This is a genomic window from Enterococcus sp. AZ196 (assembly GCF_050498845.1).
Classification (GTDB): domain Bacteria; phylum Bacillota; class Bacilli; order Lactobacillales; family Enterococcaceae; genus Enterococcus_A; species Enterococcus_A murrayae.
Genome location: NZ_JBIPAM010000002.1, coordinates 1,499,154 through 1,556,824, shown reverse-complemented (window position 1 = coordinate 1,556,824; position 57,671 = coordinate 1,499,154). Strand labels below are relative to the sequence as shown.

General features: G+C 37.8%; 47 protein-coding genes, 1 pseudogene and 1 riboswitch (2 of these 49 cut by a window edge). Of the genes and pseudogenes, 43 read left to right on the top strand and 5 right to left on the bottom strand.

Annotated elements, in window-relative coordinates; all coding sequences use genetic code 11:
• The 4 genes from IGI67_RS25145 to IGI67_RS25130 all read left to right on the top strand — a co-directional run.
• A protein-coding gene (locus tag IGI67_RS25145) for a winged helix-turn-helix domain-containing protein (protein WP_429959789.1) crosses the window boundary here: on the top strand, positions 1–196 show its 3' end. Its footprint begins 515 nt before the window's first position; the window shows 196 of its 711 coding nt (coding positions 516–711); its start codon lies off the left edge, out of view; its stop codon occupies positions 194–196.
• A gap of 306 nt (positions 197–502) precedes the next feature.
• Positions 503–1,384, top strand: coding sequence for a LysR family transcriptional regulator (locus tag IGI67_RS25140; protein ID WP_429959788.1), 882 nt, complete (start codon positions 503–505; stop codon positions 1,382–1,384).
• A 97-nt stretch (positions 1,385–1,481) separates the two neighbouring features.
• Positions 1,482–3,428: an FAD-dependent oxidoreductase gene (locus IGI67_RS25135; protein WP_429959787.1), complete on the top strand. Its 1,947-nt coding sequence runs from the start codon at positions 1,482–1,484 to the stop codon at positions 3,426–3,428.
• A gap of 13 nt (positions 3,429–3,441) precedes the next feature.
• Positions 3,442–4,686, top strand: coding sequence for an L-lactate MFS transporter (locus IGI67_RS25130; RefSeq protein WP_429959786.1), 1,245 nt, complete (start codon positions 3,442–3,444; stop codon positions 4,684–4,686).
• Positions 4,687–4,848: 162 nt separating this feature from the next.
• On the opposite strand, the gene IGI67_RS25125 is transcribed toward IGI67_RS25130, so the two are convergent.
• Complete coding sequence (locus tag IGI67_RS25125) at positions 4,849–5,682, bottom strand: MurR/RpiR family transcriptional regulator (protein WP_429959785.1); 834 nt, start codon at positions 5,680–5,682, stop codon at positions 4,849–4,851.
• Positions 5,683–5,858: 176 nt separating this feature from the next.
• Here IGI67_RS25125 and IGI67_RS25120 point away from each other — a divergent pair, with 176 nt between their 5' ends.
• From IGI67_RS25120 to IGI67_RS25045, 16 genes and pseudogenes are all read left to right on the top strand, one after another.
• Positions 5,859–6,341: a PTS sugar transporter subunit IIB gene (locus IGI67_RS25120; protein WP_429959784.1), complete on the top strand. Its 483-nt coding sequence runs from the start codon at positions 5,859–5,861 to the stop codon at positions 6,339–6,341.
• 13 nt (positions 6,342–6,354) lie between these two features.
• The gene (locus IGI67_RS25115) at positions 6,355–7,110 is read left to right on the top strand and encodes a PTS mannose/fructose/sorbose/N-acetylgalactosamine transporter subunit IIC (protein ID WP_429959783.1); all 756 of its coding nucleotides are present in this window, start codon (positions 6,355–6,357) and stop codon (positions 7,108–7,110) included.
• Entirely contained in the window at positions 7,110–7,940 is an 831-nt protein-coding gene (locus IGI67_RS25110; RefSeq protein WP_429959782.1) for a PTS system mannose/fructose/sorbose family transporter subunit IID, read from the top strand. The genes IGI67_RS25115 and IGI67_RS25110 overlap by 1 nt, the downstream gene beginning before the upstream one ends.
• 13 nt (positions 7,941–7,953) lie before the next feature.
• Entirely contained in the window at positions 7,954–9,153 is a 1,200-nt protein-coding gene (locus IGI67_RS25105; RefSeq protein WP_429959781.1) for a M20 family metallopeptidase, read from the top strand.
• A 55-nt stretch (positions 9,154–9,208) separates the two neighbouring features.
• Complete coding sequence (locus IGI67_RS25100) at positions 9,209–9,610, top strand: PTS sugar transporter subunit IIA (RefSeq protein ID WP_429959780.1); 402 nt, start codon at positions 9,209–9,211, stop codon at positions 9,608–9,610.
• Between the two features lie 387 nt (positions 9,611–9,997).
• A complete protein-coding gene (locus IGI67_RS25095; protein ID WP_429959779.1) occupies positions 9,998–12,061 on the top strand; it encodes a BglG family transcription antiterminator in 2,064 nt (687 codons plus the stop codon).
• Positions 12,058–12,528, top strand: a complete 471-nt coding sequence (locus IGI67_RS25090) for a PTS sugar transporter subunit IIA (protein WP_429959778.1) — start codon at positions 12,058–12,060, stop codon at positions 12,526–12,528. Before IGI67_RS25095 ends, IGI67_RS25090 begins: the two co-directional genes overlap by 4 nt.
• Positions 12,529–12,539: 11 nt before the next feature.
• Complete coding sequence (locus tag IGI67_RS25085; RefSeq protein ID WP_429959777.1) at positions 12,540–12,947, top strand: hypothetical protein; 408 nt, start codon at positions 12,540–12,542, stop codon at positions 12,945–12,947.
• Positions 12,948–12,975: 28 nt separating this feature from the next.
• Positions 12,976–13,269: a PTS sugar transporter subunit IIB gene (locus tag IGI67_RS25080; RefSeq protein WP_429959776.1), complete on the top strand. Its 294-nt coding sequence runs from the start codon at positions 12,976–12,978 to the stop codon at positions 13,267–13,269.
• 23 nt (positions 13,270–13,292) lie between these two features.
• Positions 13,293–14,564: a PTS galactitol transporter subunit IIC gene (locus tag IGI67_RS25075; protein WP_429959775.1), complete on the top strand. Its 1,272-nt coding sequence runs from the start codon at positions 13,293–13,295 to the stop codon at positions 14,562–14,564.
• Positions 14,565–14,607: 43 nt separating this feature from the next.
• Positions 14,608–15,648 (top strand): zinc-binding dehydrogenase, encoded by a 1,041-nt coding sequence (locus IGI67_RS25070; RefSeq protein ID WP_429959774.1) that lies wholly within the window; start codon positions 14,608–14,610, stop codon positions 15,646–15,648.
• A 70-nt stretch (positions 15,649–15,718) separates the two neighbouring features.
• The gene (gene rhaD, locus IGI67_RS25065; RefSeq protein ID WP_429959773.1) at positions 15,719–16,537 is read left to right on the top strand and encodes a rhamnulose-1-phosphate aldolase; all 819 of its coding nucleotides are present in this window, start codon (positions 15,719–15,721) and stop codon (positions 16,535–16,537) included.
• A 12-nt stretch (positions 16,538–16,549) separates the two neighbouring features.
• A complete protein-coding gene (fucO, locus tag IGI67_RS25060; protein ID WP_429959772.1) occupies positions 16,550–17,701 on the top strand; it encodes a lactaldehyde reductase in 1,152 nt (383 codons plus the stop codon).
• A 35-nt stretch (positions 17,702–17,736) separates the two neighbouring features.
• Positions 17,737–18,417: pseudogene (locus tag IGI67_RS25055) on the top strand (triose-phosphate isomerase); the annotation flags it as partial.
• A 9-nt stretch (positions 18,418–18,426) separates the two neighbouring features.
• Positions 18,427–18,942 carry a YjbQ family protein gene (locus IGI67_RS25050; RefSeq protein ID WP_429959828.1) on the top strand — a complete coding sequence of 172 codons (516 nt, stop codon included), beginning with the start codon at positions 18,427–18,429 and terminating at the stop codon, positions 18,940–18,942.
• A gap of 348 nt (positions 18,943–19,290) precedes the next feature.
• Positions 19,291–20,283: an aldo/keto reductase gene (locus tag IGI67_RS25045; RefSeq protein WP_429959771.1), complete on the top strand. Its 993-nt coding sequence runs from the start codon at positions 19,291–19,293 to the stop codon at positions 20,281–20,283.
• A 118-nt stretch (positions 20,284–20,401) separates the two neighbouring features.
• Here IGI67_RS25045 and IGI67_RS25040 read toward each other — a convergent pair whose 3' ends face one another.
• The gene (locus IGI67_RS25040) at positions 20,402–20,656 is read right to left on the bottom strand and encodes a YiaA/YiaB family inner membrane protein (protein ID WP_347401785.1); all 255 of its coding nucleotides are present in this window, start codon (positions 20,654–20,656) and stop codon (positions 20,402–20,404) included.
• 835 nt (positions 20,657–21,491) lie between these two features.
• On the opposite strand from IGI67_RS25040, the gene IGI67_RS25035 reads away from it, so the two are divergent.
• The 6 genes from IGI67_RS25035 (at position 21,492) to IGI67_RS25010 (ending at position 29,934) form a co-directional block, all read left to right on the top strand.
• The gene (locus IGI67_RS25035) at positions 21,492–22,598 is read left to right on the top strand and encodes a tyrosine-type recombinase/integrase (protein ID WP_429959770.1); all 1,107 of its coding nucleotides are present in this window, start codon (positions 21,492–21,494) and stop codon (positions 22,596–22,598) included.
• A 502-nt stretch (positions 22,599–23,100) separates the two neighbouring features.
• Entirely contained in the window at positions 23,101–26,853 is a 3,753-nt protein-coding gene (locus IGI67_RS25030; RefSeq protein WP_429959769.1) for a WxL domain-containing protein, read from the top strand.
• 22 nt (positions 26,854–26,875) lie between these two features.
• Positions 26,876–27,238, top strand: a complete 363-nt coding sequence (locus IGI67_RS25025) for a hypothetical protein (RefSeq protein WP_207107613.1) — start codon at positions 26,876–26,878, stop codon at positions 27,236–27,238.
• A gap of 12 nt (positions 27,239–27,250) precedes the next feature.
• Positions 27,251–27,892, top strand: coding sequence for a WxL domain-containing protein (locus IGI67_RS25020; RefSeq protein WP_429959768.1), 642 nt, complete (start codon positions 27,251–27,253; stop codon positions 27,890–27,892).
• A 100-nt stretch (positions 27,893–27,992) separates the two neighbouring features.
• A complete protein-coding gene (locus IGI67_RS25015; protein ID WP_429959767.1) occupies positions 27,993–29,069 on the top strand; it encodes a DUF916 and DUF3324 domain-containing protein in 1,077 nt (358 codons plus the stop codon).
• Positions 29,070–29,205: 136 nt separating this feature from the next.
• Positions 29,206–29,934, top strand: a complete 729-nt coding sequence (locus IGI67_RS25010; protein WP_429959766.1) for a winged helix-turn-helix domain-containing protein — start codon at positions 29,206–29,208, stop codon at positions 29,932–29,934.
• Between the two features lie 149 nt (positions 29,935–30,083).
• Here IGI67_RS25010 and IGI67_RS25005 read toward each other — a convergent pair whose 3' ends face one another.
• Together IGI67_RS25005 and IGI67_RS25000 are read right to left on the bottom strand one after the other, a co-directional pair.
• Entirely contained in the window at positions 30,084–31,595 is a 1,512-nt protein-coding gene (locus IGI67_RS25005) for a helix-turn-helix domain-containing protein (RefSeq protein WP_429959765.1), read from the bottom strand.
• A 199-nt stretch (positions 31,596–31,794) separates the two neighbouring features.
• A complete protein-coding gene (locus IGI67_RS25000; RefSeq protein WP_429959764.1) occupies positions 31,795–33,297 on the bottom strand; it encodes a helix-turn-helix domain-containing protein in 1,503 nt (500 codons plus the stop codon).
• Positions 33,298–33,479: 182 nt separating this feature from the next.
• Here IGI67_RS25000 and IGI67_RS24995 point away from each other — a divergent pair, with 182 nt between their 5' ends.
• The 16 genes from IGI67_RS24995 to IGI67_RS24920 all read left to right on the top strand — a co-directional run bounded on the left by IGI67_RS24995 (position 33,480) and on the right by IGI67_RS24920 (position 55,971).
• A complete protein-coding gene (locus IGI67_RS24995) occupies positions 33,480–36,836 on the top strand; it encodes a hypothetical protein (protein ID WP_429959763.1) in 3,357 nt (1,118 codons plus the stop codon).
• Between the two features lie 29 nt (positions 36,837–36,865).
• The gene (locus IGI67_RS24990) at positions 36,866–38,170 is read left to right on the top strand and encodes a glycosyltransferase family 2 protein (RefSeq protein WP_207107620.1); all 1,305 of its coding nucleotides are present in this window, start codon (positions 36,866–36,868) and stop codon (positions 38,168–38,170) included.
• A 302-nt stretch (positions 38,171–38,472) separates the two neighbouring features.
• Positions 38,473–39,723 carry a GNAT family N-acetyltransferase gene (locus IGI67_RS24985; protein WP_429959762.1) on the top strand — a complete coding sequence of 417 codons (1,251 nt, stop codon included), beginning with the start codon at positions 38,473–38,475 and terminating at the stop codon, positions 39,721–39,723.
• Between the two features lie 182 nt (positions 39,724–39,905).
• Positions 39,906–40,083, top strand: a riboswitch (cobalamin riboswitch).
• Between the two features lie 129 nt (positions 40,084–40,212).
• On the top strand, positions 40,213–41,148 hold the full coding sequence (gene nikB, locus IGI67_RS24980; protein WP_429959761.1) for a nickel ABC transporter permease: 936 nt from the start codon (positions 40,213–40,215) through the stop codon (positions 41,146–41,148).
• Positions 41,149–41,151: 3 nt separating this feature from the next.
• Positions 41,152–41,976 (top strand): nickel transporter permease, encoded by an 825-nt coding sequence (gene nikC / locus IGI67_RS24975; RefSeq protein WP_429959760.1) that lies wholly within the window; start codon positions 41,152–41,154, stop codon positions 41,974–41,976.
• Positions 41,977–42,028: 52 nt separating this feature from the next.
• Complete coding sequence (locus IGI67_RS24970) at positions 42,029–43,588, top strand: ABC transporter substrate-binding protein (RefSeq protein WP_429959759.1); 1,560 nt, start codon at positions 42,029–42,031, stop codon at positions 43,586–43,588.
• 13 nt (positions 43,589–43,601) lie between these two features.
• Complete coding sequence (locus IGI67_RS24965; protein WP_429959758.1) at positions 43,602–44,387, top strand: ABC transporter ATP-binding protein; 786 nt, start codon at positions 43,602–43,604, stop codon at positions 44,385–44,387.
• The gene (locus IGI67_RS24960) at positions 44,380–45,204 is read left to right on the top strand and encodes an ABC transporter ATP-binding protein (protein ID WP_429959757.1); all 825 of its coding nucleotides are present in this window, start codon (positions 44,380–44,382) and stop codon (positions 45,202–45,204) included. Before IGI67_RS24965 ends, IGI67_RS24960 begins: the two co-directional genes overlap by 8 nt.
• A complete protein-coding gene (locus tag IGI67_RS24955) occupies positions 45,176–46,120 on the top strand; it encodes a M14 family metallopeptidase (RefSeq protein WP_429959756.1) in 945 nt (314 codons plus the stop codon). The genes IGI67_RS24960 and IGI67_RS24955 overlap by 29 nt, the downstream gene beginning before the upstream one ends.
• A 336-nt stretch (positions 46,121–46,456) precedes the next feature.
• Positions 46,457–47,407, top strand: coding sequence for an alpha/beta hydrolase (locus IGI67_RS24950; RefSeq protein ID WP_429959755.1), 951 nt, complete (start codon positions 46,457–46,459; stop codon positions 47,405–47,407).
• Positions 47,408–47,847: 440 nt separating this feature from the next.
• Positions 47,848–49,530, top strand: a complete 1,683-nt coding sequence (locus IGI67_RS24945; RefSeq protein ID WP_207107623.1) for a helix-turn-helix domain-containing protein — start codon at positions 47,848–47,850, stop codon at positions 49,528–49,530.
• Positions 49,531–49,810: 280 nt separating this feature from the next.
• On the top strand, positions 49,811–51,334 hold the full coding sequence (locus IGI67_RS24940; RefSeq protein ID WP_429959754.1) for a YfcC family protein: 1,524 nt from the start codon (positions 49,811–49,813) through the stop codon (positions 51,332–51,334).
• Positions 51,335–51,411: 77 nt separating this feature from the next.
• Positions 51,412–52,524, top strand: a complete 1,113-nt coding sequence (locus tag IGI67_RS24935; RefSeq protein WP_207107625.1) for a hypothetical protein — start codon at positions 51,412–51,414, stop codon at positions 52,522–52,524.
• 27 nt (positions 52,525–52,551) lie between these two features.
• The gene (locus IGI67_RS24930) at positions 52,552–53,823 is read left to right on the top strand and encodes an agmatine deiminase family protein (RefSeq protein ID WP_429959753.1); all 1,272 of its coding nucleotides are present in this window, start codon (positions 52,552–52,554) and stop codon (positions 53,821–53,823) included.
• A 69-nt stretch (positions 53,824–53,892) separates the two neighbouring features.
• The gene (gene arcC, locus IGI67_RS24925; RefSeq protein WP_207107627.1) at positions 53,893–54,840 is read left to right on the top strand and encodes a carbamate kinase; all 948 of its coding nucleotides are present in this window, start codon (positions 53,893–53,895) and stop codon (positions 54,838–54,840) included.
• A 141-nt stretch (positions 54,841–54,981) separates the two neighbouring features.
• Positions 54,982–55,971 (top strand): D-2-hydroxyacid dehydrogenase, encoded by a 990-nt coding sequence (locus IGI67_RS24920; RefSeq protein ID WP_347401786.1) that lies wholly within the window; start codon positions 54,982–54,984, stop codon positions 55,969–55,971.
• Positions 55,972–56,104: 133 nt separating this feature from the next.
• Here IGI67_RS24920 and IGI67_RS24915 read toward each other — a convergent pair whose 3' ends face one another.
• Positions 56,105–56,731 (bottom strand): ribulose phosphate epimerase, encoded by a 627-nt coding sequence (locus IGI67_RS24915; protein WP_429959752.1) that lies wholly within the window; start codon positions 56,729–56,731, stop codon positions 56,105–56,107.
• A 161-nt stretch (positions 56,732–56,892) separates the two neighbouring features.
• On the opposite strand from IGI67_RS24915, the gene IGI67_RS24910 reads away from it, so the two are divergent.
• On the top strand, positions 56,893–57,671 hold the beginning of the coding sequence (locus IGI67_RS24910; RefSeq protein ID WP_429959751.1) for a PTS sugar transporter subunit IIA. Its footprint extends 1,276 nt past the window's final position; the window shows 779 of its 2,055 coding nt (coding positions 1–779); it begins with the start codon at positions 56,893–56,895; the stop codon falls past the right edge of the window.

Genomic DNA, 57,671 nt, shown 5'->3' with positions numbered 1-57,671 from the left:
ACAGCTTTGTGAGAGACTTTGGAACCGTGAACCTACAAATTCCTCTCTTTGCCAGCTATCCACGATTGTCCATCGACTAAAAAATAAGCTGAGCTTAGTAGGATTGAATGAACAAGATATAAAAACTTTATGGGGAAAAGGATACTTTATTGAGCCTACACTACATTCGTTTTTAGAAAAATATGAGTTTCATTAAATGAGGATAGATTAAAAACAGGTCAACAATGTACAATGTTGGCTTGTTTTTTTGTCAAAAATAAGCGGATGGAATAGGCCAGATAAGCTATAAAAATAGGGCTATCAATAGAATTAAAATTGAGAAGATGGAGTTTATTGAATGATTCAAATAGCAGGCAAAGAAAATCAATGATTCTCTTTACCTGCTATCTATTTATTTTGACTGCAACCTGTACACAACCATCACTCCTCTCTTTATACTTATTGACAAAGGAAAGGAATTAGTGAAGTCTATTAGGTAATAGGATAGGGGAGGAGCAAAGAAATGAACTTTGAAGAATTAAAATGCTTTCAAAAGGTCTACCAACTAAAAAGTATGAATCGGGCAGCGAAGGAGTTGTTTTTAACTGCTCAAGGCGTAGGCAGAATCATTAACAAATTGGAGAATGAACTCAATGCCCGTTTCTTTGTCAGAAGTGTCAAAGGAATGGAGCCGACTAGGAGCGCTGAAATTTTATACGAGCATAGTCAAGAGCTTTTAGATAAATTCAGTATTATCAATGCTGCGATTCAACAGGAGAATGAGCGAGAAAACAAGTTAACTCTCCATTGCGCCAGAGGATCATTAAATGCTTTGTCCTTTGATGGGCTCGCTCACTTTATTGAGGATCATAAGGAAATCGAGATTTCTTGGAGTGAAATGCCTAATGACGAAGTTAAGAATAGCATATACATGCGACAGGCAAATGCGGGCTTAGTTATCGGAAAAACCAATTTGGAGGATGTGGATGAGGTCTTTATCGCACGAAGAGAGACTAAAGTATTAATTTATGAAGGACATCCGTTATATATGAAAGAAGTGATCACTCCTGCAGATTTGGCAAATGAACGAATCGTCATTTTAAACCAGAAGTATCAAATTTTTCATGAGTTCAATCACTATTGTGAACGAAATAACATATCACCGAAAATTGTTGGGTTAACAGAGGACAGTCATCTGTTGTATAAGCTGTGTCAAAGCGGCCAAGGCTTAGGGATCATTCTTGACTTTTCAGTGGATGCATTTGATATGAAGAAATTGAAGATGATTCCGCTAGAAACGCCTATTTACTGGGATGTATATCTGATTTACCCTCATTCTAATGAGCTGCTTCAACAGGTAGAATGGTTAGAAAACTACCTGCTTAGTTGTAACAAAAAGAGATAAGGACAACCGGTTTTGTTGATAGAGGAGTGACTCATATCTATGCTACTGTTAGAGCAAATATATTGTTAATCATTTAACAAGACAGGAGCGAATAGAAATGAAACGTAAATTCCCAAATCTATCTAAACCTATTAGGATCGGAAATGTGATGTTCAGGAATCGAATGTTCTCTGCGCCGATGGGGGGAACAGATATTACCGCGGATTTCTGTATTGGTCCCGCCTCTAAAGCTTTTTATGAATTAAGGGCTAAGGGAGGAGCAGGGGCAGTAACAGTATCTGAGGTCATGGTTCATGGCGAGACAGATGGTTCCCATGCCTATCATTTGGATTTGAGTATCCCAGGATCTCTAGCAAGCGCAACCTATACAGCGGATGCGATTCGCCGTCATGGATCAATTCCAAGTGTTGAATTATCTCATTCGGGTCAATTTGCTGGCACTTATCTGGCTGATAAGACTAAGAAGAAGTCACTAACTCAATGGGGAGTTTCTCCAACGGTTCGTGCTGATGGCGTCCATGTTCAGCCATTGACACAAGAGAAAATTAACGAGATCGTCCAAGCCTACGGTGAAGCAGCTGGGCTGGCAAAACGGGCAGGTTTTGAGATGGTCATGGTTCATGGTGGACATGGCTGGTTGATCAATCAATTTCTTTCACCGCTTTTTAACAAACGAGAGGATCACTACGGAGGAAGCTTGGAAAACCGCTGCCGATTTGCGGTGGAAGTGCTGAAGAGTGTCAGAGCGGCAGTTGGCGAAAGCTTTCCTATTGAATTTCGGATGAGCGGATCGGAATTTGTTGAGGGCGGATATGATATTGCTGAAGGTGTAGAAATTGCTAAAAGAATCGAAGAATATGTTGATTTGATTCATGTATCAGCTGGTACGTATCAAGGAACTTTTGGAATCACTCATCCCTCGATGTTCACCGAACATGGAACCAATGTTTTTCTAGCGGCAGAAATCAAGAAACAGGTTAAAAAGCCCGTCGCAACAATCGGAGGTCTGAATGATCCAGCGCAGATGGAGGAAATTATTGCTTCTGGGAAAGCCGATGTAGTAGAGATGGCGAGAGCGCTTTTGGCAGACCCATTTTTACCGCGTAAAGTAATGGTAAATGAGGATCAAGACATTGTTCATTGTCTTCGCTGTTTTGTTTGTATGGCCGAGCGTGCGGAAACGACTACTCGTCGCTGTACAGTCAATCCACTGATTGGGCGAGAGCTGGAGGGGACCGATATTTATCCAGCACCTGTAAAGAAAAAGGTCGTGGTAGTTGGTGGAGGGCCAGGCGGTTTAGAAGCCGCAAAAACAGCAGCGCAACGTGGTCATCAAGTCATCTTATTTGAAAAGGATGCTGAGTTGGGCGGTATTCTAAATTGTGAAGCTGCGATTCCCTTCAAATATGAAATGTATCAATTAGGTCAAACCTTTGCTAAACAAGCGCGTGATTTAGGAGTTGATATTCGCCTAAATACAGCAGCGAACAAACAGAATATTGAGGCAGAACAGCCAGATGCGTTAATTATTGCTGCTGGATCATCTCCGATCCTTCCAAAGCTTGAGGGGATTGACGGACCGAATGTAACATTGATCAATAACTATCATAAAAAGCCGGATGCAATTAAAGATTCTGTTGTGATTTTAGGTGGAGGTCTGGCAGGCTGTGAAGCAGCGATCCATTTTGCCCGCCAAGGCAAAATGGTAACCGTTGTCGAAATGAGAAAAGAAGTAGCACCGGATGCCAATGTTCGTCATCGACCGTTACTAATTCAAGAGCTGGCAAAAGGAGTAGATGTAAAAACAGAACATCAAGGGGTGAGAATCACATCAGAAGGATTATGGTGTTTGAGTCCTTCCAACCAAGAGATATTAATCCCTGCGAAATCAGTAGTTGTCGCGGTTGGTCAACGACCAAATAGAAGCGTAGCAGAAGAACTTTTGGATGCTGCACCATTCGTCGTTGAGATTGGCGATGTTGTTCGGGCATCGACCATCACTACAGCTGTTTATCAAGGCTATCATGCTGCGATGGATATTTAGGAGGGCGACTATGATGGAAAAGAAAAGATGGCTGATATTGATTGCTTGTTGTGTGATTAATCTTTGTTTAGGTTCTATTTATTCGTGGAGCGTGTTTGCTACTCCGATGGCGGATTATTTAACTTCTTTCTCGGGATCGTTGGTAACAACAGCCGATTTAGCGTTGGTCTATACAGTAGCGAATTCAGTAGGTCCGATTACGATGATCACAGGAGGATGGTTCAATGACCGCTTTGGACCAAGAAATGTGATTCTAGTTGGAGGCATTCTGTTTACAGGCGGCTTGATTTTGTCTGGTTTTGCTAACAGCACCGGCTTTCTTCTTGTTAGCTATGGGCTAGTTAGTGGCCTTGGATTAGGAATGGCTTATGGGTGTACGATTTCTACGGTAGTGAAATATTTTCCAGATAAACGCGGATTAGTTGGCGGGATCGCGACCGCGGTTTATGGCTTAAGCGCAGTTGTGATTTCTCCGATCGTTACTATGATTGTTGAAAAATCAAGTGCCCCGACGGCCTTTAAGGTGATTGGTGGAGTTTTTATGGTGTTGATAATCATCAGCAGTTTCTTTGTCAAACGACCTCCAGAAAATTTCAAACCTGAAGGCTGGCAGCCAAAGGAAAACCATGCTCGCGTGGAAAGCGTTGAAAAAAACTGGCAGGAAATGATGAAATCACCGATTTTTTATGTGATGATCATTCTATTAACCTGTGGTGCCTTTAGCGGAATGATGGTAATTTCTCAGGCGGCAGGAATTGCACAAGGAATGATTGGGATGGATATTTTAGCAGCCAGTTCAGCAGTTTCTATTTTAGCTCTGTTTAATTCTTGTGGTCGAATAATCGCAGGTTATTTATCGGATCGGATTGGACGAATCAATACGCTGATGATTGCTTGTACATTCTCTATCGCGGGTGTAACGGTACTCTTTTTCACCAGTGAAGGAACGACTACTTTGTTTTATATAGGAATTTCGATCATCGGCCTTTGCTTTGGCGCTTTTATGGGGATTTTCCCAGGATTTACAGCAGATCAGTTTGGAGCAAAAAACAACAGTGTAAACTATGGAATTATGTTTATCGGCTTTGCCTTGGCTGGTTATTTTGGTCCAACCGTGATGCGGAGTGTTTTACAGCGCGAAGGCTCCTATCAAAATGCATTCATAATCGCCGCAGGGCTAAGTGGGATAGGGCTGCTTCTGTGCGGACTATATAAGATTATGACAAAGAAGGCAGCTTCAATAGAAGAAACAGCATAAAAAAGGTCGGAAAAGACTGCTGCTTGGCAGTCTTTTCTGACCTTTTGTTTTCTTGTAAAACAATACTCTAGACAGTACTAATAATGCATCAGTTTTTTTTTCAGCGATTTTAATGTAGATGGGTTCAATAATTTCGGCATGGAAGATTGAGTTCCTCCATTATCATTTTGTTGAATGGATAGCTTCCTGAATTTTTTCAAGACTCGGAATAGAGTTTGTATCATCTGTCGTCATAACTAAAGTAAACAGGAGATCCATGATGAGCATCTGAGCAAGCCGCCTTGTGTATATACCCATATTCTTATATTTTAATTCTTCAGTAGTGGCTATTAACGCATAGTTTGATGCTTTTACAAGAGAAGTATTATTGAAACTTGTAATTGCAATAATTGGTACATCATTCTTATTTAACATATCGGTAACCCTTAAAATATCCGAATTTTCTCCACTATGAGAGACAATAATCGCACAACTCTCACGTGTGAGCTTGCTGGCTTTTAGTAATTGCATATGATAATCCAAGTTGTATTCAACATCTAAAGGGGAACGCAAAAACTTATGAAAACCATCCAAAGCTACTGGTGCAGAACCACCAAGTCCAAAGAAGACAATTTTTTTTGTTTTAACTAAAAGATCAACCGCTTGTTGCAATTGTTCGTAGTCAATGAGACTAGCTGTGGTCGATAATGATTGCGTCGAGACCTCGACAACTTTTTCAGTAATCGATTGAATACTGTCTTCCTCGTAAATACCTTCAAAAATTTTCTTCTTTGAATTATTTGATAAAAGAACAGTCAACTCCTTAAAACCAGAAAGACCTATTTTTTTAGAAAATAAAAAGACTGTAGATTCCGCTACTCCACAAATTTCGGAAATCTCTGATATCGTCTTGTTTTTAGCTTCCTCGGGACTGTGCAAAAGGTAATCGGCAATTTTCTTTTCTTTTTTTGTCATTGTTGGATAGTTTGTTTGAATAACACTCTCTAAGTAAATCATAAATACCCTCCTAAATGAAAATCGAAATAATTCGAAAAAATAATTTTACTTTTCGAAAAAATTCTATATAATAAAAATATATTTATTCTGAGGTGTGAAAAATAAAAAAATTTCATTTTTAGTATAACACAGTTTCACCAATGAATAAATTCGTTAAATTTTAGGAGGGATTGAATATGTCAGAAGTAGGTTTAGTAAGAGTAGATAGCCGTTTGTTGCATGGCCAAGTTGTAACACGCTGGATCGGTCAAGTGAATGCGAAAGAAGTAATTATTTTCGACGATGAGTTGTCTAAAGATGAGTTTATGATTGAAGTTTTTCAAATGGCTGCACCAAATGGCGTAAACCTGATTGTTAAATCAGTGGATGAGGTTGAGGGTTTCTTGCATGACAGACCTTTAAAAAATTCCATTATTCTCTTTAAGAATATTCCAATGCTACTCAAAGGAATGAAAGCGAATACAATGATTAAAAAGGTTCAGATTGGAGGGATTGGAGGAGGCCCAAACCGAGTGGTTGTGTTCAAAAATATTACATTGACAAAAGAAGAGTATGAAGACTTAAAAGGTTTGACTGCAAAAGGAGTCAGTATTTATCTTCAGACAGTTCCAGAAGAAAAGGAAATTACTTTAGCAGATATTCAAAATAAGTTCAGATAGGAGGGAAAAGAGTATGACTATTGTTCAAGCAATAATTCTTGGTGTTCTATTCTGTTTTTGCCGTATGGGTATTTTGTACACTTGGCCTAAAAATATTCCTTTGTTTGGAGCATTACTGATTGGGATTGTATTAGGTGATGTTCCTCAAGCAATGATTATTGGCGCTGCGATCCAAGCAATTTATATGGGTGTCATTCAGCCGGGCGGCAATATTCCAACAGATCAAGTGTTGGCTACCTTTATAGCTCTGCCAATTGCAATTCAAACTAATTTGTCTCCAGAGGTGGCAGTTACTTTAGCTGTCCCAGTGGGGTTATTGGGAGTATTATTGGATTATATTCGTAGAACAGTCAATGCGGCGTGGGTTCACATGGCTGATAATTATGCAGAAAAGGCTGACGTCAAGGGAATTATGCGTGCTCATTTCTTATATCCCACCTTATCACTTATTTTCATTTATATCATTCCCGTAGCAATCGCGATATATCTCGGACCGAGTGCTGTTAAAAGCTTCATGAACATTATTCCAGATTGGATCATGACAGGACTTCAAGTCGCTGGTGGTATTCTTCCAGCACTAGGTTTTGCAATTACAATTTCTGTAATTGGTAAAAAGGGAATTCTCCCATACTTCATTTTGGGCTTTTTCTTATTCCAATATGCACAACAAGTTAATACGATTGCCTTTGCATTATTAGGAATGTTTTTAGCCTTCTTGCATATAACATTCACGAAATCAAATACATCTGAGGAAGCGGGGATATTATAATGAGCGAGCATCAAGTAAACACAGATAAGTTGTTAACGAAAAAGGATATTCGACGTTCTTGGATGATGTGGTTAGGAACTTGTGAGTTGTCAAATTCTTTTGAACGATTACAAAGCCTTTCCTTTGTTGGCTGTCTTGCACCAATTTTAAAAAAACTATATAAAGATGACGAACAATTGAGTTTGGCTTTAAAACGTCATTTGACTTTTTTTAATACTGAAGGAATTTGGGGAAGTTTGATTCACGGCATTGTAATAGCGATGGAAGAGGAAAGAGCAAAAGGTGAAGATATTTCTGATGATATGATTACTGGTTTGAAGACAGGATTTATGGGCCCTTTAGCTGGAATCGGAGATACTGTTGACTGGGGAACCATTCGTCCAATCGTAATTGGGCTATTTTTACCTTTAGCTTCAGCAGGAAGTTGGATTGCCGGGTTAGGTCCGTTTGTTGTAGTAAGTCTAATCACTTCTTCAATTAGTTATTACTTGTGGCACTTAGGTTATAAGGTAGGACGTAAAAGTATCCTTCAAGTACTTAAGGACGGTCGCATCAATCAATTTATTATGGCGTCTAGTATTTTAGGGATGTTCATGATGGGTATACTATCTTCCCAATACGTTAAGATGGAATTAACACCATTTTTAATCGTAAATGGTGAGAAAACAACAGTCCAATCCTATGTTGATCAAATATTGCCTGGACTACTACCAATAGCTGCAGTATTTATCCTCTATTACTTAATTAAGAAAAAGAATGTTAAGTACACTACGATTTTGTTAGGGGTTTTAGTTTTTTCTTTATTAGGGGCCTTAGTAGGATTATTTTAGTGGGAGGAAAGTCATGCAATCAAATGTAAAAAAAACTATCTACCAAAATGTAGATTCAAATAAGTCTGAATTAATTCAGATTAGCGAGTATATCCATAAACATCCAGAATTGGGGTATAAAGAATTTAAGGCGGTAAAAAAAATAAGTGACTATTTAGAAACAAAAGGGAATCAAGTTGAGCGTCCATTTTGTGAATTAGCGACTTCTTTTAAAGCATCATATACGCACGGAGAGGGAAAAAATCACATCGCTGTATTAGCAGAATATGATGCATTGCCAAAATTAGGTCATGCATGTGGGCACAATATTATTTGTACTTCTGCAGTTGGAGCCTTTCTAGCAACAAAAAAAGCAATGGAAGATCACGATATCTCTGGAAAAATTTCGATTATTGGGACACCTGCTGAAGAAGGCGGAGGTGGAAAAATAAAATTAATAGAAGCTGGAGCTTTTGTTGATGTAGACGCTTCTATAATGGTTCATCCGACCTCTGGAACCACGCGGATTGCTGGGAGGTGTACAACTACCTATTCATTTACGATTGAGTTTTTTGGTAAATCTGCTCATGCAGCTAGCCAACCATTTAAAGGAATTAATGCATTGGATGCAGCAAATCTTTTTTTTAATGCCATTGGATTTTTGCGTCAACAAGTAACGTCGGATGTTCGAATGTCCGGGTATATCGTTGAGGGAGGAACTGCTAGTAATGTGATACCAGACTATACCAAAATTGAGTACAGTGTTCGCTGCATGGAAGAACTCGAGATGATTAGTTTAGTGGAAAGGGTCAAAAAATGTATTGAAGCAGCAGCTTTAGCGACAGGATGTGAAGTGGACATCACCGAGGAGAAAGGGTATGCGGCAAGAACATTTAGCCATACATTAGGAAACATTTGTCGTTCGGCTTTGGAAGATGTGGATGAAGAAGTTTTATCTGGATTTCCAGATGATTTTGGCTCAACTGACTTTGGAAATGTTAGTCAAATTATGCCAACAGCAAATCCATATTTCAGCTTGAATCCTACTAGAGTATCACTTCATACTCCAGAGTATGAGAGGTTGGCAATCCAACCGATAAGTCATAATGCAATCGAGCGCTCAGCAAAGGCCATGAGTCAAACAATTATCGAGTGTTTTTTAGATCCTCAAATACTAGTTCAGGCAAAAAATGAGCGAAAGGATAGCTTGATTATAGACACAAAACCAAGATAAACATATGTATTTCTATCTATATTAGTAAAATCTGTAACGAGAATTGGAGGAAAAAATGAACAATCATATCCTTATTTTAACTCATGGAGACTTTGGTGATAGTCTATTAAGGTCGGCGCAAATGATTATTGGGGATTTTGAGAATGTTTCTGCGATTTCCTTATTGCCAGAAGATTCTGGCGAAGCATTTTATAAAAAAGTCATAGAGGAGATATCAGAAATTAAGAAGGATATTGTCTGCTTAGTCGATTTGTTTGGAGGAAGTCCGTGCAATACTGCATTGAGATTGTCAGAAAATCGAAACATTGAAATCGTCTGTGGACTTAATTTACCAATGTTTATTGAGTTGTATAATCAGCTAAGTCTTTCTGAAGGATTCAATAGTGAGACACTAATTGATACAACTAGAGACAATATTTTTGATGTAACAAAAAGGTTTTTAGCCAATAAAAGCTAGAAGATATTTCATTAATTTTTAAACTTTATCAGATATATCCTAGTGAAAATTACGCTATGAGAATTCTCTGATACGCAAAATAAAAGAACAATTATTTGAATTTTTGAAAGCACATAAACAGCTTGTCTGTTTATGTGCTTTTTGTGATTTTTTAAACTTCAAAATAAACTTTCTAGAACTTGAGTATTTTTTTAAAATAACGGTTTGATATTAGTTTAAACTATAGTTAGAATCGACTAGCATCATGTTGTTGATTGGATTGCTTAAAAATGGGGATGAAAGCGGATACTTTAAAATCTGTAAATGACCTATACTATGGGTGAGCTCAATTGATAACTAAGAGAGGATGAATGCTAGAAATAAAAATTACAGGAAAGGATGATTGAAATGGATAAACGAAGTGAGCGGATTCTAAATTATCTGGTTTATCATTCTCAAGTTGATAGTCGAACATTAATGAACGAGTTTGATATTACTCGAAATCAACTGAACTATAGTATCAAGAAAATCAATAGCTGGTGTGAGGAGTTAAATTTTCCAGAACTAATGCGAACAAGAAATGGTTTTTTCTATTTGTCTCCAGAGCTGCTAGCCCATTTTAAGGAGGACAAAATTTCTGAGAAATCTACGGCTTCTTTTTACACTGAAAAAGACCGATGCAACATTATTCTTCTAATCATTTTTACAAAACCTAGTTACTTGTCTCTTGATCACTTTATGATTGATTTGCAAATCAGTAAGAATACTGTTTTAAGATCATTACGCTACCTAAAAAAGGAATTACCAAATGAAATCAAGCTTTCGTATTCTCGTACACTTGGATATGATCTATCGGGAAATGAGTGGGATTTAAGAAAATTATTGATAGAGACGATTGACGAATTGAGAAAAATACCCAATGGAGATCAGTTATTAAAGACTTTTACAGAGTCCATCAGTGATGAAATAGCTAACTTTCATGAGATTTTAGAGGATGCGGAAGAAACACTTAAGGTCAAATTTTCAGATGAGCAAATAGAAGTACTGCCCTATATTCTTGCAATCATTGCTTATCGAATAACGAATGGGTACACCATACAAGAATCATTTCAAATCAATAATAGTATGTTAGCAGACACAAAGGAATATGCCGTGGCAAGTGAAATGTTTGAAGAGTGGGCAGAGTTTCCTGATCAAGAGAAACTATTCATTACCTTGCAGCTGTTAACGACGAATATTATCTCGGGAGACATTTTGACGGAAGAGCTTTCTCAACAATTATCAATAATTATTGAGGATTGTTTAACCTCTTTTGAAAAGAAAGCTTGCGTCACCTTGACGGATAAGCAGCATTTAAAGGAACGAATGATCTTGCACATGAAACCTGCTTTCTATCGGATGAGGTATCACTTGAATTTGAGAATGGAAATTGAAGATATTCAAATTGATCCGAAATACTATGCTTTTAAGGAAATTATTCTAGAAGCTTTTCAACCGCTTCAGGAATTTATTGGCGAGACGATCCCAGATGATGAATTCTTATTTATTACAATGTTTGTTTTGAGTGCTTTATCGGAAGTAAAAAAAGGACGTAAAGAATATCAGGCGGTCGTCGTTTGTAAAAGCGGTGTTCTAATTTCCCAAACACTTAATACTTTTTTACAAAAAATTTTTCCAGAGTTTACCTTCTTACCTCCATGCTCATTGAGAAGTTTTTCGAAAATCAAAAATCAAGTAGATGTAGTATTTTCAACAGTCCCCATAAAAGGGGTGGAGAAGCTATTTATTGTAAAGCCGATTATGAGTCAATATGAATTGAGACTTTTAAAAAGTCATGTCCTAAGAGAAATGGATGGAGGAACACATCAAGAAATCGACGCTTTATTGCAAAGAATCATGTCGGCTGTAGAGGAATACACCGTTGTTCAGGATCGATCATCCCTTGAAAAAAAATTAGTGGACGTATTTCAAACAAGAGAAAATCACCAACGGGATCATGCGCCAAATTCAGAACATCGTTTACTAGATCTTTTATCGATTGAAGCTGTTCAGGTTGTTGAAAGTGTGGAGAACTATCAAGAAGCGATTATTAAAGGAAGCCAACCGCTTCTAGCAAAAAAGCAGATTACATCCAATTATATACAGACCATGATTGATTCGCACGATATCGATGATTCTTATATTGTTTTGGGTGATGAAGTAGCTATCCCTCACGCTCGACCAGAGGAAGGTGTAAAGGATTTAGCCGTCTCCCTACTGTATGTCAAGGATGGCGTAAATTTTTCAAGAGACTGTCTTGTCCATTTCGTATTTATTATCGCTCCTATAAATCAAGAGAGCCATATTAATGCCCTTTTTGAAATAATGAGTATCGCAGAAAATAAAAAAATATTAAAAACTATGAAAAAAAGCAATACATCGCATGAGCTATTAAACTGTCTAAATATTGGTGAAGGTGAGGAAGACAAATGAATGTTGAAGAACTAGTTAGAGAAGATTTAGTGATTTTCTCTAAAGCCAAAACTAAATCTGAAGTATTAAGTGAACTTTCTGATTTATTAATTGTGAATAAGCATGTGAAAGCATCATATAAAGATGCCGTTTTAGAAAGAGAAGAGGCTTTCCCAACAGGCTTGGAAACCGAAAAATTTGGAGTTGCTATTCCTCATACAGACAGTATTCACGTGAATGAACCTGCTGTGGCAATTGCTCTTTTAGAAAAGAAGCTCCCATTTATTCAGATGGGAACGAGCGATGAAGTGGTACAAGTTGAAGTAATTTTTATGTTGGCGCTAAAAAAGGCGGAGGATCAGTTGGAAGTCTTACAAGTTTTTATTGACCTGATTCAAAATGATTCGATTATGAAGAAACTGGTTACCGGAAACAATCCAAAGGAAATTATCAAAACGATTCAGGAGTTTTCTGAACAAATATCATAGGAGTGATAAAAATGTTAGCACCCATTCTTGATAGAGTTCTGTATTTTAATCTGGGCTCATTCGGACGAATGATCGTTGAATTAATCCAAAATAATAAATGGTTCTTTCTTTCAATGTTTCTGATTTATGGGGGAATCATACTATATGCGAAAGTAATTTGGTCCCATTACATGCCTAAGAAAATGTACAGCTATTTAAAGAGTACCGAGTTAAAGAATCGTTCAATTGAGGAGTTATACCAAGGATGGTTAAGATATCGAAAGAACTTACCACAGTATATTTTAGTACCCACGCACAATGAATTTTGGGTAAAGCCAGCAGCGAAAATGACCGGAACAGAGCAAAAACTTTTTTATAATTCAAATAGAAAAAAGATGAATGAAAAAGATTGTTTTACACTAATTGCCGAACAACTGTAGCCAACAATTAATTTAGGAGGAATATATTATGGAAAAAAAACGAATTTATGTGTGTTGCGGATCTGGGATTGCGACTTCAACGGTCATTTCCAAGAAGGTAAAGGAAGCGGTTGAAGCAAATAAGATTCCGTATACGCTAGAACAATGTACCGTGCAACAAATTTCTTCAAAAGTAGCGACTCTAAAGCCAGATTTAATCGTTAGCTCCGCTCAAATCCCAACAGATGTTAAAGACGTACCAGTGGTGATGGGGCGTTCATTCTTAACAGGGATCAAAAAGCAAGAAACGATCGATCAGATTATTTCAATTCTAAAACAGTAAGTATGTAAATAGGAGGAAAAAAGATGACTGCAATTTTTGATTTTTTTCAGTACATTGTCAATTTAGGGGTTAGTGTAATGATGCCTCTTATCATTACGGTGTTGGGATTAATATTTGGAAATAAGTTTTCAGCATCCTTCAAATCTGGTTTGACTGTTGGGGTCGGATTTGTTGGGCTGAATGTAATTGCGACTTTGATGACGTCTGCGATCAGCCCTGTAACTAAAGCATTAGTGGAGAACTATAATTTTCATTTAGTTGCTACCGATATTGGTTGGGGAGTTGGTTCGTCCTTAGCTTGGGGAACACAGATTGTTCCATTCGTATTTATCACAGTTATAGCAACGAATGTAGTCATGATTTTGTTGAATTGGACAAAAACTATGGATGTGGACATTTGGAATTTCTGGCACTCCATGATGATTGCTGGCGCGCTATATTTAACGACTAAAAGCATGATTCTAGCGCTGTTAAGTGCAGTGATCAATATGGCGATTGTGTTTAAGATTGCTGACTGGACACAAAAAGATTTAGATGAAGTTTTGGGATTAGAAGGTATTTCGTTTCCACAAATTCAGTCAAGCGGCTGGGCTTTAATCGGCTATCCTTTAAATTGGTTACTTGATCGAATTCCGGGTATTAAAAATATTTCTTGGACACCAGAAAAAGTCCAAAGCAAGCTGGGTATTTTCGGTGAACCAATGTTAATCGGTTTGTTTGTTGGAGGAATCTTAGCTACAGCAGCAAAAATGCCTTTAGATCAAATTTTGCAAACAGCGGTGACAATAGCTGCAAGTTTAGTCCTAATGCCTAGAATGGTCGCTTTATTAATGGACGGTTTGATGTTGATTTCTGAATCAGCGCAGGAGTGGATGCAAAAAAGATTTGAAGGTCGAGAATTATATATTGGATTAGATTCAGCTTTGGGAATTGGGCATCCGTATGTCTTAACAACAGGATTATTGATGATTCCTGTCGCTCTTATCCTGGCGTTTATCTTGCCAGGGAATAAAGTTTTACCCTTAGCCGATTTGACAGCGTTACCATATTTTATGATATTTGCGATTGTGCCTTCAAAAGGGAATTTATTCCGTGGACTTGTTACAGGGGTGATTTTTACAGCGATTATCTTGTACTGTGCTACTTATGCGGCACCGATCGTCACTCAGCTAGCGACACAAGTGGGATATGAGATGCCGGCTGACACTGAGATGGTTACTTCATTAGCGGTTGGTTCTCAGTGGTACACATGGATTATATATGCTTTATTCAAGGCAATTGGAGGAGTTTTCTAAGCGTCCTAAATAGAAAAAACACTAGAAATTGGAGGAATATTTAATGAAAGCAGCATTGATGTATGGAGCAAATGATATCCGGATTGAGGAAATTAAAAAGCCCGATTATGACGAAGAGGGATTGCTCTTGAAGGTCGAGGTAATCGGCTTATGCGGTTCTGATATAAGAAATGTGACCACTGATTCAAGGAAAGGGGACTATCCTCATATTTATGGTCATGAAGTTGTAGGGACAGTCTCAGAAATCGGTGAAAAGTGTACAAAGTTCAAAGTAGGTGATCGGTTATATGTCTATCCTGCAGTACCTTGTCTAGAGTGTGAGTATTGTCGCGCTGGGAATAGTCACAGCTGTAAAAATTTGAAGGCTTATGACAGAATCCAAGGCGGCTTTGCTCAATATATGGCTGTGCCATCGTGGGGAGTAAATGGACCGAATATCTATAAAATTCCAGAAGCAGTATTGTTTGAAACAGCAGTGATGGCAGAACCGTTATCGTCAGTATACGCTTGCTTGGATAATGTAAAGGTTCAAATTGGACAGACGATAGTCATTGTCGGAGCTGGTCCGATTGGATGCCTTCAGGCAGAATTGGCCAAAATACGTGGAGCAAATAAAGTAATTATGGTTGAAATTAACGATCAAAGACTGGCAGAGTCTAAAGCGTTCGGAGTTGACCATACAATCAACAGCTTAAAAGTTGATGCAGTAGAAGAAGTGAAAAAGCTGACTGATGGACAAGGGGCTCATGTCGTCATTTCGGCAAATCCTTCTACTAAAGCACAAACTCAAGCCGTTTACATGGTTCGGCCAAACGGTACCTTGGTATTTTTTGGCGGCGTTCCAAAAGGGGAAATGACACCTATTGATACAAACTTCCTTCATTATAATAGCATTTGGGTGTACGGCCATTATGGTTCAAATACGATCCAAGTAAAGGAAGCTTTTGACACTATTGTTTCAGGCAGAATTGATGCTTCTCGCTATATTTCAGAAATCATGCCATTGAGTCAATTGTACGATGCGATCCAGTTAATGAAGAGTGGGAAGGCAAATAAAGTGTTGATTAAGCCTTGGATGAACTAAATTGAGTTTTAGAGGAACTTTTTAGTAGACATAAATAAATTATCGTTTTTTAAAATATGGAGGGATTTATTTGAAGAACATTTTACAGTATAAACCAGTTCAAGAAATGATCGAGGTAACATCGAATCTCTACCGTTTAGGTTGGGATGAAAGAAACGGAGGGAATATCACCTATTTATTGGAGGAAAAAGACGTTCAAGAAGTGATCGATACGAAAAAAATTATTTGTAATATTCCCATGAGCTTTGATGGTCAAGCGTTAGCTGGAAAGTATTTCTTAGTTACTGGTTCGGGTAAATATTTTAAGAATGTAAAATCTGATCCTGAAAACAATTTAGGTATTCTAAGGGTTGCTGAAGATGCTCACAGTGTGGATCTGCTGTGGGGCTACAGCGATGGTGGGGTGCCAACTAGTGAATTACCTGCTCATTTTATGAGTCATATTGCACGGCTGGAGGTTGATCCAGAGAATAAGGTTGTTATGCATTGTCACGCGACACATTTACTGGCTATGACTTTTACCCATGAATTAACTTCAAAAGCATTTTCTCGAACATTATGGGAAATGTGTACAGAGTGTCTGGTCGTTTTTCCAGAAGGGGTAAGTGTGTTGCCTTGGTTAATTCCTGGATCTAATGAGATTGGTGAAGCAACAGCTGACGCAATGAAGAACTTCCGATTGGTTCTATGGTCTTTTCATGGTGTTTATGGGGCTGGAAGATCCATTGATGAAACATTTGGCTTAATTGAAACCGCCGAAAAAGCGGCTGAAGTTTACACGTATGTAAAAGCCCAAGGAGGAGTCAAACAGAAAATTTCTGATGAAAACTTTAAGGAGCTAGCTAAGCAGTTTGGTGTTACTCCGAACAAAGATTTTTTCAAAATATAAGGGGGAGAAAAGATGGCAAACAGAATCATTTTAAATGAGACCTCATACTTTGGTAAAGGGGCAATTAAACACATCATAGATGAATTACAGCAACGCGGCTATGAAAAAATTGCAGTTGTAACAGACAAAGCTTTGATCGATTTAGGGGTTGCAACAAAAGTCACTCGTTTATTGGAAGAAGCTAGAGTGGACTACGTGATTTATGATGACATCGTTCCAAATCCTACTATTGAAAATGTAAAAGCCGGCGTTGAGTTTGTTAAGCGTTCAGCTGCAGAATGTATGATTGCGATTGGCGGGGGTTCACCAATTGACACGGCTAAAGCAATAGGGATTATTTTAACAAATCCTGAATTTTCCGATGTTGTTAGTTTAGAAGGAGAAGCGAAGACGAAAAATCCAAGCTTGCCAATTTTTGCGGTACCGACGACCTCTGGAACGGCAGCAGAGGTAACAATAAACTATGTAATTACCGATAAAGAAAATCAAAGGAAGTTCGTTTGTGTAGATCCACATGATATTCCAATTGTTGCTTTTGTTGATAGCGATATGATGATGGGAATGCCCAAATCATTATGCGCCGCTACAGGAATGGATGCCATGACTCATGCTATTGAAGGATATATAACCAAGGGTGCTTGGGAAATGACAGATATGATGCACTTAAAGGCAATCGAAATCATCGGGCGTTCTTTGCGTGATTCAGTTGCTGGAAATCAGCTTGGAAGAGAGAATATGGCTCTTGGTCAGTATATAGCTGGAATGGGGTTTTCAAATGTCGGATTAGGATTAGTACACGGTATGGCCCATCCTCTATCCGCATGGTATAACATCCCTCATGGTGTTGCTTGTGCGTCGTTATTGCCAACAATTATGCGCTTCAATAAGGAACATACTGGAGAAAAATACAGAGCTATTGCTGTTGTCTTAGGGATCGAAGGTGCGGATACAATGGATTTGGAAACAGTTCGTAATGCTGCATGTGATGCTGTTGACACCTTAAGTAAAGATGTGGGTATCCCTAGTACGATTTCAGAATTGGGTGTGAAAGCTGAAGATCTGCCAAAAATTGCTGAGGATGCCTTTAAAGATGTTTGTAGTCCTGGTAATCCAAGAGAGGCTTTAGTCAAAGAGATTATTGAATTATATAAAAGCTTAATGTAATTCGAGACTTTCCTACCAAAGATTGGAGAAAAGCTATGGAAATCATTCAAACACCGTTCTTTTGCGTTAATCCGAAAGGATATTTATTTGGCACAGAGCTGCTCGACTTGGCTCTGTGTGCGGATGAATTAGCGTTTCGATATGACCTGACGATATTTTTCACAGTACCATTTACTGAGGCATACCAAGTGGTAAGTCAAACTAAAAATTTAATCATTACATCACAGCACATGGATGGAATACCTTCTGGAAGAGGGATGGGCCATATCTTTCCTGAATCGCTAGTTTCAGTAGGAGCCAAAGCTACTTTTTTGAATCATGCTGAACACCCAATGACCTATCACGACTTGGAAAAAGCTGTAAAAAGAGCAAAAGAGCTAGGCTTACACACAATTATTTGTGCCAATTCAGTAACTGAAGGAAAAGCTGTAGCTCTGCTTGAACCATCAATTATTGTTTGTGAGCCTACTGAATTGATTGGCTCAGGCACAACAAGTGACAAAAGCTATATGGCCGAATGTAATGCAGCTATCAGGGAGATTTCACCAAAAACGAAAATATTACAGGCAGCCGGAATAAGTTCAGCAGCTGATGTTAAAAAAGTACTTGAATCTGGAGCCGATGGGACTGGCGGAACGAGTGGAATTGTTTGTTCCAGCTCCCCAAAGACTACATTACGAGAAATGATTGAGGTTCTTTTGACATACAAGGAGGAATGCTATCCGATGAAAGTCGCAACTAAAGAATTGATCTTGAAATCAAATGGGCGCCGTATTACTTATCATAATGTTACCCAGCAAGTAAACGAGTTTATTAAAGAAAGCGGTATACGATATGGTTTGTGTCTAGTTCAATCACAGCATACTACGTGCTCAGTAATTTTTGAAGAGTTTATGCATGATCTTGATTTTAATGGGGATGATTACCTGCAAGTGGATATGAATACGATATTAGACCGCTTGATACCGAGAGAGCTGTCAGAAAATACCAATTATCGATACCCTGGACCAGCACATAAAGATTTCTTGTTCAAATTGGATCATCCAGAGCACCCTTCAGATCCAGCAATCTTACTGAATGGCGATGCACATATCCGGTCATCTATTTTTGGAGCAAGTGAGACTTTTGCCTTAAATGATGGCGCTTTGTCTATCGGTGTTGTAGGTTCCATTTATTTTGTTGATTTCGATCAAAACCGGGTGAGAGAACGTACTTGTCGAATACAAATAATGGGAAATTAATTTCAATAAAAGAAAGGCTAGCTCGTTCGATAGAAACCTTCTATCGAACGTTTTTTGTGTTAGGGGAAAAGCTATCTATAAAATAAAACAGTTACCGGATTTAAGTATAAGTAAGGAAAATTTGGTTATCAAGAGAGAGAAAGAAGAAAGGATTCTATTAAATAAAACGTATATATAGTTTAAATGAGCAAACTTTTTTTCAAAGTGATTTTTTGAAAGCTTTATTCCATTCTAAGCACATTGTTTTAGTTGTTCTGAATCAGAATCCGCAGTAAAATTTGAAGGAAGGATGTCATTGAGCTTGTTTCGGACATCTCAGGTAAAAATAGATGAGAAAGAAGGGTTATGATGTACGTAGCAGATGAAAAAAGGTATGAAACGATGAAGTACAATCGAGTTGGAAAATCAGGTTTGAAGCTTCCTGCGATTTCACTGGGATTGTGGAACAATTTTGGCGGCTATGACCATTTTGAAAAGCAGCGGGAGATTGTATTGGGGGCTTTTGATCGAGGAATTACACATTTTGATTTAGCCAATAATTATGGTCCGCCTGCAGGAGCAGCTGAAGAGAATTTTGGGCGTATCATGACTCAGGATTTAAAGCCTTACCGTGATGAGCTGATCATTTCATCAAAAGCCGGTTACTATATGTGGCCTGGACCCTATGGTGAGTGGGGATCAAAGAAAAATATCATTGCCAGCTGTGATCAAAGTCTGAAGCGATTGGGCTTGGATTATGTTGACATTTTTTACCATCATCGCCCAGATTACGACACCCCCTTAGAAGAAACGGCGGGTGCTTTGGATCTGCTTGTTCGTCAAGGGAAGGCTCTATATATTGGCATTTCCAATTACGATGCACAAAGGACAGCCGCAATCGCGAAAATCTTTAAAGAATTAAAGACGCCTTTTATTATTCATCAACCACGGTATAACATGTTTGATCGGTGGATTGAGGATGGATTAACAGATGTGTTGGAAGAAGAAGGGCTTGGAGCTATTGTCTTTAGCCCGTTGGCACAAGGCTTATTGACAGATCGATATTTGGATGGAATTCCAGAAGATTCTCGTGCACACCGTTCTGAGATTCAATTTTTAAATGAAGAAAATGTGGAGGATACGCTGTCAATTGTTCGTGAGCTGAATCAAATTGCAAAACAGCGTGGTCAGACATTAGCCCAAATGGCGGTGGCGTGGAATCAGCAGCAAAAAGCTGTTATCAGCGTATTAGTCGGAGCATCTAAACTAAGTCAATTAGAAGATAATATAAAGGCACTGAATAATCTAGATTTCAGTGCAGATGAACTGTCAACGATCGAGCGGATTCTAGCGAAGAAATAATTTTGATTCACATCGGATCAAAAATAGTCCATTTCTGCCAATCGATTTCATCAAGTAAAAAAAGGATAAATAAAATTAAAAGCCTAAACTGCATAGTTCTATGCAGTTTAGGCTTTTATTACGCTTCATCTTCGTCTTGAACGCGGAACATTTTATTGTATCTCTCTTCATCTTCTTGGTTGTCTCGAATCACTTTCGAAAGAGTGAAAGAAGAGGAGATCAAACCAACAGAACCCATTAAATAGTATCCTTTGACCATCAATGGTTCTTTTAATGTATATAGACCAATAAGTATAAGTACACAAAAGAATATGAATGTAGCCCAAGATAACAACACAAAGGCTGGTGTATTCCTGTAAGCTTTCTTTTTGATATTATTATTCAACAAATCACCTCCTGAATCTTTAAAGATTAAACATCTCGCGGCACTATGAATAGTTGAGTTATTGTCATAATGAACATATAAATTTGAAAGGATATACATCTGCTCTGTAGAAAATTACCCCAAAAAACCAAACAAACAACAATTTTCCCCAATCACCACTTTTTTCAAAACATTATTCATCATTTTTTTCAAAACAATAAGTATATTTTATATTAAATGATAATAAATATCAATTGCTTTTTTTGATTGCTGTTCTCAGGTGAAAATGAGTGATTTTGTTTACCTATTTTTTCAAATCAGTACTAAAGCATCTCAACTGACAATTTCTATGGATAAATAGTCAGTGATAAAAAATGATACTGAACAAGGTAGTTTTTTGAGCTCTTGTGTAATCTTTAGCGTGATAATCTTTCGATACTGATGGTTTTCGAAGTTGAGTATTGATCGTATAGTCCTTACTCGTCTTATCAAGAGCTACTCGATTGTATACAAAAAGTGCTCTTCTAGGTTCGTTCCCAGAAGAGTCAGCTCATGTTTTTTTCACAATCTATATACCCATTAACTATCTTGGTTTTATAAAGACCAAGATAGTAAAACAATCAACAGATAACAAATATAACGTGATATTAATTATTTGTTAGCAACATTATATGTCAGCTAGAGTGAAATATCAACTTATTTTTTGACTTTTATTAGTAAAATATCGTGAAATTAAATTATTGAGATTAATTAAGAAATGATTGAGGCTTCGAAATCACAATTATCTGGCAAAAGCTGTACGTTTAGAACGTCAGTTGCGCCGTCAATATAGAAGGAGAATCACATGCGTAGAGGAGAAAATATTTATCAGAGAAAAGACGGTCGTTGGGAAGGACGGTATAAAAAAGGACGTAAGGCTGATGGAAAAGTAAAGTATGGCTATGTCTATGGAAAGACCTTGCAAGAAGTGCGGGTAAAACTTTATCCATTAAAGGTTCATTATCAAACCATTCAAAAAATTCAAGGGAGCTCCTGCATCCCCTTTGAGGAGTGGGGGTATCAATGGCTACAATCGATTCAATATGAGGTGAAGCCGTCTACCTATGAGAACTATCACTACAAACTAATCAAGTATGTTTTTCCTTTTATCGGAAACCAGCTATTAAACGAGTTGAACTCTGAAATAGGAAAACAATTGGTTCAGCAATGGGTTCGTTTAGGCTTAAAGGCCTCCACTATGAAAGCTGCTATGCGCATAGTGTGTCAATGTTTAAATCATGCAAAAAGGTTAGACCATTTGAAAGAGAACCCTTTTTCTACTATTAAAATGCCAAAAGAGAAGAAAAAAAAGATTCGCTCGTTGACCAAAAAAGAACAACAAAATTTGGAAAAGGTTGCTTTAAAAGAAGGAGGGGCACGGGGATTACCAACCTATTTGGCATTGTATACGGGCTTACGAATTGGGGAAGTTGCGGCATTGCGTTGGTCGAATATCGATTTTGAACGAGACATCATACATGTCAATAATACTTATCAACGACTTGCTTTGACAAGCGAGACGCAAAGGACTCAGCTAAGCTATGATACTGCTAAAACCGAAGCAGCGGTAAGAATAGTTCCGTTCGGTATGAAGCTAAAAAAACAATTACTTCGATTAAGGAAGCAATCAACTAGCCTTTATGTATTTTCGAAAAATGGTCGACCAATGGAACCGCGATTGTTGACGTATCATTTTCATCGTTTACGTGATCAAGCAGGTATTCAGGATATTCATTTCCACCAATTGCGTCATACCTTCGCAACTCGTTGTTTGGAGGCTCAAGGAGATATCTTATCTGTGAGCGCTATGTTGGGACATACGTCTACGCAATTAACATTAGATACCTATGCCGATTCGATGATGGAGCAGCGAATGCATGTCATTGTTCAACTGGAGAAAATCCTTCAGTAATTACTAAACAATTTTAAAAAATGAATACACAATTTTGGGTGCTTTCTTTTTCAAATTTAAAGAAAGCGCTTACTTTAAACGGTGATAGTAAAGCAATCACGAAATTTTCAGTCGTCATAAAAAAAATCGAACAACTCTACATTATGCTTGCCATCCTTTTCTATTTGCCGTCAGATTACGTCAAACACCGCTTGTAATCACTTTTACACCAACGTTTTAGACGTGCTTCTTGGTTTTTATAAGACCAAGGTAAAAATGAATGGGTGTTTATTTCTATGATTCATTTTACCAGATAACCTTTTTTTCTGTTAAAAGTTATGGGTGAGAAAACGAAAAGTTTCGCTTGTTTTTTGTGAGAGTTAGAAATGAACCTATTCGATATCATAATTTTTTGGTTTTTATGATGGACTGGAGCGAATCACAATGATTTAACAGCTGTTGCTGAAATTTGATCAAGATAGTTACTCTAATCCAGTTGAGTCAAAGTGGAGGTGTATAGTTTTTGGAAAAAAAGTCTAAGAACTTTATAAAAATGAGGGGTGTGATCAGAAAAACAAAAATTTTGCTGAGCATCTGGGTGGTTCTGGGGATTAATGTACCAGTATTTTCAGAGGTTGCTTTAGCTGAGACGGAAACAACAACGACGAATACTTCTTCACGAGAGGCTACTCAGAGCAATGTAGTAGAAAATGAACTATCTGAGAATAGTCAATCAACGCCGATAAAGGAATCTGATGAACGCAAAACCACAGAAGAAAGCAATGCTTTGGTTCCAGAAAATAGTGAACCCGAAAAGAATATAAAGCGTGCTGCGAAAAACACTAGAGGAACAACAGATGCTGCTGTCTCGAAAATAACTGTTTCAAATACAGGAATAGTTTTGAAAAATGATGGAAGCTATCTCTTGATGGATACACCAAAAGATTATGTGGATGGTACATACGATCCTGACACTCATGTGAAGGAAGAAGGTCAGTACGACGAGAACACCATCGTTGAATTTTCGAATTCAGGGAGCACCACTATTAATGAACTCTATTCTGAAAGAAAACCTTCAGGTGTTAATCAGATTCAGCAAATCATTATTGCAGATGGCACGTTTAGTGAGTTAACCATTTTAAGTGACTCTGCTTTGGCTGTTCATAACAATTTGGATTATGGAATCAAGGTTTCAAAATTGATCATTGGAGAGAGAGAGGAACTGGACTGGAAGCCAGTTAAACTAGATGTATCATCAAATAAAATTGGGATTTATACGGTTGATGGGACGGAGAACATTACCGGAGATGTTCATACTTCGGCGAATCAAGCAGGCATTAGCGTAACAAAAGAAAACCCGCCTGCTCGCGAGGATTATTCAGCAATGAGCGCTTTTCGGGAGAAGCTCGAGCAAGAAAATGCATACGGCGAGTATATAGGAGAAATCGGGACAAAAATGCATGCAGAAGCAAGTGGAAGTTCGGGTTCAGGGGCTGTATTTACAAGGTATACGTTGGACGGAGCCGAGTTGACCGGTAAGTCCAATTCAGAAGGCTACGGTGTTTTTTCGACAGAAGGAGCAGCCGTAGAAACAAAATATGGATCTGCCGGGGAAGCAACTGATCGTTTTTATGAAGCCTATCTAACGGGAGAAGCCTCTACTGGTATTGGTATTTTTATTGAGGGGATCCTACTAAATTATGGTGGGAAAATTGATGGTACTTCCGTATCGGGAAATGGGGTAGAAGCGAATTATTACGAAGCTTATCCTGATTCACATAGCGGGGAGGATTTTCTTTCTGATTTAAAGGGAACAACCAACACAGGCTTTGGAATAATAATGAGAAACTTTTATGATAATGGCGGAGTGCATGAGATTACAGCGGGGTCAATACAACTGACTTCAGGAACAATCAATGGTCAATCAACAGATGGTACGGGGATTTTTGCTGGAGGGATTCGAGTAGAACCAGAACAAGAGGTAGGAGTTACAGGCTCTGCTATCAAAGGACAAGGAATCGTAGCGGAGGAGATGCTTACGAATAAGTATGACTCTCCAAAACCAAAGATTTCTATTTTGGGCGAATCGACTGGCGAGTCTAATACGACCATGGCAACGATTGAACAGTTATTTTCAGACAACAATATTTCAAGCGGTGAATTACCTACGTCCGCTGGAGCTATTTTACTTCGGGGATTAGATCATTCAGGAGTTGATTTAAGCTTAAAGGCAACCGCACCGATTGAAATAGACGCCTCCTATGGTATTTATTCAAACGATGAAATGGAGTCAAGAATTGGCATTGTAGGAGATAAGAATGTGTCGGTTGAGGCCAAGGGAGATCATGGTATAAAAGCCGCTCAATTGGATATCCGCTTGGAAGAGGCATTATCAGATACGGCAGGGGTGATAACCGTAGATGTGGATGCTCGTTCAGCAGGAATTCAGACAAAACGGGATATCTCCATTACTGGGTATAGTGAAACCGAGCATGATACAGGATCGAAAATCAACATTGTCGCTAGTGAAGGAAAGGGTATCGTTGCACAACAAGGCCTGAGGCTGTCCTTTACAGGTGATTCCAATTTATATCAAATTCCAGTAACGATTTCAGCAAGAGACATTGCTATAGAAGCGGATAATACTAGTGGAGATGAAGGGGCTAGTACACAGATAGAGTTCTCTGGAATCAATGCCACGATTATCAATGCTGCGATTGGGATTAAAGGGATGGACCAAAATAATTATAATTTCTCAGATAGCTATTTATCCATTAAAACTAGTGACAAAGGAATCGAACTCAAGGAATCGGATGAATCAGGCTATATGACGCTTTATAGAACCTCTATGGAGATTGAGAGTGGTACCTACGGATTTAGAACCGACAATATCTCTTTAAACATTGAAGGCGGAGGGAGTCAGCGAAAAGGGCATTTAAGCGATAGCATAGACGTAATAGCTCAAAAATATCCAATCTGGTTTGCTGGGATTTCTTCAGAAGGACAACCGATTCTCACCATCTATAATAACAAGAATTATGATGAAGAATGGAATGAACAACCCAATGAGTTGAGCATTAAGGCAACTTCTAAAACCCTTCAACCCGATAAAGGAAGCTATCCAGCTTTTTATGTAGAGAATCATCAAATAGATACAGATGGGTCTCTAGAGGACATTAAAATCATTGAAAATTATGAAACAAAGGTTTCTGATCCTTTCAATGCGACACCGACGACACCTTATTCAACAGCTGCAGATTTCAATATTGAAAAATATGCTAATTATGAGTGGACAGCTGTTAGGACGGATACGAATAACGATATTGTTATTGATACATCTCAGATTGCTCAAAACAAATTGTTTACCTCGGATACCGACTACACTGAAGCAAAATTGACTGCGAGACGTTTGAATCATAAATCAGCAGAACGAATTTTTACTGATGAGAGTAGTGTTGTAAATCCAGACATGATTTTACACGAGATCAATATGTTAGTCCGACGTGAACAGCAATATACTGTCACGTATGATCCTAACGGAGCGGATGGCGGAACGACTCCTAATGATCCAACATTATATAGCCAAGGTGATATAGTGAATGTCGCTCCACAAGGTGATTTAGTCAAATCCGATCACAAATTCGTTGGTTGGCTAAACAGTGTGGATAATCAAATCTATCAAAATCCATTCTTATCCAGTTCACCAACTACGTATACGATGGCACAAGCAGATGTAATTTTTACAGCTCAGTGGCAGCCAGATAGTATCGTCGAGGAGTTAGAATTGTTAACCGCAAAGATTCCTGACCAGTTAAAATTTGGGACACATAAAATAGAAAACAGCGCAGATAAGACCTACTACGCAACAGATAGCGGAAGTGATAATGAGAATGCGGCGGCGACAGATATGACAACAGGAGCGGTCGGTGTTAAGGATACTCGCTTATCCACTGTTGGTTGGAGTCTGACAGTAAAGCAGCTGACTCAATTTAAGACAGCCTCCAATCAAGAACTGACCGGAGCTCAACTATCGTTTCATGCTGGACAACCCGACTTGAGTCAAAGTACTGGAGGAGCACCAGGCGGTGTAAGTGATCAAAGAGTCACCCTAACCCCCAATGTCTCAAGTCAGCTGCTACTAGCCTCAAATGGACAAGGTAAAGGAATCGTTGAATTGCCGCTTGAAAAATTTAAGCTAGAGATCCCTAGCACCGCTGAAAAGTATGCTAGTGACTATACAACTCAAATAGAGTGGCTGGTGTCAAATATACCGTAAACGGAGGAAGGGAGAAGAACGAATGAAAAAGCAGCTGATGAGAATTTTTGCTTGCCTGTTCTTGAGCCTGTTCGTATTTCTAGCAAACACCTCTATTGGGTACGGTGCTCAGGAATTGGAAAATAATAAAAATGGTTCAACCGGCAAAGTTGGCTTCTATTTAGAAGACACAAAAACTTCTGAGAGCAATACGAAAGAAGAAACGGTTTCTAAAACACGACCTTCCTCTGACTCACGATCACAATCCAATAAGCAGTTTCCGCAAACAGGCAGCTTGATAAAGTGGTCGACAGTTGGTATAGGGATAGGCATAATAGCGTTTTGTATCATGCTTTATTTAACTAAGTTAGTAAAACACTTGTTGTTTTATTATAAAAAAAATTAAGGAGAGAATAATATGAAGAAAAGAACATTAGGTTATGTGTGTGGAGTCGTTGGGATTTCACTATTAAGTTTGAATGCGGGGTTGCCAACAGCTGCTGCAGCGGTCACTAAAACAACAGATGGGCATGTTGCTTATGTTGAAGGGGACTTAGAGTTAGTTGGCTCTGACTTACCAGATGACCTTGACTTTGGATCGCATACGATTCAGTACGACACGGATAAGACTTATTACGCAACTGACAGCGGAACCGATAATGAAAACGCGTCAGCATCGGATCTTACAACAAGTGCGGTAAAGGTAATCGATGGCCGTAGTGCGGCTAGCAAAGGCTGGAGTGTAACGGTTCAACAAACGGCTCAATTCAATGATGGTACAAATGATTTAGCTTCAGCAGAATTGGCTGCATATGGTGATCCAACTTCAGTTCCAGTTTCTGGTTCAACTGATTTTACTTCTGGAAAATTGACGTTAATTCCTGGCCAGGAGAAAAAAGTAATGGGCGCAACAGCTACTGAAACTGGTTCTGTCGGAAAAGGGACAACTACTTTAAACTTAACACACTTTACATTGGACGTACCGGGGGCATCTGCTAAATCAGTAGGTACCTACGATTCTGAAATCGTTTGGACTGTTTCAGCAACTCCAGCAACTTAATAAGTTACGAGTAAGATTGGCTCAAACATTTCTGATTTTTAAGGCAATGTTTGAGCCAGTTTTTATGATAAATAAGATGAAATAAAAGAGAGGTCAGTACATGAAAAGCCGTAAGTTTGTTATTTTTTTACTAAGCACATTTCTGATTTTTAGTGGGTTAGCATTTGCCCAAACAGCCCAAGCAGTTGACGGGTTAAAATTTAGCGTGACGCCTAATATCCCTGATAATCAATACAATAAGGAAGTCTCCTATTTTGATTTGCTTATGAATCCTGGAGACGAACAAGAAATTGCAGTTCTGCTGAAAAACCCTACAGATGAAAATGTAGTTATATTGCCGCAGATAAATTCAGCAATGACTAACACTGGCGGAGTTGTTGAATATTCCAATCATAATAATAAAGAGCGTGTATATGATAAAAGTTTAAAACACAATATTGAAGATATTGTGCAATTGTCAGAAAAAGAGATTACGTTGTCTCCAGGGGAAGAAAGAGAGTTGAAATTAACGATCACTATGCCCTCGGAAGAATTCAAAGGCGTGATTGCTGGGGGGATTTACTTAGCTCAAAAAGGTGAATCGAGCAAGAATAATGACGAAAAATCCAGCAAAGAAACCTCAACCAGTTTAAAAAATCTTTATGGCTATCAAATCGCCTTATTATTGCGAAATAATGACGAGTTAGTAACACCAAAAGTTGTTTTTGAAGGAGCTCAGGCGGACCAATTGAACGTACGAAATGCAGTGTCTCTGAAAGTACGCAACAGCACTCCTACATATATAAATAAAGTGAACTATCAGGCTGAATTAAAGAAAAAAGGATCAGATGAGGTAATCGCTAAAACAGATCAAAAAGATATGCAATTTGCCCCTAACACCATTTTTGACTTATTTGTTTCTATGAAAGGGAAGCAATATGAAGCAGGTGACTATGTTTTGACTGGATCGATCGTTTCTGGAAATAATAAGTGGCCAGTCAACGAAGAGTTTACAGTGACCCGCGAACAAGCAAATAAATTTAATGAAGCTGATCCAGATGTTGAGCCTGAAAGTTATACCCTAGTTATTATTCTTGGAGCAATCGTTGCTGTAGCTGTTTTAGTAGCAATCTATTTGATTCGCAAAAACAAACAGCAAAAAGCATTATTGGAAAAATTGAAGAATGAAAAAAAATAAAAACAAATCTTAATTAGAGCTGGATAGAAATCATGCATCAGTTTTTTGGTGTTAAGCTAATAAAATTTCAGAATAGCGTAGGTGTGTTTTAACTGGATGCAAATTGCTAAAACACTCAAAACAACGGAGGGACATTATGACTAAAATTTTAATACTAACGAAAAATTCACTCGCCGAACAAGACCTTCAAAGCGCCCTTCAACGGTTAAACGACGAGGTGTATTGCTCGTCTAGTTTACTGTATCAGGCAGCGGACTGTTTGGAACTTATTCAACACTTTTCTGTAATAATCCTTAGCGATACGATTTCAACTCTAGAATTAGTGGATTGTTTACCAATTTTGCTCAAAAGCGGCCGCAAAATTGTTCGTAAAGGGGATCGAGAGTTAATCAAAAGCGGAGAGTTTTCATGGATGTTAGAGGATATTGATGATTGGATCGATGCTAAAACGCCAACAGCAGAACTTGTAGAAGTAATTGCAAGAAACAATGTTTCAGAAAAAAAAGAGTCACAACAGGAAAGTCAGATGTCACTTAACAAAATGAATGGGAAAGGATTATCAGAAATCAAATGCCAACACTTTCTTTCTGGCCTATCCAATAACGAACGGAAAGTGCTTCTCCAGCTGTACAAGGCAGAAAGCAAGACTGTTGCAAGAGAAGACTTTTGTCAAAGTTTATGGGATAGCGCTCCAACAAACTCTAACCTGAGCCAACTATCATCGTTAATTAATCGATTAAAAATAAAAATTGAGGAAGTCGGATTTGAAAAGTCTGAGCTGCAAACGGTTTGGGGAAAGGGGTATCGAATGGGATTGGCTATCCATTCCTTTCTAGCAAAAAACGAATTTGGTGTGAAATCGTAATTTTTTAGTGTACAGAAAAGGGATGAGGTGTATTCCGTCTACGTGACAGGATACACTTCAAATTATCTTTTCTGTACACTTTTGTTTTACATAATGGTTCTCTGTCTTTTGAAAAGACTTATAGAACAATCCGTTCAAAACCAGCATAATCAGGCATCCAAAATCTGAAGGATTTTCTGGTTGATAGCGAGGATATCTGAAAGAGTTACTTGGGCATCAATCAGCAGCGTTTCAACGAAGGAGTCGCTCTCAGAAAGAAAATTTGTACTTATACAGAAATCCGCATTTTGATAGGCTATCGAGTTACTTATTTCAAGGTTGTAAAAGCTTTGAAAAGTACTTTTAATCCGCTCGATGACAAAAAATTCAAGAACAGTAGGCAAGTCAGTCTCTACTTTTATTCTAATTTTTTTTGCAAATTTAGAGGGACTTTCAATCAGTGTACTTGCTATTGCAAATGTTAGAGCTAATCCTTGACGTTTGTCAGGATCATCAGGATAAACAGCTGATTGGGCTAATAAATTGGTCGTGTGGAACAGCAGCTTTGGAAAATGCTTTTTTATATATTTTTCTACTTCGTATCCAGTTACTGTAAAGCTTGTTTTGCCAAACAGTTCTACAGATAGACAGCCTGCCATAATTGTACTTAAAAAGCTTTGTTTAGTGTTCGTTGAAAAGGTGTCAAAATCAGAAAAATGATTTGAGTCTTTCAATAATTCGCTGAAAGGATTTGGATAGGGCAATAGTCCTGCAGGAGCTTTGTCTAAGAAATGAACCAATTTACTATTTAGTAAATAAAAATTAGAGTTAGAATAGAACCAAAGAATCAGAAAGTAGATTTCTGTTCGATCTAAAAGATACTTTGAATGTAGCTCTTCTAACAATGCCGTGTTGAAATCACTATCTGTACTCAAGATGATTGCCAGCAAGTTTTTAGCGATATAAGGAGAATGCTTGATAGAGTCAATTTTCTTTCCCTCGATACGAAAGCCCTTTCTAAAACGTAGAATAGTGACGGCAAAAACGTAACAGGTAAGCTTAAGGCCTATGTCATTGTACTTAATAGTATTTTTAGCAAAAATACTAGCTACAAGTTCTTCACATTTTTTCTCAGAAATACCAGGGAATGGCCAATAGGACCCATGGTAGATATTCCAAAAAAAGGCAACTGCGAAAAATCGAATTTTTGCCTCGTCTCCACGCAGTAGGACATTTCCATCTCTTCTTTTTAAGGAAAGTCCGATATCTTCAAAGAGAGGCTTTAACTCATAAAGGCGCTTTCGAACCTTCGATTCAGAAATAAAATTATCATGAGTGAATTTTATGATATTTATTTCATTATTCTGTAAAAGCAGTTCTACTAATTTGAAAAATGGATTCGTTTGAATGACCTGTTGATAAATAATTTTATAGTCTTTTTTAGTTCCAGTAAATTTATATCCTTGACCACGTTTAGCAAGCAAGATTTCTTTTGATCTATTTTCTTCTATGTAAGGGGTATTCTGCAATAAATCAAAGTATTTATAAATAGAATGTCGATTCATTTTTAATTGGGTACTTAATTCCTCAACGTCTATAAATCGAGGGTTCTTATATAATACTCGGAGCAGCTCCAGCTCTTTTACTGACTCATTTCCCAAGAAATTATTTAAATGAATCATGGTAGACCTCCGTTTTCTATAAGAAACAGTATATATTTAATTTTATTCAAATATTAACATAATTTGGCTCTGAAGATATCTTTTTAACTTAAGTGACCGTTGGTATATATTTTACAAGAGAAACTAGAAAATCATGAGGATGTATACGCAAAAAAGCGCCTGCTAAATAGCAGACGCTCAATAAATTGAAAGAAACTATTCATCTTGCTTGAGAATTCCTTCTGGTAGAGTGGAGTTCCTTTAACACAGAATTTAGAGCGAAAAAATCCTCATAGCTTAAATTTTGATTGATAAAAACTACGGGTTTTCCACTAATACTCAAGCGATGAGTATTTGGGGCAGAACTGGTCGCGATGATTAAGTCATGCTCCTCGCTGGCATTTTTAACAAAATGAATGTGATACCAATTGATAAAAATGGATGAAATTCTTTGTTTTACTCGTTGTTCTGCAAAAACGGGCAGATCGCTTTCGAAATAAATTGTAATGGGCGGTTCAAATTTACTTAGTTGTTCTATCGAAATAAGAAACAGTGTATACCTCATATGTAGTTGTTCCCTCTCCCGAAAAAGTGCTAGATTGGTGTGTGCCTGCAAATCATCGATCAATTGATACACCTCGTTTGCAGCAAAAGGATACGAAGCTTTAGTTTCTGTCGTGATATCATACCCAATAATACCGATTGGGAAGCCCTTGAAAATATCTGTAAAAAGATGGCACGCAATGAAATACCCCATGGTACTTTTCTCTAGATCATCATCAACAGGAATTTCAAAACGCTGCTTGAAAAAATGAAAAAAATCCTTTGAAGCTTCATAAGCAGGCGTGTTGTATTTCTTATGGGCCTCAATGAAACGCGCACTTAATTCGGGGAAATCATATGTTTTTACAAATGTTTGCAGCACAATTAGGAAAAAATTTATTTCGTTATCTGAGAGTAGATATTCCTTTAAAGCAGAATCCAATTGCAGCTGATGATTCACTTCTTCATACACATTCCATTCAGAACGCCAATCAATCATTTTTCCTTGATGGTAACGTAAAATGATGATCGCTAAGGAGTAACTTAATAGACGCTTATCTGTTTCGCTCAAATCACTGGAGTTAAGCCTTTCTAGTGCCAGAATATCATTTATTGTTCTGTTGATTTTCTCTTCTTTTAATGTAGGAAAAGGCCAGCAGCTTCCTTTAAAGGTCATCCATGTCGAAATAAGAAAATACATTCTAATTTGAGATTCGCTGCCGATCAATTCATAGCTGCCATTTTTATAGATTATTTGGATACCATAGGGAGCTAAGTTTTTTCTGAAAGAACGAATTTTTCTTTTAATAGTAGATTCACTAACAAAGAATTCTTGTTCTAGCTGTGTTAGGTTATTTGGCTGACTTGAAAAAAAGCGACGCATCAGTTTTATCGTTAAGGTATCTTCCAATAGATAGACCTTAAATTGAGAAAGGATATTTTTATTTTTTGCCTCCAAAAATATGCCCTGACTCTTGCTAATCAAAATCTGCAGGTCACCCTTCGCGAACTTTTCTGAATCCTCTGCGAGCTCTTTACAATATTTCAAGATCGTTTTCTTTTCAATTGAAGTTAGTGCAGAAAGCTTTTCTGCACTATACCATTGTGAAGTATTCTCAATAATACTTAAGATTCTTAATTTGGTTCGAATATTCTTATTAAAAATATAAGGATCAATCATCGTAACCCTCCATTTCTTTTATCCAGATGAGCTTATCATAATTATGTAAATAGTAAAAAAGTAATCCATTATTTTGACGGTCATTTTTTTCCATTTCTTAATGGTATTTTTCGATCTGCACGAAGACTTGAAAGTCTCTATAATTCGTAAAGTCAACTCAAAACACAAAGGAGAATAACTTTATGAAGAATAATTCAAACACAACTCGATATTTGAAGGGGGCTGTGATTGCTACAGTATTGGCTAGTCCATTATTATACAACACGCATTATTTTGCCAAGGAGAATGATCACGTCAAGGTAGTAAACACGGAAAAACATCAACCAAAGCTGCTTGATTTAGATGCTCAGGCTAAATTAGATGCTATCGAACCAACAATGAACTTAAACACAGGTTTTACCGATACCTTCAGAACGCTGACTGCTGATGGAGATGTACTCCATGTTAGTACGAAAGGGAAATCAGGATTTTCGGCAGGAGTCGGAGCCCAATTTAAACAAGAAATTTTTATTGATCCTGAAATTGCCGATGAATTCTTTTCAACACCAAATTATGAAAAATACATTCGAGGAACGGTTACTCGACCAAGTGGACTTGGGACAACCACGAATAAGATTGAAGGCGATCTTTGGAACAAAAAAACAGGCCTTTTCAATTCTGAAACGATGTATTATGAAGCAAATGGTCAGAAGATCGTTTATAAATCACCAAACTTTACTGTTAATTTAAGTTCGGTAACCTTACAAACAGATCTGTATATTGACTTAGGCCAATGGCATAAAGATACGAACCGTTTAGTTGAGCGGAAAGATTCTTACTCAATTCGTTCACGCAGCAGCTCTGCTGATTTTATTACGATAGGCGGCAAAGGCTCGATCGTTTCGGTTGTCAATGGTGAGAGCATTTTAGATTCTTGGATTGAAAATCCTGTTGAAGATACGACAATGTACCGTCTGGAAGAGCAGCCATCATTTTTCTATGGAAATGGTTTGCAGGATGAAAAAAATGAGCATGAAACAGACTATGTCATTGAATTGGCGGTAAACAATCAGCCTTATCGGGAAATAGCAATGGATGAAAAAGGAGATTGGGAGTTTGACTTTGGTACCTATCTGAAGGACAGTGATGTAGTTTCTGCCCGGGTCAAGGGAACAGAAAAATATACAAACAATAATGGAAAAGTAAATACTAAATACTCTGATTTTGTTTATGCAATAAATGAAACGGATATTGTCCCTTGGAAAGATTGGAAGGTTGAAGCGCCTGCAATTGCTCAAGCGTATGAAGAAGAATTTTTAGTTCAAATGACGACACCTGTTCAAAACAGACAATTAAATCGTTCTTATCAATTAGAAGTAACACTTAATGGTGAAGAGATTTACAAAAAAGAAAATATTAAAGACGACGTAGATGTTGTTGTTCCTTATATAGATGGGCTGAAAGATGGGGATGTCGTTGAAGCAACAATTACTGGTAAGCAATCAGGTGAGGCAGATAAAACAGCGAAGTCTCAAATGGTTGTTGTGAAAGAAGAGACAGACGGCTATGAAGACTGGGAAGTGCAGCCGGCAGTCTTCAAGAATACATTTTCTGCTGGGGAAACAATGATTTCAGGCTTTATCCCCATCCAAAACCATGCTGGAGAACGTACGTATGACTATGAATTGTATGTCAATGACACATTGGTAGATTCAGAAAAAGATATTGAAGCCGTATTGAAGTCTTATCCGTTTGAAGCAGAAGTAGATGAATTGGCTCCAAATGATGTAGTGAAGGCTGTAGTCATTGGGCATCAAGATAAAAAAGCAGATAAAGTAGTTGAAACAACCCAGGTGGTCAACGACAACACCGATTGGAATGACTGGAAGATCACTACACCTACATTAAATGAAGTAACCGATGCAGATCACGCGTTAACAGGAAATACGGGTAGCCAAAGCACAGAGTTTGGACGCACGTATGCCATTGAAGCGTTTGTGAATCAAAAATCAGTAGGCACTATTGATGTGGAAGCAGACAAAGAATTCAAATTTGATTTGCCGCAAGACGTGAAGCTGGCCGAAAATGACGAAGTAGCTATAAAAGTTATAGGTTCTCAAGCAGGTCGAGAAGACAAATACAGTGAGGAAGCAAAACGTACTGTAACTGAAGCTTCAAATTACACAGGCTGGAAAATCAATCAGCCTACGCTAAATAGTGTGAAAAGTACAGATGAAGAATTAACTGGCTCAATTGGCAGCCAAGACACAGAATTTGGACGTACCTACGAGCTAGAAGCTTTCGTCAACGAAGAATCAATTGGAAAAATTGATGCTGAAGCTGGAAAAGAGTTCAAATTTACGCTACCAAAAGAAGTGAAATTAGCTGATGGCGATGAAGTAGCTGTTCAAGTAATCGGTCACCAAGCGGACAAAAAAGATAAGACCAGTGAAAAAGTGGCTGTGAAGGTTGAAGACATATCAGATTATGATGAATGGGTCGTTGAAGAAGCAAGTCTTAATGAACTATTCGAACATGATGCAACGATTTCAGGCCATATCCCTCAAGAAGATAGCAATTTTGACCGGAATTACGATCTAGTTGTCCGCATTAACGGTGAGGAAACAGCTTCTAAAGCGGTTATTTCTGATACAGATTACAAAGTAACGCTTCCTAAATCTATTGATTTAATAGAAAATGATGAAGTTTCTGTTCAAGTAATCGGTCACCAACCAGATAAAGAAGACAAAGCTAGTGAAGAAACTAAAATGACTGTTGCCAAAAAATCTTATCCAACTACATCAAAATTTGAGATTGGCTACTGGGAAAACTTTGGCTTAGTGTATGAAGGAAAGATCGAGAATGAAGGATGGGACCTATCAGATGCCGCACGTGTTACCAAGACAGCTAATCTAATTGATGCAGAAACAAAACAAGTTGCAGCCAAACTAGACGTGGCAAATACAGACTGGTATCAAGAAGGACGTTTCAATGGCTATCAAATCATTGCCAGCAATGATGTATTAGGAGCACTAGATGAAGGAACATACACGATTCAAATGACTGTTGCCATTGATGGCGAAGTTGTTGAGGAAACAGAGCTAGATTTGACTCAAATGATCTCACGTATGGGACCAATCCATGACAATTATGCTGATTTAGAAAAAGTAGTTGTTAAGAGCAACACTGTTCAACCAAAGGTTATCGGCAATCGACCTGGAATTTCTATTACTAAAAATTCAACTGACTCGATCAAGCTAGTGAACAAATACTGGAATAAAGAAAATCAGCTAGTTTTTGAAGGCTATCTTGATAGCGAAACAGCTCGTTCTGGTTCAAGTAAAAATTTAGTCGTTACTAACAAAGATGGCGAAGTCGTGTATGAAAAAGCAAGTTTGACATCTGCACCAAGTTCATGGGGGCTGCCGACAGAGATTTCAGATGAAGAATCCTTCCAAGCGATTATTCCAGAAGAATTTTCGGATCAAGCAGCGTTCACCTATACTTTGGTGGTAAATGAAGACAATGGACAGGAACTTTTTAGCGGCACATTTGGCTAGTCTCACAGGGCACGAAAGAAGGAAAAAGAATGTTTACATTACCACCCATGCTGTTTATCATTGCGAAATGGATCTGTTTCGTTTTAGTAGTGATTGTTTTTGCCAATTTAATTTACTTTACTTGTCTCTCTCTTTTTGGGTTAATTAAACCCAAAAGAGAGTACAAGCTTGTTGCAGATAAGAAAAAATTCGTTTTTGTTGTTCCTGCTCATAATGAAGAAGAGGTTATTGAAGCCACGATCGAAAGCTTATTGAACCAAAATTATCGTAAGGATTTATATGATATTGTTGTTATTGCCGATAATTGCACGGATAATACGCTAGACATCATCCAAAGCTTTAATCAAGAAAACGTTGTTGCCTTTGAAAATACTTCGCTGCCGGATGAACCCAGAGGGAAACCCCATGCGATTGCCAAATATATTGCTACTGATCATTGGAAAAGCTACGATTATGTTGCCTTTATCGATGCCGACAATATTGTGGAATCGAATTATTTGAGAGAAATGAATGCTCAGCTGATTGCACATCCAGAATTTACCGCTGTCCAAGGATATTTAGGGATGAAGAATGTCTCCACATCCATAACAGCTACAGGCTATGCAGCGGTCTATTTTATTACGAATCGAGCAGTTCAATATGCGAATTACCGTCTAGGTTGGAATGCGGCGATTGGAGGAACTGGCTTCGTGCTGGATACAGTCTATCTAGCAGAGCGAGGCTGGAATCCTAGAAGCTACACTGAAGACTTTGAGCTTCAGGTCGAGCTTTCGATGGCAGGAAAGAAGAGTGGCTGGAACCATTTCGCAGTCGTGCATGATGAAAAACCGAACTCTTTTATTGCCAGTCATAATCAGCGCACGCGCTGGGCGCAAGGACATTGGTTTGTTGCTATTACTACTACAATGAAACAAATTACGACATTGTTTAAAGCAAAATCACTGCAGGAATTCCTTAGTAAAGTGGAAACATTATTCTATTCCTATTCAATGGTCAGACCAATTGCTTATTTGTGTATTCTATTGCTAATGCTGATAGATCATCGACTAGCTAACTATCTTCCGCATACCTTTTCGTTACTTATGTTTTGGTTATCCATCGAATGTCTGAACTTTTTTGTTATTCCAATAGTCTATTTTTCACAAGAAGCAGCCCCGTATTTCGATAAAAAGGAAGGGGTTATTGCTAAGCTATTATTTTATGTGCGCTTAACAATTGGTTTTGTCTGGAACTCTTTGACCTATATGATTGCCCAAGTGATCGGCTTTTTCACCTGGTTTAAACCGCAAAATAACTGGAAGAAAACTGTTCACAATGCTACTTTTGATAGATAGGAGCCTTTGATAAATGAAAAATAAAAAATTAGTGAATGCTTTGTTTCTCTCAAGTATGATTGTTTTTTTGACGTTTTTCTTTCTGACAACAATAAATTAGAAATGAACTGTATAGGACTACAAACAGGAAGCTTCTCGCTTATCATAGATAAGTGAGAAGATTCCTATTCTTTTATTAGCAGGAAAAGGAATAGTTTGTATGCCAATTTGGTTGCTAATTGATACAATCTTTTTGTATAGTTTAATTAAACAGAAAATGTAAGCCCTTACTTTTTCGGTGGGAAATGGAGGAGTGATAAAAAATGAGAGAAATTAGAGAGATAAAAATCGTTGAAATGGATCAATATTGTGAGATAGCTTTTCATTCTTACCCTAGTTATAAGGACTTTTCTGATGAAGGGAAGAAAGACTTTATTCGTGAAATGCTTTTTATGAGAAAGCACGATCCAGATATTCAATTTTGGGGGATGTTTGAGGGAAAGAAATTAATTGCTCAAATGCGGCTGCTGACCTTTAAAATGAATTTTCTGAATAAGACTATTCAAGTAGGCGGCTTAGGATCGTTAGCTGTTCATTTAATGTATAAAAGACAGGGGATTGCCCGCGAAATGATCGATTTTTGTGAAGAGTATTTCTTGGATCAAAAAATTCCTTTAGTTACTTTACTCCCTTTTTCGCCTCCTTTTTATTACAACAAAGGCTATGGCTATGGTACTAAAATGAATAGATATATTGTACCGACCAGTGTCTTGCCTAAATATGCAGGTGAAAATACATGTGATTTTGCCACAAAGAAAGAGATATCTAAATTAAAAAAAGCGCATTCAGAAATGCTGCATCAAACACATGGAATGGCGGAAAAGATGGCTTATGAATGGGAGAATAATTTTGCGGATCCAGAAAATCTGTTTATTAAAAGTGTTGATCAACAAGGTGAGACGGATGGGTACGCCATTTTCAAGTTCAAGAGTACCGATGCCGACAATTATACTAAAATTCAAATTTTAGTGAGGGAATTGGTTTATACAAACCGGGAAGTACTGTCTAAATTAATCGGCTTCTTTGCAAACCAAAGCGATCAAGCACAAACGATTGAGATAAAAACCTATGAAGAAGATTTTCACTATTTGTTCTCTAATCCCTTAAGCTGCTCAGAAAATGCTACGGAGTATGGCTATTTTGAAACAAATACGCAATATATCGGGAACATGTATAAAATAATTGACCTGCCTCTTATGCTGAAGCATGTAACGCACAGAAGGTATAACAACCAGAGTGTTTGCTTCACATTGACACTACAAGAAGGTTCTAGTGAACAGGTGTATAACATCGTGATAAAAGAAGGCGATATAGAAATAAAACGAACGAAGGAACCTTTTGATTTAAGTGTTGCGCTAACGCTGTCAGATTTCAGTTCAATTTTTGTTGGAGCGACGACATTTGGAAAAATTTACGCTGCGGGACGACTAGAGTGCTCTGATCCGAATAGAATAAAAAGCCTAGATGATGCTTTTTCTGTAGAACGAGGACCAGTTTGCTGGAGTGATTATTAACGAACTGAATAATAACATGAATTGAGTCGATAAACGAGGTGTGAGAGATCGCAGCATAGGAAAGGGCTCAATTCTTTTTTTTACTCAACTAGTAAGGGTTTTGTGATAAAAATATCAATATATTGCTTTTTATTATTAATAAATATGAAATTTTGGTTCTTCATTTTAGAAACCATATGATTCTGGTTTTCAGTACTCTATAATTTTAGAAAACGCATTCAACAAAGGGAATGAGGTGAAAATCCTCAACAGCCCCTTTCTACTGTATACGCAGACGAAATCAAAGAAAGCCACTTTAAGGGAAGGCTTGAGAGTAGGATGAAGCGAAGTCAGGATACCTTTGTTGAGAGCGAGTAAGAGAATGGATTGGGAAATTCTTTTATACTTCAGATGAGCAGAGGAAAATTGTGCCTTTTTTGTTGTATAAAGCCCTAATTCATTGGAATTAGGGCTATTTGGCATTTCTCAGATAGATAGAAGGAGAAGACAATGAGGATTCAAAGGATTGAGCATCGGATCATCCAATTATTGATCGTTTTATTTGGAATCAGCTTTTTGACATTTTCTTTGGTTCATTTTTCACCAGGTGATCCTGCTGAAATCATGTTGACAGAATGTGGAAATATTCCTACTCCAGAACTACTAGCTCAAGCAAGAAAAGATCTTGGATTGGATCAGCCATTATTCGTGCAGTACGGCAGCTGGTTAAAGGGAGTAATTACTGGGGATATGGGAATGAGCTATTCATTCAAAGTGCCGGTTTTTCAAAAGCTGATTGCTTGTTTAATCCCCACGATTGCCTTGGCGATAGTGTCGCTATTTATCATGGTCGTTGTTTCTATACCTTTTGGCTTTTTATCAGCAATTTATCACAATAAATGGTTGGACTATTTGATTCGCCTTTTTTCGTTTATCGGCATCTCAGTGCCAAGCTTTTGGATTGGCCTTATTTTGTTAAGAATCTTCGGAGTCAACCTTGGTTGGGTGACGGTATCTGGAGGGAGTGCGGATGCCCGGTCAATAATCTTACCGGCAGTGACCTTGGCTTTAGCTATGTCTGCTAAGTATACTCGTCAGGTTCGAGTCAGTGTATTGGAGGAATTGAATAAGGAATATGTGATAGGAGCAAGAATGCGTGGGGTTTCCGAGAAAAAAATTCTCTTTCGTCATGTTTTACCTAATGTATTGCTGCCGTTAATCACGATACTGGGTTTGTCCTTTGGCAGTTTGTTGGGAGGAACAGCGGTGGTGGAAATTATTTACAACTGGCCCGGATTAGGAAATATGGCGGTACAAGCAATCGCTTGTCGAGATTTTCCATTGATCCAAGGGTACGTTTTAATGATCTCTTTATTCTATATGTTGATCAACCTTCTTATAGATATGTTGTATCCAATGATAGATCCACGCTTAAAGGAGAAATAAGATATGAAAAGTTTTTGGAACCTTCTTAAAAGGAATAAGCAGTTGGCTATATCATTGATTTTACTATCAATGATAATTTTAGTGGCGTTATTCGCTGAAAAATTTGCTCCTTTTGATCCACTAGATGCGGATATGGATAAATCTTTGATAGCACCAAATGAAATCAATAAATTGGGGACAGATAAGCTGGGAAGGGATCTATTGTCAAGGGTGATTTTCGGGACGCGAGCGTCGCTAGGCTCCACAATGATTATGGTAGGAATCATTTTTGTGGTAGGAACATTATTAGGCATGATTGCCGGTTTTTTTGGTGGCTGGATCGATCCTATCATTATGCGATTAGCAGATATGATGATTTCCTTTCCCGGACTCGTCTTGGCCATTGCTATTGCGGGAGTGTTAGGTCCAAATTTAACCAATGCCGTGATTGCTATTACTGCTGTCAGTTGGACGAAATATGCAAGACTTTCTAGAAGCTTAGTTTTACGACTCAAAAAAAATGTCTATATGACCGCTGCTTTGGTGACAGGAGTCAGGAACCGTCGTTTGATGACTCACTATGTATTTCCTAATATTTTCTCGACGATGCTGATAACTGCAATGACAGATATAGGAACTTTAATGCTGGAGATTGCCTCGTTGTCATTTCTGGGATTTGGGGCACAAGCTCCCACACCAGAATGGGGACTAATGCTGAATGAAGGAAGGACTTATCTAGCAACCGCTCCTTGGTTGATGATCTATCCAGGATTAGCGATAGCGATTGTAGTGATTACTTTTAACCTTTTAGGAGATAGTATCAGTGATTTGATGGAACCCCCTCATTAGAGAGGACAAGAATTTGAGGCCGCTTTTTTGCAGACAAGAGGAGATGAAATAGATGAAGAAATGGTTGAATCACGGAATTAAGCTGATGCTGATGATTCTATTAATCAGCGGATTGGCAGGCTGTGGAAAGGAAAAAGAGGCGGAAAGTAAGAAAGGAACCGCAATGACATTTGGTGTTACTAGTTTTGCGGATACGTTAGAACCTACAGAGCAATATTTTGGCTGGGTAATTTCTCGATATGGGGTTGGAGAGAATCTAGTCCGATTTAATAAGGAAGGGAAGCTTGAGCCAAGTCTAGCAGAGAAGTGGTCTGTAAGCGAAGATCAATTGACCTGGAACTTCAACATTCGAAAAGGAGTAAAGTTCTCCAATGGGACTGATTTGACACCAGAGCTTGTCAAAAAATCTTTGGAGCGTTCCTTTGAGTTAAATGATCGATCTTCGACATTTTTTGAACTAGATTCGATTCACGTGGATGAAGAGAATATTCTTATCAAAACGAAAAAGCCCTCCGCAGTAGTTCCGGGAAGCTTAGCGGATCCATTATTTTTAATCGTTGATACAACAGTAAATACAGATTCCTTTGCGAAAGATGGTCCTATTTGTACAGGCCCGTACGCCGTTGAACGCTTTGATCCCACAGAAGAATGTAAGCTAGTAAAAAACGACTATTATTGGGACGGGGAAGTTCCATTGGCTGAGGTCACGATGAAATGTATTGATGATCAAGCCACTCGGTCAATGGCTTTGCAAAATGGTGAAATTCAAGTAGCCTATAACCTGAAAACAGAAAATATGGAAGAGTTCAAAAACAATAAAACGATAAAAATGCTGGAGTTAGACTCTTTACGGTCGACATATTCCTTTATGAATCAAAAAGGACCATTAAAGGATCTGAAACTGCGTCAAGCATTGATTCGCGGCTTAAATCGTGAAGCCTATGCGAAAAAGCTGTTAAGAGGCGGAGCAACTCCAGGAAAAGCTCCGATTCCTGCAACGTTAGATTTCGGTTTTGATGAATTAAAAGATGAAAATGCCTATGATCCTGAAGCGGCAAAAAAACTCTTAGCTGAAGCTGGCTATCAGGATAAGGATGGTGATGGGTATGTGGAAATGCCTGATGGTAAACCATTAGATTTAGAATTTGTTATTTATACGAGCCGTGAAGAATTGAATGTATACGCTCAAGCAGCTCAAGCAGATTTGAAAAATATTGGTATCAAAGTAACCTTGAATACGGTTAGCTATGAGACTTTGTTAGATATGCGGGATTCTGCCAGCTTTGATCTATTGATTTGGAATGTATTGGTTGCAAATACAGGAGACCCAGAAAATTATCTTAGAGAGAATTGGCACAGTAAGTCTCCATCTAATCAAGCAAACTACAAAAATGAAAAAGTGGATGCATTGATTGATGAGTTGGCCGTCACATTTGACGAAAATAAGCGCCGCAACTTAGTTATCGAAATACAACAATTAATAATGGATGATGCCGCAACCATCTTCTTTGGGTATGAAATCACGTATTTATTCTATTCAAATAAGGTAAAAGGAGCAGAATTGTATCCGATGGACTATTACTGGCTGACGAAGGAGATTGCATTTCAATAGAGAGTGAGAAGCGATGCTGAAAATTGAGAATTTATCGATCTGTTATGAAGGAAACTCGCAAACAAGCGTAGAAAATTTTAATTTAGAAGTTGCCAAAGGGGAGATTGTTTGTATCGTTGGAGAAAGCGGAAGCGGGAAATCGAGTATTTTGAAAGCCGTTTTGGGAGCCTTGTCAAAAAGTGTTCAAATAAAAGGAGAGATTATGTTTGAGGAACGCGCTCTTTTAGACCAAAGCTTATCTGAATGGCAAAATATACGCGGAACGAAGCTTTCAATGATTTTTCAAGATAGCAATGGTTCATTGAATCCGGTTCGGAAAATTGGCAAACAATATGAAGAATATATTATTCAGCATGAACCGATGAATACCTCCCAAGCAAGAGAAAGAGCAAAAGCGATGCTAAAAAAAATGGATCTTCATAATGCTGAAAATATTTTGAACAGTTTTCCACACCAGCTTAGCGGAGGAATGACTCAGAGAGTGAGTATCGCAATTGCACTGACATTCACTCCAGAAGTATTGTTGGCAGATGAGCCGACTAGCGCGCTTGATGTTGTTATACAAAAACAGGTAGTGGAAGAATTACTGCGTGTTCGAAAAAATTTTAATACTGCGATAGTACTGGTCACTCATAATTTGGCGTTGGGAGCATACATGGCTGATAAGCTGATTGTGATGGAAAAAGGCAGGATTGTTGACAGTGGAGCGGTACTAGATGTATTAGAACATCCGAAAAGTATCTACACAAAAAAATTATTAGCTGCTGTTCCTGAGCTGGAAAGGGAGGCCTATGTCTGAAACACTTTTAACTATTCAAGAGCTGACTAAGGAATATATTTTATCAAATGGAAAAAAGCTCACAGCCTGCAATGAACTCTCACTTTCAATAAAAAAGGGGCAGACGCTTGGAGTCGTTGGAGAAAGCGGTTCAGGAAAATCGACATTGGCAAATATGCTAATGCTGATAGAGAAGCCTACAAAAGGGAGTATTTTTTATCACGATAAAAATCTTCTTATGCTGAAGAAACATGAAATTCATCAACTTCGTCCGAATATACAAATTGTATTTCAAGATCCGCAAGCTTCTCTTAACCCTAAAATGAAGGTTATTGATACGGTGGTAGAACCATTGATAAATTACAAGAGGCTGGATAAAAAGAATAAATACGCGAAAGCGATTGAGTTGCTGCAGATGGTCGATCTTTCAGAAGATTATCTAAATCGATATCCTCGTCAGTTAAGTGGTGGTCAGTGTCAGAGAGTAAGTATTGCTCGCGCATTGGCTTTAGAACCTGAATTATTGATTTGTGATGAAGCGACATCGGCCTTGGATGCTTCTGTTCAAAAATCGATTATTGATTTATTGATCAAGCTGCAACAACAGACTCAAATGGCAATGTTGTTTATCAGTCATGATCTCGCATTAGTTCACTCGCTCACTGATGAGCTTCTAGTGATGAAAAACGGTGTTATTGTTGATCGATTATTTCAAGCTCAAGATATGATTAAATCAAAGGTTTCATATACGCAAAGCTTGCTAACATCTGTCTACTCTCTAAAAAAAGTTAAGGAGCAACTGATAAAGAATGAACAAAATAAAGAGTATACTCCATGAGCAAAATTCAGGAACAACCAATAACTTTTTCTGGCAAATCACGGGAACGGAATTAACTATCCCAATAACGATTATTAAGGGAAGATTTTCTGGTTCTACTTTATTGATTACGGCAGGTATACATGGTTCTGAATATCCAGGCATTGAGGCAGCTAGAAGGTTGCTCAAAGAAATACAACCAGAAGATTTTGCGGGAGCGATAATCATTTTACCATGTGTTAATCAAAGAGCTTTCTTTGCAAGAACAGCTTTTATTAATCCAATGGATGGAAAGAATATAAATCGCTGTTTTCCCGGAAAGGCTCGAGGATCAGAGACTGAAAAAATTACTTATGCTTTAGAAAAAGAAATTTTTCCGCTTGCTGACTTTTACTTAGATTTTCATAGTGGTGATTTGCCAGAGAGTCTTGAGCAATTTGTTTTTATTCCAAGTTTCGGGGCAAACTCTGTAGTTCAAACTGCTTATCGGGGAGCGAATCATCTGAAACTGCCATTTGGAGTAGTTTCTCACAGCCGGATTGGTAGCTGCACTTATGCGTGTTCGATTGGGTTGCCTGCATTATTAATCGAACGTGGTGGTTTTGGAGAATGCTTGCCTGAAGCAATTGATGGCTTTATTGACGATGCATATCAGATTATGGCTTTTTTAGAGATGATCGAAAAACGAACATCGGACAAAGAGGAATTACCACTAATCCGAAGCGTCCATTACTCCTACAGTCCGGTCTCAGGTCTTTGGCACCCTGCTCTTAGTGTAGGCATGGTGGTTAAAAAGGATCAGTTTTTGGGAAGTATAGAAGATTTCTTTGGAACGGTTTTATATGAGTGTTTTGCAGAACAAGAAGGGAAAATCTTGTATCAGGTAGGCAGCTTGGCAATAAATCAAGGGGAGCATTTAATTGCCTATGGACATTGACTGATGATTACATTTATTCAACTTAATATAGATACACCTAGATGCTCATTTTAAAGAACATAGAATAGCTCGCTGGAACAATTATTAAAAATTTTCAACCACCGAAAAAAGGTGAAGCCGTGAACAAAGGGAGGGCGAGAATTGTTCTTGATCGAGGCGCTAATTGTGTCGGAGGTCACAGTTCAGTCTTTTGACAAATAGAAGTCATTTTTTTATTCTATAGCCAGTGGAGGAGCTCCCGCTAATTGAATAAAACGAAATTACCAGGTGTATGGATGTACTGAAACAAAAAGCAGATAGCAGTTGAATATATGCAATCCATTAGGAGGTATTTTGATGACAAAAAGAATCTCACTTGAACAAGCCGCAATAGAATTTAGTGAAGCAAATGCACCTCACCCGCGAATTTATGAGTTGCCACCCGAGGAAGGGCGTGCATTATTAGAAGAAGTTCAAGAATCACCAGTAGAAAAACAGCCCGTTACGATTGAAGACGAAACATTGAATACCGGCAAATGGGGCGAGATCAATGTCCGTTTCATTCGACCAGAAGGCACGACGGAAAAATTGCCGCTGATCTTCTATATACATGGTGCTGGCTGGGTATTCGGCAGCGCGAAAACTCATGATAAGCTAGTACGAGAACTCGCAGTACGAACAAATTCTGTTGTCGTATTTCCTGAATACAGCCGCTCTCCAGAGGCAAAATATCCAACAGCTATTGAGCAAAACTATGCGATATTGCAGCAGCTGCCAGAGCTTGCCAAACAGAAAAATTTTGATGTGGATCACTTAACAGTGGCAGGCGACTCGGTCGGCGGGAATATGTCTATCGTAATGACGATCCTGACAAAGCAGCGCGGCGGTATTCCAATCAAGCAGCAGGTTCTTTATTATCCAGTAACGGATGCGAATTTTGATACAGATTCCTACAATGAATTTCAAGAGGATTATTTCTTGACCAAAGAAGGGATGCAATGGTTCTGGGATCAATACACGACAGATGAAAATCAGCGTAAGGAAATCACAGCCTCACCATTAAGGGCTTCTATCGAAGAGTTAAAAGGACTGCCAGCAGCCATGATTTTAAACGGCGAAGCTGATGTCCTACGCGATGAAGGCGAGGCCTATGCACGCAAGCTTCGTGAAGCGGGGGTTGAAGTAACTCAAGTTCGTTTCCAAGGGATGATCCATGATTTCGTCATGGTCAACTCACTCGATCAAACAAACGCTGCTCGTGCCGCGATGACCCTATCAACGGAGTGGATTAAGGAACGGAATAAATAAGCTTGAAATTAGATTTTTACTTGTAGAAGCCTTGCCAGTTCTAGAGCATCAAATAGTGAAGGCTTGTGTATGAAGCGAATTGATTGTTCAGTGCGATATTATGAAAAGTGAGGCTCTATTCAGTCTTAACTGGTGGAAGAAAAGTTCTCCTATAGCTGGACTGATGGGTGATAAATAAATTTAGGCAATACCAAGATACTTTGAGTGGTGTTTTGGTATTGCCTTTTTTGCATTTGCGAAGATAAAAGGAATGGTTTGTATAAATAATAGCTCGATGATCCTGAACAGATGCTTTCTCTTTTTATAAATAGAACTGGCTGTGCTTTAAAAACTAAGTATTTAAAAGTTTTCAGTTTTTCTCTCAATATTAGGATGGTAGATAATTTTCTATTGACAGAGCTCTCTCGAGTTGTATCCTTATACAAAAGGTGGTGTTCCAATTGTTAGATAATCCAATGCAATATGTGTTCAATTATGAGTTTAGAGATGTTACGGTTAAGGACTTGGTCAAGTCTAAAAAACTTGAAGCAAGTGAGGTATATGCAGATGAATTAAGCTTGGATAATATAATCAAAAGTGCAACTGTTATGGATGTAGAAGATATTGTTCCTTGGTTGCATGAAGGAGATGTTGTTTTTATTAGTAGATTCATGAAAAATTGCTTTACTAATATTTTTATTCAGCGAATTCTACTAAAAAAAGTATCGTGTGTTATAACACAAAAGAAGTTCAAAAAATATGTGACAGATGAGCAGTTTGAGTTATTGAAGAAGAACAATCTACCGATTATTTTTGTCTCAGATTCTTCATCTTGGAGTGATTTGATTGTTGCGATACAGAACTTGATTATTCAAAACCAGACCCATTATTTAGTTGAGAATCAAGAGTTTCAAAATTCTATTATAAATTATTTATCGAGTAGTAGTTCTCAAAATAGTTTATGTGATATTGTGCACAGTCTAACTGGAATAACTATCGCAATCACGAATCGTAATCTTCAGCTAGTGGATTACTCAAAAGATAATGATTGGGAATCGGACTTAGCTGGATTAACAAAAAAAGAGTTAGTCGAAAAAAAAGCAATCGGAGAAAATTTTAATGAATTGCCAATATTCGGGTTTCACTATTCAAGAGAAAGCCAAGCAGAAACACCTGATTATTTTGTTATTCCTGATCGTTTATCAAGATATGGTGCATGTTTTTATATCATCGTTAAGCATAAAGAAGAGACTTTATATTTATCTCCTCAGATTATAGGTCGAATAGAAACAGTGGAGTCAATTTACTCATTGAAGCATAGTATTATCTCAGATTTGAGAAAGTCCAATTATTATTTTAAGACGGTAGTTTTTGAAGATTTATTGGAAATGGAAGAGAGAGATGAAAAGAAACGCCATCATATCAGTTTGAATTTGAAACAAGACTTGAAAGAATATTATCACTTAATAATAATAAAAAATGCCAAAGACAATACGATTTGCAAAAATGTTGATTTATTAACAGGCTTTATTGATTATATTAAGCACAAGGGGTTTGCTGATGATGAGCTTCTACTGTTTGTTTATAAAGAGCATTGGATCATTTTGATTGATGATTCCATCCATTCTATTAAGAAGACCGGTGATACAATTTATGAGTTACTGGTTACATATTTTGAGAATGATGGATTTGTTATAGGAATCAGCAATCTACACCATTATTGGGAGTTAAAACAGGCGTTTAATGAAGCCTCATTTGCTGTTGATTATTTGGTCCATAATAGTAATTCCCAATCAACATTGCTATACAATGAGTTAGGAATAATTAAGCTTTTTACAGACCAGAATAGTCAAATCAATAGTGTTTATACTAATGAAATGTACCGAACTTTTTTGAAGCCTGTTTTAGAGTATGATAAGGAGCAGCAAACGGCATTATATGAAACCTTGGTCACATTTTTTTCCAATGACTTGTCTTTCGTAAAGACGAGTGCAACTCTGTTTATCCATGTGAATACCTTAAGGGCTCGAATAAAAACAATCGAAAAAATTTTGAATGTAGATACAAATCGAATTGATAGCCTAATGAATATACGGTTGGCAGTTCTATTGTATCAGTTTGGGTATTTTGAAAAAATAGAATAGTCATTGAAACAGGCCTTACATAAATTGTAAGGTCTTTTTTGATTTTTACTAGGCAAGTCTCCTTTGTTTGTTCATACAATTGTAAGCCTTTTCTTTTGTGTATTTAGCTAATTCATTTTTAGAGTAGATTCTTCTAAACTTAAATTGTTCATAATTATTGTTCTGTAGAACATTTGATAAAACAGCTAGGAGTGCGCAACCAAAATTAGCTTCGAAGGGGAGTATGTATAGAAGTACTTGAAAATAAGTAAGAACATTATAGAAGGGAGTGTCTAGTAGTATGGTTGACGATACAACAAAAAGTAAAAAGAAAATGAAGGGACTCAATTCCTTTGTTGTCATGTTTGTTGTAATGGTCTTTATAACGCTTTTAACATGGGTAATCCCAGGCGGGGAATACCAATTGGACAAAGCAGGCAACGCAATAGCAGGAACTTATTCTGCTTTGCCTTCAAATAAACAAGGGCTGTGGGATATTATTGTGGCCCCGATTATTGGAATGGTCGGTAATAGTGCAGTTAGTGGAGCAGTCGCCATTTCATTATACGTTATGCTTTTCGGAAGTTTTCTAGAAATGATGGATGAAACAGGAGTTATTGGGTTAGTTTTGAAGTCTGTTTCAAAGCGATTTGAAAAGCATCCTTATGTGCTTATTACCGTCTTAACATTCATTATGGCTTTTTTAGGAACAACCCAAGGTTCCTATGAAGAAGGGTATGTTTACGTCTCATTGTTCCTTCCAATTTTTTTAGCACTTGGAATGGACTCTATTACTGTATTAATGATCACTGTTTTTGGGACGCAAATTGGGTGTGCGTCTTCTGTGATAAACCCTTTCTCAACCGGGATAGCGTCAGATATTGCGGGAATCTCATTTGGTAGTGGGATAATGGAAAGACTGTTGATTTTTTTCGTATTAACCGGTTTTGTTTCATTTATAATTTGCCTTTATGCGAAAAGTGTCAAAGCTCATCCAGAGCGTTCTATCCAATTTTTTAGGCGCGATGACGATTTACTTGAGTTTGGTGGAGGATCAGAAAATTCTGACAATGATCAGTCAATGAGTGGAAAGGAAAAGTCCTTAGTAGCGGTATTCATTAGCACCTTTGTCATCATGGTTTTAGCGTTATTTCCATGGACATCTATAAATGAGAATTTCACACTTTTTCAAGATATCGCAGAATGGATTAATACCACACCTATTATTAACACGATCATCGGCAGTGATGTCGTTGCATTTGGAGATTGGTACTTTGTAGAATTATGCGGCTTAATGCTCATTATGAGTATTATTTCAGGGAAGGTCGCTGGATTTTCAATTGATAAAATAATCAAGATTATTATGAAAGGTGCTGGAGCATTAATTTCAACAGCATTGATGGTTCCTATGGCAAGAGGCATACAAGTATTAATGACGCAAGGAAATATTACGGCAACAATTTTGAATGCTACAGAAAAAAGCATCGGCTCATTACCATTAATCATTTTCGTCATTTTTGCCTTTGTCATTTATCTAGTGTTTGCTTGTTTTCTTCCTAGTTCAACTGGACTTGCTGGAGCGACTATAGCAGTCATGGTTCCGTTAGGGAGTTTTGTAGGCGTTGAGCCTTTCATTATGATCATTATTTATAATTTTGCTTTAGGGATAGCGAAGATGTTTACGCCAACCTCGATTATTGTTATGACCTGTACGCAATATGCAAAGATAGACTATTTGTCTTGGGTTAGAGGTGTTTGGAAACAATTAGCCATGATTTTTGCAGTTTGTTTAGCGATTGTTTTACTTCTAGTCATCGTTACCTAAGTAATTAACTAAAGGAATATATCAATTTAAGTCAATGAACATTCATATTAAAAAATGAGTTAAACGGAGGAGAAAAAATGACAGTATCAATTAAAGGAAGACACTTTTTAGCTTTGGAGGATTTTACTCCTGAGGAGATTCGCTATTTGCTTGATCTAGCATTACAATTGAAAGAAGAGAAACATGCAGGAAAAAATCAACAGGAATTTATCGGAAAAAACTTATTGATGCTTTTTGAAATGAATTCTACTCGAACACGATGTGCTTTCGAGACCTCTGGCTGTGATCTTGGAATGGGGACGACATTTCTGTCTAATTCACATTTTGGGGAAACAGAGACGATTAAAGATTCGATGAGAGTATTTAGCAGCATGTATGATACCATCGGTTATCGTGGAGCTAAACATAGTACTTTATTGGAAATGACAAAGCACAGTACGATTCCAATTATTAATGGGTATACCGATCACCAGCATCCTACACAAATGTTGGCCGATGCGATGACTTTAGATGAAATATGGGGACGTGAAGGATACAAAGGAAAGACATTATGCTTTATTGGTAGAGGTGGAGCCGTTAATTCCTTTTCTTACGGTGTGATTTGCGCGATGCTAGGGATGAATTTCACTTATATCACTTCTTATATGGATTTAGAGGAAGCAATGGACGGCTTAACTCAGGCGCAACGTGACCTTTTCCATCAATTTGTACCAGAAGGAGAAGTATCACCTAACTGGAACACTAAAATGGATCCTAAAAAGCGCAAAATTGTGGAAGATTTATTTGCTAAGTATAGCCCAGATTGCAAATTTATTGAAACCGATAACATTGATGCAATTAAAGGTGTCGACATTATTACGACGGAAAATTGGGGGTTCTTTACCGATCCAGTTGAAACATGGTTACCTGGAATTATTCGTTTCCGACCTTATCAAGTTAATCGTGAGCTTATGGAGCGCACAGAAAATCCGAACTGTATTGCTCTTCACATGCTTCCAGCAACACATAATATGGATCATGCCTCTGGTCAAAGGTTGCTTACTGCGGTAGATGACAAAGATTTACAAGAGTTTCTGAAGAAAGGAATGGAAGTAACGGACGAGGTCTTTGAAGAAAATGCAGCGCATATTTTTAGAGAGGCTGAAAATAGATTGCATACTATTAAAGCAGTTATTCGTGCTGTTCAATAATTTTTTATCCAAAACAAGGAGGAAGTTATGAATAATTTAGAGTATAAAGAACTAGATTACAAGGATTTTAGATTTCCGGGTGAGTTTGAACCCCAGGAAGCAGTAATCCTAGGCTGGCCAGAAATGGCTGAATGTGTTAAAGGGTACAGTCTTCATCAGGCTTTTGCACAATTAATTAAAATTATTGTTGAACAAGCTAATGATGTAACCGTTTATGTAAACTGTCCAAAAGAAGAGATGGTAACTAGTTGTAAAAAAGCTCTTGCTGAAGAAAAAGTAGACATCGAAAAAGTAAAAATTACTACGTATCCTGATGGCAGTAATTGGACAAGAGATTATGGACCAGACATGATGGTGGACGATAGAGGAAATAAGATTTTAGCTAATCCACGCTTCAATATGTATGGGCAAAGTACAATTGACAGTACTACTTCACAACTTTGTGCAAGATTTGCTCCTCATTTAGCATTAGAAATGGGGTATAGAGATTTTGTTAATTCAACATTGATTACTGAAGGCGGCGACAAAGAGTTCAATGGTAATGGTGTCCTGATGACACTAAGAGATACGGAGGTAACTAAGCGCAATCCGCATATGTCTACAGAAGAAGTGGAAAAAGAGTTAAAACGATTGTTCAATGTCAAGAAAGTTATATGGTTTGAAAAAGGTGTTTTTGATGATGAACTAACCACTTCAGGTGTTTTGGACTATGTAGATGGTGAGCCCGTTTACCGCTCTTCTTCTGCGAATGGGCATATTGACGAGTTCTGTCGATTTGTTGATACGAATACGATTATATTAGCCGAAGTTACAGAAGAGGAAGCAGCAACAATGAACTCACATAGGATCACGAAAGAACGTCTAGACGCGGCGTATGAAATCCTAAATAATTCTACAGATGCTGCTGGGCAGCCATTCAAAATTTTGAGAATGCCCATCCCTGAGCCATTTTATGTTCATACAAAGAAAGGTGATTGGATTAATGACACTTGGACTTGTCGCTACAGCGAAGGCGGCGACTATTTGGATGATGGAACACCGATGCCTCACGGAGATATGGTTATGCAGCCGGCCTTAAGCTATTGCAACTTTTTAATCTTAAACAATATTGTAATTGCTCAATCCTATTGGGAGGAAGGTCGACCAGAAAGCATTAAGGAACTGGATAAACAAGCATTAGCGGTTTTACAAGAGGCCTTTCCTGATCGGAAAATCGTACCATTCGTTAGTACAGCATTAAACATTCGCGGTGGCGGCGTTCATTGTGCAACAAAGAACATACCAATCTCAGCCAAATAATTGATAAAAGCTAATATCTCAGCACTGAATCAACTGTGTTGAGATATTCATGATTAAGGAGTCCTATATATGACGAAACCTAAAATTGTAATTGCGTTAGGCGGGAATGCCCTGCAATCAAAAGAGAGTGAGGCAACTGCAGAAGCACAACTAGAAATTGTACGAGAAACTTGTGAGCATATAGCTGAAATTAGCGGCCGCGGATATGAAATGACTATTGTACACGGGAATGGACCTCAAGTTGGACGAATCATCTTAGCCAGTGAGACGGCCAAAGATGAAGTACCTCCGATGCCTTTTGATGTATGTAGTGCAATGTCACAAGGCTATATTGGGTATCATCTTCAACAAGCGCTGAAATATGCACTTAATAAACGGAATCGGAATGTTCCAGTAGTAACAGTCGCAACACAAATGATTGTAGAGCCAAATGATCCAGCGTTTCAAACACCGAATAAACCAATTGGACCATTTTATTCTAAAGAAGAAGCGACATTACTTGAAAAAGAAAAAGGGTATGATTTGAAGGAAGATGCTGGACGTGGGTGGCGTCGTGTCGTTGCTTCACCTTTGCCAAGAAAAATTGTTGAGATTGATGCAGTAAAAATGCTGTGGAACAATGCAATTGTGATTACCTGTGGCGGCGGCGGAATCCCAGTAATTGAAAAGTCAGATGGACTATTAGAAGGAGTCCCGGCTGTGATTGATAAAGATTACGCAGCTGAACTTTTAGCTGAACAAGTTGAGGCGGATTTTTTACTCATTCTTACAGAAGTAGAAAAAGTGGCAATTAATTTTAATAAGCCTAATCAAAAAAACTTAAGCAGCATGAGTCTCACAGAAGCAACCAAATATGTGGAAGAAGGCCATTTTGCAGCAGGTAGTATGTTGCCAAAAGTTCAAGCAGCAATGAAATTTGTTAGAAGTAATCCGTCAAAAAAGGCAATTATTACTTCGTTGGACAAAGTAATAGAAGCTTTAGATGGTAAAACTGGAACACATATTACATTTGCTTAGATAGTCAAATTGCTTCAAGGCTACTTATTAATCGACTTCACATAGAAATTTTACGATGAACCTGAAGGAAAATTCTGGAGAAAATGAAGAAGTTGCATGAACTGAAAAAAATTATCCCAAAAAAAGATAGGTGAATAGACGATAACACGACTTTTATGTTTTGAAGCGAATGAAGAACGAAAAGTGTTTGTTAATGAATGGGTGAAAAAAACTGGTGTTCAAGTAGATACTGTTCCTTACAAACTCACTTTGGAAACTGTAGATATGGTTCGAGGATATGATGGTGTTTCCATATCAGAAGCTGGGAAATTCGATTCTTCCATTTTTCCTCAACTAAGTAAATATGGAATTAAACACTTAGCGCAGAGAACATCTGGTTTTGAAGGGTTTGACTTGGAAGCTGCCAAGCGCAGTGGAATTATTATTACAAACGTTTCTAGCTACTCACCAGAATCTATCGCGGAGTTCACGCTTATGCTCGCACTCCAGCTAGTAAGAAGATCAAAGGATTTGGATCAACGTGTTAAAAGGTTTGATTTCAATTGGAGTCCAGAGGTAAGAGGGAAGGTAATGAAGGAACAAACAGTTGCTATTATAGGCGTTGGACGAATTGGTTATGAAGTGGCAAAATTGTTCAAGGCTTTTGGTTCGACCATCAACGGTTATGCTACGCACCGCAATAAAAATGCGAATGATCTATTTGAATACAAAGATTCAATTGAAGAAGCAATCCATAATGCAGATATAATAACTCTTCATATACCTGGAAAGGAAAAGAACCATCATTTATTTGATAAAAAAATGTTCAATAAGTTTAAACCAGGGGCTTGCTTGATTAATACTTCTCGTGGTTCATTAGTTAATACATCGGATCTAATTGAAGCATTAGATAGTGGGAGAGTTTCAGCAGCAGCTTTAGATGTTTATGAAAATGAAGCGGAATACATTCCTGGTAAACATGAAGAAATTTCAGATACTGTTTTCAAAGAATTACTAAACCATCCGAAAGTTACTTTTTATCCCCACTGCGCCTACTATACTGATGTTTCCATGCGAAATATGGTCCATTATGCGTTGGATTCGATTATAGAGGTTATTGAGACTGGCGATAGCTTTTCAAGAGTCAACTAGTCTATGATTTTAATAAAATTGACAAAATTAGTAAAGTAGTTGAATAGACAAGGCAGTAAAAAACATTAATAGAAATCTGTGACCCATTAAAACTATTAGATTTGAAACAGAGCTGATTTAGAAAGGAAATCTTCTAAATCAGCTCTGTTTTGCTGTTTTCTGTTCTAAATATTTCTCTACCCATGACAAATTTTTCCACTCCGATTGTTCGTAGCCGTTGCGCTCTTTCCATAGTAATATCGCCGTCCACCCAAAGCTCCTGTTTTGGAAATGATTGTCTGGTTTTGCTAATTTTTTCACTCATTTCTTCAATAAACATTTGACCTTGTCCATCGGGTTCACTGGTCATCAATAAAAGCATGGAGGTTCTTTTAATCAGGTAGGCATATTCTATTAAAGAAGTAGTTGGTAAAAAGGCTAGACCAACCTTGATATTGTTTTGCTGACAGTAAAAAATCAGTTCAGCGAGATTTTGGCAGGATTCGGCATGAATAAAAACAGTGCAAGGTAAGTAGTCAACAAGCAGTTTCACGTATTTTTCTGGTTGAGTCACCATTAGATGGATATTAAAGGACATTGGAGTTAAATAACGTAGTTCCTGAATAGTTGCAAGACCAAAAGTAATATTATTAACAAAATTGCCATCCTCAATGTCTAAATGAATTTCTTGAAAACCATTCGCTTCTACTTTTAATAGTTCTTTTGCTAAATAGAGTTGTTTCGCAGAAGCTAAGGATGGTATAATCCTGTTCCTCATCATTACAGTTCCCCCTTTCTCTTCCTACTATCTATGATAATAATTCAAGAAATATTTTTCAGTAGTCAATTTTTAGAGAAGATTTTCAAATTTCTGCTCATTGTACGATCCACACAGCTAAATTATGCTAGTAGTGTAATAAATAACCGAAAGGAGGTAAATCAATGAAAGCGAATCAGCGTTTATTAGAACTGATCTATTTTTTCGAAACGAATCCCAAAACGTCGATCAAAGATATTGAGTCGCAGTTAAATATTCCAGAAAGTGCCGTGCGTTATGAAATTGATAATCTGAACTATTATCTTAGAATGATGGAACTACCAGAAATTCAAAAGGAAAATAATGGTCAGCTTATTTCAACTGTAGTGAATTTTGAACCTGTAAATCAATTATTAGAAGAAATCTATAGGCCTGATTCGAAAAAAAGACGAGATTATTTAACGTTCAAGTTAGTACTCGCAGGAAAAATCAATATTCAAAAGGAATCGATATTTCTAGATGTAACTAGAAATACAGTCAAATCAGATTTGAGGAGTGTCATTCAAGTTCTCGAACGTGAACGAATATACGTAAAAGAACGGAAAATCATTGCTGGAAACGAATTGGAGATGCGCCGCTTTATTTTGAACCGTTATCGAGAAAATTATTTGGTTCTCTTCTCTGAAAAGGAGAAACGACTGATCTCTAATCCCATTGAACGAAGAATTCTTGAGGATCTTGAAGATATTGATTTTGGAAAAATGGCGGCTCAAATAAAAGAGTTAGCAAAAAACTATCCATTCACTAACTTTTATGAAACATTTTTGTTAAATGTACTAGTGACCATTCATCGTAATCATTATGGTCATTCAATTCAAGAAGTTCAAAACGTCTCTCAAATTCAAGCACTTGGGGAATATATAGCTATCAGGAAACTCATGCAGAGTATCGGAGGGAGTTATAA

Bases quoted from the DNA above. Each gene is read 5' to 3' on its own strand.
- IGI67_RS24970 (WP_429959759.1), top strand. From the start codon at position 42,029: ATGAAGAAATGGTTGAATCACGGAATTAAGCTGATGCTGATGATTCTA.
- IGI67_RS25075 (WP_429959775.1), top strand. From the start codon at position 13,293: ATGACTGCAATTTTTGATTTTTTTCAGTACATTGTCAATTTAGGGGTT.
- IGI67_RS25135 (WP_429959787.1), top strand. From the start codon at position 1,482: ATGAAACGTAAATTCCCAAATCTATCTAAACCTATTAGGATCGGAAAT.
- IGI67_RS25005 (WP_429959765.1), bottom strand. From the start codon at position 31,595: ATGATTCATTTAAATAATTTCTTGGGAAATGAGTCAGTAAAAGAGCTG.
- IGI67_RS24985 (WP_429959762.1), top strand. From the start codon at position 38,473: ATGAGAGAAATTAGAGAGATAAAAATCGTTGAAATGGATCAATATTGT.
- IGI67_RS25125 (WP_429959785.1), bottom strand. From the start codon at position 5,682: ATGATTTACTTAGAGAGTGTTATTCAAACAAACTATCCAACAATGACA.
- IGI67_RS24960 (WP_429959757.1), top strand. From the start codon at position 44,380: ATGTCTGAAACACTTTTAACTATTCAAGAGCTGACTAAGGAATATATT.
- IGI67_RS25090 (WP_429959778.1), top strand. From the start codon at position 12,058: ATGAATGTTGAAGAACTAGTTAGAGAAGATTTAGTGATTTTCTCTAAA.
- nikC (WP_429959760.1), top strand. From the start codon at position 41,152: ATGAAAAGTTTTTGGAACCTTCTTAAAAGGAATAAGCAGTTGGCTATA.
- IGI67_RS25035 (WP_429959770.1), top strand. From the start codon at position 21,492: ATGCGTAGAGGAGAAAATATTTATCAGAGAAAAGACGGTCGTTGGGAA.
- IGI67_RS25115 (WP_429959783.1), top strand. From the start codon at position 6,355: ATGACTATTGTTCAAGCAATAATTCTTGGTGTTCTATTCTGTTTTTGC.
- IGI67_RS25085 (WP_429959777.1), top strand. From the start codon at position 12,540: ATGTTAGCACCCATTCTTGATAGAGTTCTGTATTTTAATCTGGGCTCA.
- IGI67_RS25050 (WP_429959828.1), top strand. From the start codon at position 18,427: ATGAAAGTCGCAACTAAAGAATTGATCTTGAAATCAAATGGGCGCCGT.
- arcC (WP_207107627.1), top strand. From the start codon at position 53,893: ATGACGAAACCTAAAATTGTAATTGCGTTAGGCGGGAATGCCCTGCAA.
- IGI67_RS25120 (WP_429959784.1), top strand. From the start codon at position 5,859: ATGTCAGAAGTAGGTTTAGTAAGAGTAGATAGCCGTTTGTTGCATGGC.
- IGI67_RS25070 (WP_429959774.1), top strand. From the start codon at position 14,608: ATGAAAGCAGCATTGATGTATGGAGCAAATGATATCCGGATTGAGGAA.
- IGI67_RS25105 (WP_429959781.1), top strand. From the start codon at position 7,954: ATGCAATCAAATGTAAAAAAAACTATCTACCAAAATGTAGATTCAAAT.
- IGI67_RS25140 (WP_429959788.1), top strand. From the start codon at position 503: ATGAACTTTGAAGAATTAAAATGCTTTCAAAAGGTCTACCAACTAAAA.
- IGI67_RS24955 (WP_429959756.1), top strand. From the start codon at position 45,176: ATGAACAAAATAAAGAGTATACTCCATGAGCAAAATTCAGGAACAACC.
- IGI67_RS24950 (WP_429959755.1), top strand. From the start codon at position 46,457: ATGACAAAAAGAATCTCACTTGAACAAGCCGCAATAGAATTTAGTGAA.
- IGI67_RS25100 (WP_429959780.1), top strand. From the start codon at position 9,209: ATGAACAATCATATCCTTATTTTAACTCATGGAGACTTTGGTGATAGT.
- nikB (WP_429959761.1), top strand. From the start codon at position 40,213: ATGAGGATTCAAAGGATTGAGCATCGGATCATCCAATTATTGATCGTT.
- IGI67_RS25015 (WP_429959767.1), top strand. From the start codon at position 27,993: ATGAAAAGCCGTAAGTTTGTTATTTTTTTACTAAGCACATTTCTGATT.
- IGI67_RS25000 (WP_429959764.1), bottom strand. From the start codon at position 33,297: ATGATTGATCCTTATATTTTTAATAAGAATATTCGAACCAAATTAAGA.
- IGI67_RS24995 (WP_429959763.1), top strand. From the start codon at position 33,480: ATGAAGAATAATTCAAACACAACTCGATATTTGAAGGGGGCTGTGATT.
- IGI67_RS24935 (WP_207107625.1), top strand. From the start codon at position 51,412: ATGACAGTATCAATTAAAGGAAGACACTTTTTAGCTTTGGAGGATTTT.
- IGI67_RS24915 (WP_429959752.1), bottom strand. From the start codon at position 56,731: ATGATGAGGAACAGGATTATACCATCCTTAGCTTCTGCGAAACAACTC.
- IGI67_RS25080 (WP_429959776.1), top strand. From the start codon at position 12,976: ATGGAAAAAAAACGAATTTATGTGTGTTGCGGATCTGGGATTGCGACT.
- IGI67_RS24990 (WP_207107620.1), top strand. From the start codon at position 36,866: ATGTTTACATTACCACCCATGCTGTTTATCATTGCGAAATGGATCTGT.
- IGI67_RS25095 (WP_429959779.1), top strand. From the start codon at position 9,998: ATGGATAAACGAAGTGAGCGGATTCTAAATTATCTGGTTTATCATTCT.
- IGI67_RS25025 (WP_207107613.1), top strand. From the start codon at position 26,876: ATGAAAAAGCAGCTGATGAGAATTTTTGCTTGCCTGTTCTTGAGCCTG.
- IGI67_RS25020 (WP_429959768.1), top strand. From the start codon at position 27,251: ATGAAGAAAAGAACATTAGGTTATGTGTGTGGAGTCGTTGGGATTTCA.
- IGI67_RS25130 (WP_429959786.1), top strand. From the start codon at position 3,442: ATGGAAAAGAAAAGATGGCTGATATTGATTGCTTGTTGTGTGATTAAT.
- IGI67_RS25110 (WP_429959782.1), top strand. From the start codon at position 7,110: ATGAGCGAGCATCAAGTAAACACAGATAAGTTGTTAACGAAAAAGGAT.
- fucO (WP_429959772.1), top strand. From the start codon at position 16,550: ATGGCAAACAGAATCATTTTAAATGAGACCTCATACTTTGGTAAAGGG.
- IGI67_RS24965 (WP_429959758.1), top strand. From the start codon at position 43,602: ATGCTGAAAATTGAGAATTTATCGATCTGTTATGAAGGAAACTCGCAA.
- IGI67_RS25010 (WP_429959766.1), top strand. From the start codon at position 29,206: ATGACTAAAATTTTAATACTAACGAAAAATTCACTCGCCGAACAAGAC.
- IGI67_RS25045 (WP_429959771.1), top strand. From the start codon at position 19,291: ATGTACGTAGCAGATGAAAAAAGGTATGAAACGATGAAGTACAATCGA.
- IGI67_RS24930 (WP_429959753.1), top strand. From the start codon at position 52,552: ATGAATAATTTAGAGTATAAAGAACTAGATTACAAGGATTTTAGATTT.
- IGI67_RS24940 (WP_429959754.1), top strand. From the start codon at position 49,811: ATGGTTGACGATACAACAAAAAGTAAAAAGAAAATGAAGGGACTCAAT.